Raw genomic sequence first — 54748 nt, 5'->3', positions numbered from 1 at the left:
CGATCGCCAAGGGTGGCGCCATCTCCAGCGTGGTGCCGATGGTCAGCCACGTCGACCATACCGAGCATGACGTCGACATCCTGGTGACCGAGGTCGGGCTGGCCGATTTACGCGGCCTCGCGCCAAGGGAGCGTGCGCGAGTGATCATCGACAACTGTGTGCATCCGGACTTCCGCCAGGCACTGAATGACTACTTCAGCGCTGCCTGTGCAATCGGCGGTCACACCCCGCATATTCTGCGCGAAGCCCTGAGCTGGCATATGAACCTGGAAGAAACCGGGCGCATGCTGGCAGTGTGATTCACACAGATACCCACCGAGGCAAACACAGTTTTGCCTCGGTGGATGCCCGCGAGAAGCAGGATCGCAAAAAACTGTACTGCTGTACCGGTCTTTTCCTACCGCAAACTCCTACTCAACCCCCTGATACGAGCCGAAATGCACCAATCAAGTGCAGACAGGTACAGTTTGCCCAATTTCGACCCGTACACCATCCATAAACAGTTAACTGCTCACTCACAATACAAATGAACTGTATCTACAGAGACTATCCAAACGAGAGGATCATGGGCACCAGTCAAACCACTACCTGATCCCGCCACAAGCGGAAGGATGTCAACCATGGAACGTACACTCAGTTCCGAACTGTTCTTCGAAGACAAAGCTGTAAACACCCAGGCTTCCCTGCCTCTGCGCGTTATCGCCAACCTGATGTTGTGGCAGCGCCGCATCTCCAGCCGCCACCAACTGGCCCGTCTGGATTCGCGTCTGCTGGCCGACGCCGGTATCAGCGAAGCACAACGCTACGAAGAGCTGAGCAAGCCGTTCTGGCGCTAAGCAGCGTCGCTGGCTCTGGTCGTCAGACCCACCGCCAGCAACCCGAATTGCACAAGCAAAACCCGTCGTGGGCAACCACGACGGGTTTTGTCGTTTCAGGGCCTTGAATGCTCTAAAACGCATAACTGAATGAGTACAGGTACAATTCACGAAAGCCTCAGATAACACCAGTACAGTTATGCAGAACCTTTGGAGTATCACTGGCCACCACTGGGCGAACCGGATTTGGCAGCCTAATATCCATGCAGAACGTGGCGAACGTTGCGCAACAGGCGTCTGACTCCTCAGATACCGAGCCACCTCTCACTACGGTTTATCCAAAGGAGTTACATCATGACCCGTCTTCGCCTGCTCAGTGCCGCCGCCCTGCTGGCCGTGGCTGCCAACGCCAGTGCTACCAGTTTCATCGTCACCACCGACTCGATCGTCGGCGCGCTGAAAGCCACTTCCGACGCCACTTCCGATGTGACCTCCTCGTTCCGTGACGACAAGATCGTCCTCGCCGCCCGCGACGATGCCGCCAGCTTCGTGGCCAGCGAAGGCGATATCCGTGGTGTGAAACTGGAAAGCGCGCTCGATCACATCCGCCATCAGGCGCCACAACTCAATGCCACCGATGCCCAATTGGCTCAGGCCATTCTGACGCTCTGATCGCTTGCGGTATTGCGGGACACGCCAGCCGTGTCCCGATGTTTCAACGCTGGCTCTGGCCCGGGCATTTGCGCTAGCCTTCAGGCTCGCTAACAGTTGTCGAGTCCCATGCGCTTTCTTCCAAATCTGCTCATCTCTTCTGCCTTGTTCAGCGCCTGCTGGGCGATGTCTGCAAACGCCTTCGATGCTTTCAATGCATCGACCCAAGGCACGGTTGTCAGCGGTTACGCCACCAGCATGGTGTCTTCTGCGCCGTTCGACCGTAAACTGCTGCTCGCCGCCCATGATGACGCGGCCGCCTTCGTCGCCAGTGACGGTGAATGGCGAGGCGCACGGCTGGAATCCGCGCTGCATTACCTGCGCAAAACCCGGCCGAAACTTCATGCCAGCGACCTTGAACTGGCAGAAGCAATTCTCGTCCAATAGTTATCCTTGTCCTTCCGGAGTCGTTCCATGCGTAGCCCGCTGATTGCTGCCGCCCTTGGCCTGTTTGTGTTGGCCGATGTGGCCCAGGCGCACACCCTGGTAGCCACCAGTAACATCATCGTTCGTGCCTCCCAGCGCAGCATCGATTTCACCTCCGATACCACCACGTCGATTCGCGATTCGAAAATCATCCGCGAAGCCCACGACGACGCCGCCAGTTTCGTCGCCAGCAACGGCGACATCCGTGGCGCGCACCTCGAGGCCGCTCTCAACACATTGCGTACACGGGTGCCGGAAGCGCGCGACGCCAGTGACCAGGTACTCGCCGAAGCCATCCTCGCACTGTGAGGTCCGTTGGCGCCTGGCTGCTGGCCGGGGCGTTGTTGCTGCTTGGCAACAGCGCCCACGCCGGCCTGCAATTGCGGCTCAAGACCGAGGGTCTGAGCCCGGCTCAACAACAGGCCAGTCAGGCGCTGATTGATGAGGCCATGGCGAAACTGCCGCCGAGCTTCATCGAGCGGCTGGATCGGCGTATCGATGTCGGCTGGACCGACGACATGCCGGCCAATGCTTACGGGCAGGCGACGCTGGTTGCCGAACTTGATCTGAATCGCAAGCTTCTCGCAGCTCTCACCGATGGCAGCGCGGCGAAAGAGAAAACCAATCGCCCCCACGGCACTGTGCGCCAGGAACTGCTAGCCACAGTGCTGCACGAAATCACGCATATCTACGACCGCGCGCGTTTATGGCCAAGCGCCGAACGCGCGTTGATCCAGCGCTGCACCCGACGTTTCAACAGCTCCGGGCTGATCGGCATTCCCGATGAGTGTCGCGGGCAGAACGGTCGCCGCTTCACCATCAGCGACGACCCGCGCCTGCTTGACCTCGCCGGGTGGCAGCAATACGTCGGCCGCCGTGGCGAGCGTGAACAACATAACCGGCAGATCGCTCGCAGCCCGGACCTCTACGAAATTTCCAGTCCCAAGGAATTTGTCGCGGTCAACATGGAGTACTTCCTCCTCGACCCGAGCTACGCCTGCCGCCGCCCGGCGCTGTATCGCTACTACAAGGAACATTTCGGCTGGGCGCCGCCAGCGCTGGGACACCTGCAGCAAGAGCTTTGCCTTTCTCAATGCGGGCAATGACTTCGCCAAGCAGCCTCTGGGGCAAGTCGATCCGGAGCGCGTCTACGCTGTCGATTACCTGCTGGCCGAGGCCAATCAGAACTGGGTCAGTCGCTGGGGCCACAGCATGCTGCGCCTGGTGATCTGCGCCCCCGGTCGCCCGCGCGGCCCGGATTGCCGCCTCGACCTCGATCAGCACCTGGTGCTGTCCTATCGCGCCTTCGTTGGCGATGTGCAGCTGTCGAGCTGGGATGGACTGGTCGGCAAATACCCGTCGCGGCTGTTCGTGTTGCCGCTGGCACAGGTGATCGACGAATACACCAAGACCGAGCTGCGCAGCCTCGCTTCAGTGCCGCTGAACCTGTCTCGCGAGGAGATCGAGGGCGTGGTCGAACATGCCGCCGAGATGCACTGGAGCTACGACGGCAACTATTTCTTCCTGTCCAACAACTGCGCGGTAGAAGGTTTAAAACTGTTGCGCAGCGGCAGCAACAACAGCCAACTGGTCGGCCTCGACAGCATCATGCCCAACGGCTTGCTGGAAGTGCTCAAGGGCCGTGGTCTGGCCGACACCAGTGTGCTCGACGATCCGAAAGAAGCGCTGCGTCTGGGTTACCGCTTCGACTCGTTCCGCGATCGCTATCAAGCGATGTTCGATGTATTGAAGAAGCAGCTGCCGATCAAGCAGACCACTGTCGAAGACTGGCTGTCACTCAGCGCTGAGCAACGCCGCGAATGGTTCGACCGCGCCGACCTGCGCACCAGCGCGGCGCTGTTGCTGCTGGAGCAAGCCAGTTTCCGCCGGCAGTTGTTGCTGGCCCAGGACGAGGTCAAGCAACGCTACCTCGGCGCCCGCGAGCTGGAAAATGGCGGCATGGACAAAGCCAACGCGACCTTGCAGGAGATCCTCGCCAACAGTGGTTTCCTCAGCCGCCCGGCGGAACTGCTCGACTCCAAAGGTTACGGACTACCGCAGCCGAGCGAGTTTGGCCGACTGGAAGCGGAAAGCAGCCAACGGCAGAAGAAGCTGCTCGCCCTGTCCGGCGACCTCGATACTGAAGTGCGCAAGCTGCTCGAACCCAAGCGCGCCGCCGAGATTGCCGCCAGCGAGGCCAACGTCAAGCAGATTGGCGAGCATCTGCGCAAACTGCACAAGGCTTCGGGCGGACTGCAATTGCCCTGAGCACAAAAAAGGCTTCAGAACGCCTGTTCTGAAGCCTTTTTGTTTTCCCCTGCGGCCTTAGACGCGAGCCTTGCGCACGCCTTGGGACAGCGCCGAACACAGACTCAACACGCCATCGATGGCCTGCTCAGGCGTATCGGCACTGGCGATGTGATCAATCAGCGCCGAGCCCACCACCACACCGTCAGCCAGACGCGCGATGGCCGCAGCCTGCTCCGGTGTACGGATACCGAAGCCAATGCTGATCGGCAGGTCGGTATGCCGACGCAGACGTGCAACCGCCTCTTCCACGTGTTCCAGAGTCGCTGCACCGGCGCCGGTGACACCCGCGACCGACACGTAGTAGACAAAACCGGAACTACCGTTGAGCACACGCGGCAGACGCGCGTCGTCGGTGGTCGGCGTGGTCAGGCGGATGAAATCCAGCCCGGCAGCCTGCGCCGGGTCGCACAGTTCTTCATTGTGCTCTGGTGGCATGTCGACCACGATCAGGCCATCGACGCCGGCATCCTTGGCTTCTGTGATGAAACGCTCGACGCCGAATTTGTGGATCGGGTTGAAGTAACCCATCAACACCAGCGGCGTGTCGCTGTTGCCTTCACGGAATTCGCGAACCATTTGCAGGGTTTTCGCCAGATTCTGTTTGGCGCCCAGTGCGCGGATATTGGCCAACTGGATCGCCGGGCCATCGGCCATCGGATCGGTGAACGGCATGCCCAGTTCGATCACGTCGGCACCTGCGGCAGGCAGGCCTTTGAGGATTGCCAGCGAAGTGTCGTAGTCAGGATCGCCAGCGGTGACAAAGGTCACCAGCGCGGCGCGGTTCTGTTGCTTGAGGTCGGCAAAGCGGGTTTGCAGGCGGCTCATCAGTGTTTCTCCTGCTGCGACTGTTGCATATGGTGCATCACGGTTTGCATGTCCTTGTCGCCACGGCCCGAGAGGTTGACCACCATCAGGTGATCCTTCGGCAGCTTCGGTGCACGTTTGAACACTTCGGCCAGGGCGTGAGCGCTTTCCAGGGCAGGGATGATCCCTTCCAGACGGCAGCATTTGTGGAACGCTTCAAGCGCTTCGTCGTCGGTCACCGAGGTGTACTGGACGCGGCCGATGTCATGCAACCAGGCGTGTTCAGGGCCGATGCCCGGATAGTCGAGGCCAGCGGAAATCGAGTGGGCGTCGATGATCTGCCCATCGTCGTCCTGCAGCAGGAAAGTGCGGTTACCGTGCAGCACGCCCGGCACACCGCCGTTCAGACTGGCCGCGTGCTTGCCGGTTTCGATGCCATAACCGGCGGCTTCGACGCCGATGATCTCCACGCTCTTGTCATCGAGGAACGGGTGGAACAGGCCCATGGCGTTGGAACCGCCACCGATGCATGCCACCAGACTGTCCGGCAGACGACCTTCCTGAGCCTGCAGCTGATCGCGGGTTTCCTTGCCGATGACGGCCTGGAAGTCGCGGACCATTGCTGGATAAGGGTGTGGGCCGGCCACAGTGCCGATCAGATAGAAAGTGTTGTCGACGTTGGTCACCCAGTCACGCAGGGCTTCGTTCATCGCATCCTTCAGGGTGCCGGTGCCAGCCACCACCGGAATGACTTCAGCGCCAAGCAGCTTCATGCGGAAGACGTTGGCCTGCTGACGTTCGATGTCGGTGGTGCCCATGTAGATCACGCAGTCCAGACCGAAACGCGCAGCGACGGTGGCCGTGGCCACGCCGTGCATGCCGGCGCCGGTCTCGGCGATGATGCGCTTCTTGCCCATGCGCCGCGCCAGCAGGATCTGGCCGATGCAGTTGTTGATCTTGTGCGCGCCGGTGTGATTCAGCTCTTCACGCTTGAGGTAGATCTTGGCGCCGCCGCAGAACTCGGTCAGGCGTTCGGCGAAATACAGCGGGCTCGGACGTCCGACGTAATCACGCTGGAAGTAGGCCAATTCTTCTTTGAATGCCGGATCTTCCTTGGCCGCTTCGTATTCGCGGGCCAGGTCGAGGATCAACGGCATCAGGGTTTCCGCTACATAACGGCCACCGAACGCACCGAACAGGCCGTTGGCGTCAGGGCCGTTACGCAGATCAGAGGTGTTCGAAGTCTGGGTCATGGGTCGCTCCAGGTGAATTCGGTCAGAAGACAATGACGACCACTCTACCCCTGACTTTCCAGGCTGAAAACCGATAAGATCGCCGCAACCTGTCAGGAAAACTCACAGATACCATGAGCCACGACCTTCCCCCGCTCAATGCCTTGCGCGCCTTCGAGGCCACCGCCCGTCTGAACAGCGTCAGTCAGGCTGCCGAGCAGCTGCATGTCACTCACGGCGCGGTCAGCCGCCAGCTGAAAGCGCTTGAAGAACATCTCGGCGTGAGTCTGTTCGTGAAGGATGGGCGCGGCTTGAAACTCACAGATGCCGGCGTGCGTCTGCGCGATGCCAGCGCAGAGGCGTTCGATCGCTTGCGCAGTGTTTGTGCGGAATTGACCCAAAGCACTGCCGATGCGCCATTCGTGCTTGGTTGTTCGGGGAGTCTGCTGGCGCGCTGGTTCATTCCGCGCCTGGGGCGGTTGAATGCCGATTTGCCTGATCTGCGACTGCACCTGTCGGCCGGTGAAGGCGATCTCGACCCTCGGCGCCCGGGCCTCGATGCGCTATTGCTGTTCGCCGAGCCACCGTGGCCGGCCGATATGCAGGTCTATGAACTGGCGGCGGAACGCATCGGCCCGGTGATGAGCCCGTTATTCAGCGGTTATCAGAACCTGCACGACGCTCCTGGCGCAGAATTGCTCAAGCAGCCCTTGCTGCACACCACCTCTCGCCCGCAAGCCTGGCCCAGCTGGGCACAGCAAAACCACCTTGATCCCAAGGCGTTGAAGCTCGGGCAAGGTTTTGAGCATTTGTATTATTTGCTGGAGGCGGCTGTTGCAGGTCTCGGCGTGGCAATCGCGCCGGAGCCGCTGGTAACCGAAGATCTGAAGGCAGGACGCCTGGTTGCGCCATGGGGCTTCTGCGAAACCCCGGCGCAACTGGCGTTGTGGCTACCCAAGCGCGCCGCAGACGGACGCGCCCGGCAACTGGCGCAATGGCTCAAGAACGAGCTGCGCCAGACTGATCACTCACCGCGCTTGAACAAAAAGTAGGCGGCGAGCAGACCGATTGCACCGACAGCCACGCCAGCCGTGGTCCATGGGTGTTCCTGCGCATAGTCACGAGTGGCAATGCCGGTCTCGCGGGTTTTCACTTTGACTTCTTCGTAAGCGTCGCTGAGCAGATGACGGGAATGTTTCAGTGCACTTTCGGCATTGCTTTTCAGCGCCTTGAGGGTCTTGCGCGACTCGTCCGAAGCATCGTCTTTCAAGCTTTCCAACGATTTGAGCAGACTCTCGATCTCGGCTTCCATGCTTTGCAACGAGGCTTTACGTAAAGAGGTGTTGGCCATGGTGGCTCTCCTGCATTGGTGATGAGTGGCGTGTGTTGGTTGGGACTTCACCACTTCGAGAAAGTGCAGAAATTCTGAACTTCGGCAGCGCAGCGGCGCCGAAATCAACAGTGCAATTGCCTGCTAGGCTCAATTTCACACGCCATTCCAACCCAAGGAGAACGCCATGAGTGACCATCACACGTACAAGAAAGTCGAGCTGGTCGGTTCGTCCACCACCAGCATCGAAGACGCCATCAACAACGCACTGGCCGAAGCCAACAAAACCCTGCGCAATCTGGAATGGTTTGAAGTGACCGAAACCCGTGGCCACATCGAAAACGGCCAGGTGGCGCACTTTCAGGTAACGCTGAAAGTCGGCTTCAAGATTGCCGCCAGCTGAGTTTGAGCTAGTCTTCTGAACTTGCGCGCTGGCCGAGTGCCATAGGGAATGGCAAAGCGCTACAAGGTGAGCGCATCGGGTGGATGACCCGATGCCCGCCTCATTCAATCCGACCAGGGAGTGCGACCGATGAAGAAGTTCATGTTGGCAGTAGGTTTGTTGAGCCTTGCGGGTGGTGCGTTTGCAGCCGGCAAGCCATGTGAAGAGCTGAAAAGCGAAATCGCCGCGAAGCTCGACGCCAAAGGCGTATCCGGTTATTCGCTGGAAGTTGTCGACAAGGGTGCGGCCGTTGATGGCGACGTCGTCGGCAGTTGCGAAGGCGGCAGCAAGGACATCGTCTACAAGCGAGGTTGATTGCGCCTGAAACACAAAAGCCGACGTGGATGCGTCGGCTTTTTTGTGGACGATGATTTTCCGGGTAGGAGCTGCGGGACGCTGCGATCTTTTGATCTTGATTTCAAATCATAATCAAAAGATCGCAGCCTCGTTGCACTCGACAGCTCCTACAAGGGCTCGCGTTATCCCTTCATGACTTGGGCCAGCAATTCGTAGGAATGGATGCGATCGGCGTGTTCGTAAAGATCACTGGTGAAAATCAGCTCGTCCGCCTGGGTCTGCTCGATCAAAACCTCAAGCTTGGCGCGGATCTTCTGCGGGCCGCCGACCATGGCGAGACCGAGGAAATCGCCCACCGCTTCACGTTCATGGGGCAGCCACAGGCCGTCCATGGTTTTCACCGGCGGACGCTGCACCAGGCTCTGACCACGCATCAGCGCAAGAATGCGCTGGTACACCGACGTCGCCAGATAATCGGCTTGCTCATCGGTATCCGCTGCCACCAGCGGCACGCCGAGCATCACGTACGGCTTGTCGAGCACCGCCGACGGTTTGAAGTGATTGCGGTAGATGCGGATCGCCTCGTGCATGAAGCGCGGCGCGAAGTGCGAGGCGAAGGCGTAAGGCAAGCCGCGCTCACCCGCCAATTGCGCACTGAACAGGCTTGAGCCGAGCAGCCAGACCGGCACGTTGGTGCCGGTGCCGGGCATGGCGATCACCCGTTGCTCCGGGGTGCGCGGGCCGAGGTAGCGCATCAGTTCGGCAACGTCTTCAGGGAAGTCGTCAGCGCTGCCCGAGCGCTCACGGCGCAAGGCGCGGGCGGTCATCTGGTCAGAGCCGGGCGCGCGGCCCAGACCCAGGTCGATCCGTCCCGGGTACAGGCTCTCGAGGGTGCCGAACTGCTCGGCGATCACCAGCGGCGCATGGTTGGGCAGCATTACCCCGCCGGAACCGACGCGGATCGTCGACGTGCCTCCGGCCAGATAGCCGAGCAACACCGAAGTTGCCGAACTGGCGATGCCGTCCATGTTGTGATGTTCGGCGACCCAGAAGCGCGTGTAGCCGAATTTCTCGGCATGCTGCGCCAGGTCCAGCGAGTTGCGCAGCGATTGCGCCGCGCTGCCGTTTTCGCGCACTGGCACCAGGTCGAGGGTGGAAAATTTTACGTCGGACAGTTTTTTCATGAACCTGCATCTCCGGGTGGGGAGGCAGGTTTTTCTTGCGAGCGAAAACCTGCCAAATCCATAAGCGTGTTTTATGGAATGAGGGCATATACCCGAGATTCAATAGCAGCGGCGAAATTTCCTACTAAAAAAGTCAACGATTCAGCCAGGCTGAACTTTGTTCCGCCGTCTATCCTCAGAAGCCTTGCTAGTAAAAACCGCGAAGGCGCGGCGTCCCGCGCCACATTTGAGGAGGCAGACATGGCTATCGTGAAAAAGGCATCGGCGCATTGGGAAGGCGATCTGAAAACCGGTCTCGGCTCGATCTCCACCGAAACCGGCGTACTGCGCGAAGCGCCGTACGGCTTCAAGGCGCGCTTTGAAGGCGGCAAGGGTACCAATCCGGAAGAACTGATCGGCGCGGCCCACGCCGGCTGCTTTTCCATGGCGTTTTCGATGATTCTCGGCGATGCCGGCCTGAAGGCAGACAGCATCGACACCAACGCTGAAGTCACCCTCGATCAGGTTGACGGCGGCTTCGCAATCACTGCGGTAAAGCTGATTCTCAAGGCGAAGATTCCAGGCGCAACTCAGCAGCAGTTTGAAGAACTGAGCAACAAGGCCAAGGAAGGTTGCCCGGTTTCCAAAGTGCTGAACGCGAAGATCACCCTCGAGGCTTCGCTGGTCAGCTGATTGGGCGTTTGCAGGGCTGACGCTTTCGCGGGCAGGCTCGCTCCCACAGGGGATTTGTGCACGGCGCAGATCCAGTGGGGGAGCGAGCTTGCTCGCGAAGGCAGTCTAGAAACCTGCTCAGCGGCCGGCAATTAATACAAGGTGTGAGCAAAGTCAGAACCCGCTCCGCAGAATTGTGGTCGAATAATCGACAGCAGCTTCAGCGCACACCCGTGCGCGCTGCCTCAAGGAGCTTCATCGATGAAACGTATTGGCTTGGCGATCCTTTGCAGTGCACTGGCCACTTCCGCTTTCGCAGCCCCCAAGAAGTGCGAAGAGCTCAGAAAGGAAATCGAGGTTAAAATTCAGGCGAAAGCGGTCCCAACGTACACCCTGGAAATCATCACGGCGGAGGAGGCGAAGCAGCATGACTCGGCCATGATCGTCGGTACTTGCGAGAACGGCACCAAGCGAATCATCTATCAGAAAAACGATAGCTGATTGCCTATCACGGCACGCAATTGATCTGCCGCTCGTTGGCAACGATCTGCCCCTGACGATTGATCAAGCGTGCACTTGGCGTGAAGGCCAGCGATCGGGCCTCAAGGCGGTAACGCTGCCCGGCCTCGAAGTATTCATAGGGCACGGTCATGTAACACAGCCGCTCTTGCGGATCGGTATCCATGCCCTGACCACCCCCGAATACTTCGAAGTCAAAGCGCACGGTGAGCTCATGACTACCGGGCGTCACCTGAAAAAACCGTCCGTCGCGCGAGCGCTGTTTATCCAGGCGCTCGGCCATCAGCACCTTGCCGCCGGGGGTAGGCATGGCGAAGTCGACCCAGGCTTTGTCTGGATCGGCCGCCGGCAACGGGCTCTGACAACCGGCGAGCACACTGGCGGCCAGCAATGTCGTCAACTTGCGCATGATCGATATCCTTAGACGGGATTTCCAGCATAGCGCCGATCAACTGCTCTGACAGCCCGCCGGTGTGCCCTGACCGACAACCTTGCGCTGTTCGTCATACAGCTTGGCCCAAGGCCTGAAGCCGATGCTGCCAGCCTGCAGCTGATAGCGCTGGCCGGCGTTGAAGTCCTTGAATTTCACGCTCAACTGGCAATCGCGCCACAGCGGTTCGGCAGTCGGGCCGATATTGGTGGCCTCGACCGGGAATTGATAGCGCACCTTCAGCTCATGGCTGCCGGGCTGCACTTCGAAATAGCGTTTGTCGATGGCCTGGGTGGCATCGACTTGAACGGCTTGCAGCGCCGTGTCGTGTTGGCGAGCGTCAAGATCGATCCAGGCTTGCGAGGGGTCGGGGTCGGGCATTCCGAATCCGGCACAACCGGCCAGCGTCAGCAGGCCTCCTGTCAGCATGAACATGCGCATAGCGGTGCTCCTTGAGGCGGGATAGTCTTGGGGCAGACTTTCCGGGGAATTTCTTATTTTGATCAGGCCGTTTTCCAGCCTTGGGTTACTTGATCGCGTTTTTCCGATTTTGTTTCCGGGTGTGTTGTTTTTGTTGCTCAACGGTTGCGCCAGCGTCAGCTATTACAGCCAGCTCGCCAGCGGCCAGTTGCAATTGCTGCGCGCCCGGGAGCCGGTGGAGAAGGTCATTGCCGACCCCAGCCGCGATGCCAAATTGCGCGCGCATCTGGCTCAATCACAAAAGGCCCGTACCTTTGCCAGCGAGCATCTGCATTTGCCGGATAACCAGAGCTATCGCCTGTACGCCGATATCCATCGCCCCTACGTGGTGTGGAATGTGTTCGCTACTCAAGAGTTCTCCCTGACACCGCAGAATCACTGCTTCCCGATTGCCGGCTGCGTGGCCTATCGCGGCTACTACAGCCAGAGCGCCGCCCGTGGCGAAGCGGCGATTCAACGTTTGCAGGGTATGGATGTGTCGATCGGCGGGGTCGAGGCGTACTCGACGCTCGGCTGGTTCAATGACCCGATCCTCAATTCGATGATGGGCTGGGGCGACGAACGTCTGGCCACGCTGATCTTTCATGAGCTGGCGCACCAGAAGTTCTATGTGAAGGACGACACCGAATTCAACGAGTCATTTGCCACGTTTGTCGAGCAGGAAGGTACGCGGCAATGGCGCACCTTTCGCGGGCTACCGGCAGAGTCGGATGCGAGGCTCAAGCAGCGTGACCAATTCATCGAACTGGTACTCGCCACGCGTTCACGACTGGAGACGCTGTATGCGCAGCCGCTGTCGGTTGAGCAAATGCGTGAGCACAAAGCAGCTGAATTCGAGCGCTTGCGCCGGGAGTATCAGGCAACGCGCGACAGTCAGTGGGCCGGGGACAAGCGCTATGACGCCTGGGTCAATGCGCCGCTGAACAACGCGCGACTGTTGCCGTTCGGGCTGTATGACCAGTGGGTGCCGGCGTTTGCGGCGCTGTTCAGGCAGGTGGGTGAGGATTGGTTGAGGTTCTATGCCGAGGTTGAGCGGTTGGGGCGATTGCCGGTTGATGAGCGTAAGGCGGCTTTGAGGGCCTTGGCAGTTCCTGAGTCCACCAGCGGCTGAACGGGCCTCATCGCTGGCAAGCCAGCGATAGCCATCTGCTCAGCGCTGCAAAAAAGCCTGATGCAACGCATTCAAAGTTTCGAAGTGATAAGCCGGTGATTCGGCGTTCAATTCCTCGAAGCTGCCAAATCCATAGCCCACCGCCGCTGCATCGAGACCATTGCTGCGCGCGCCGATCAGGTCATGCTTGCGATCACCGATCATCAGGGTCTGTGCCGGGTCCAGGCGTTCTTCCTCAAGCAGATGCGCAATCAACTCAACCTTGTTGGTCCGCGTGCCGTCCAGCTCGCTGCCGTAGATCACCTTGAAGTGGCGGGCGAAGTCGAAGTGCCGGGCGATCTCGCGGGCGAACACCCACGGTTTGGAGGTGGCGATGTACAACTGCCGCCCCTGCCCGCTCAAGGTTTCCAGCAACGGCGTCACCCCGTCGAACACCCGATTCTCATAGAGGCCGGTGACCTTGAAGCGCTCACGGTAGAAATTCACCGCTTCCCAGGCCTTGGCCTCGTCGAAATCGTAAAACTGCATGAACGCTTGCAGCAGCGGCGGGCCGATGAAGTGTTCCAGTTTGCTCAGGTCCGGCTCGTCGATGCCGAGATTGGCCAAGGCAAATTGAATTGAGCGGGTGATGCCCTCACGCGGGTCGGTCAGGGTGCCATCGAGGTCGAACAGTACAGTCTGGTAATGCATGGAAATTCCCGAGCAGGTGTAGGGCGATTCAGAGCTGGTCGTAGCCTTCGGCCAGATGCAGGTCCTTGAGTTTGACGTAATTCGCCGCGCTGTAGGTGAAGAAGGCGTTTTCCTTTTCGGTCAGCGGGCGCACTTGCTTGACCGGGCTGCCGACATACAGGAAGCCGCTCTGCAGGCGCTTGCCCGGCGGCACCAGGCTGCCGGCGCCGATGATCACATCGTCTTCCACCACGGCACCGTCCATGACGATGCTGCCCATGCCGATCAATACGCGGCTGCCAACGGTGCACCCGTGCAGCATGACCTTGTGGGCGATGGTCACGTCATCGCCGATCAGCAATGGAAAGCCGTCCGGGTTGAACGGGCCGGCGTGGGTGATGTGCAGCACGCAGCCGTCCTGCACGCTGGTGCGCGCACCGATGCGGATGCGGTGCATGTCGCCACGGATCACCGTCAGCGGCCAGACCGAGCTGTCTGCGCCAATTTCGACGTCGCCGATCACCACCGCCGAACCGTCGACGAATGCGCCGTTGCTCAAGCGGGGGGTGTGATTCTGGTATTTGCGAAGGGACACGATTAGTTCTCTCTCTGTCGCCGATAGCTGCGGTGAGTGTCGATTGTAATTAAGATGGGCGCATGTTTCTTCCAGCCAAGGTGCCAACCGTGAGCGTGAACAACCCTCTTTTGCAGTCCTACGACCTGCCGCCGTTCTCCACGATCCGTGCCGAACACGTCCTGCCCGCCATCGAAACCATCCTCGCGGACAACCGCGCCGCCATCGCCGAGATCCTCAAGACCCAGGGCAAGAACCCGACCTGGGCCGGTCTGGTGCTGGCGATGGACGAACTCAACGATCGCCTCGGTGCGGCATGGAGCCCGGTCAGCCATCTTAACGCCGTGTGCAACAGCGCCGAATTGCGTGAAGCCTACGAGTCGTGCCTGCCGGCCCTGAGCGCCTACTCCACCGAAATGGGCCAGAACCGCGAACTGTTCCAGGCGTATGAAGCGCTGGCCAACAGTCCGGAAGCTGCCAGTTTCGACGTCGCGCAAAAAACCATTCTGGAACACGCCCTGCGCGATTTCCGCCTGTCGGGTATCGACCTGCCGGAAGCCGAGCAGAAACGTTACGCCGAAGTGCAGAGCAAGCTGTCCGAGCTCGGCAGCCGCTTCTCCAACCAATTGCTCGACGCCACTCAGGCGTGGACCAAACACATTACCGATGAAGCCGCCCTCGCCGGCCTGACCGATTCAGCCAAGGCGCAAATGGCTGCCGCCGCCCAGGCCAAAGGTCTGGATGGCTGGTTGATCACTCTGGAATTCCCCAGCTATTACGCGGTGATGACCTACGCGCAAGACCGCGCGCTGCGCGAAGAAGTCTACGCCGCCTACTGCACCCGTGCCTCGGATCAAGGCCCGAATGCCGGGCAGAACGACAACGGCCCGGTGATGGAAGAGATCCTCGACCTGCGCCAGGAACTGGCCCGACTGCTGGGCTTCGCCAGTTTCGCCGAGCTGAGCCTGGCGACGAAAATGGCCGAATCCAGCGATCAGGTGCTGAGCTTCCTGCGGGATCTGGCCCAGCGCAGCAAGCCGTTCGCCGCGCAGGATCTGCAACAGCTGCGCGCTTACGCTGCCGAACAGGGCTGCGCCGATCTGCAAAGCTGGGACAGTGGTTTCTACGGTGAAAAACTTCGCGAGCAGCGTTACAGCGTCGCCCAGGAAACCCTGCGTGCCTACTTCCCGATCGATAAGGTCCTGAGCGGTCTGTTCGCCATCGTCCAGCGTTTGTACGGCATCGAGATCGCCGAGCAGAAAGGCTTCGACACCTGGCATCCGGACGTCCGCCTGTTCGAGATCAAGGAAAACGGCCAGCACGTCGGCCGCTTCTTCTTCGACCTGTATGCCCGCGCCAACAAGCGTGGCGGCGCATGGATGGACGGCGCCCGCGACCGTCGTCGCACCGTCGACGGTGCGCTGCAAAGCCCAGTCGCCAATCTGGTGTGCAACTTCACCCCGGCCGACAGCGGCAAGCCTGCGCTGCTGACCCACGATGAAGTGACCACGCTGTTCCACGAGTTCGGCCACGGCCTGCATCACCTGCTGACCCGCGTCGAACACGCTGGCGTATCCGGCATCAATGGCGTGGCCTGGGATGCGGTCGAGCTGCCAAGCCAGTTCATGGAAAACTGGTGCTGGGAGCCGAAAGGCCTGGCGCTGATTTCCGGCCACTACGAGACCGGCGAGCCACTGCCGCAGGACCTGCTGGAAAAAATGCTCGCGGCGAAGAATTTCCAGTCCGGACTGATGATGGTGCGTCAGCTGGAGTTTTCGCTGTTCGACTTCGAACTGCACGCCACCCACGGCGATGGCCGCAGCGTGGCCCAAGTGCTGGAGGGCGTGCGTGACGAGGTGTCGGTGATGCGTCCACCGGCGTACAACCGCTTCCCTAACAGCTTTGCGCACATTTTCGCCGGCGGTTACGCAGCCGGTTACTACAGCTACAAGTGGGCCGAAGTGTTGTCCGCCGACGCCTTCTCGAAATTCGAGGAGGACGGCGTGCTCAACGCTGAAACCGGTCGTGCGTTCCGTGAAGCGATTCTGGCGCGCGGCGGTTCCCGGGCACCGATGGTGCTGTTCGTCGACTTCCGGGGCCGTGAGCCGTCGATCGACGCGCTGCTTCGCCACAGCGGCCTGAGTGAGGACGCGGCAGCATGAGCGACGGCCCTGTGATCACCAAGAAGCGCTTCATCGCCGGGGCGGTCTGCCCGGCGTGCAGCGAGCCGGACAAGTTGATGATGTGGAACGAAGACGGCGTGCCGCACCGCGAATGCGTGGCCTGCGGTTACTCCGACACGCTCAACGAGCAAGGCCTGTCGGTGCCCAAAGAGCTGGGCACGCGGGTCAATACCAGCGCGCTGAAGCCTGCCGCCGACAAAAAGGTTCAGGCGGTGCAGTTCTTCCCCAACCCCAAGTTGAAGAAAAAGCCCGACGAGCAACAATGACAACGACCGCTGCCTGCCGATCATCGTCGGCAGGTGGCGGTATCTATCCACCACCTTGCCTCTGCGCTTCCTGATTAGGCTGGCCAATCCAGCCCTCTCTCACGGAAGACGCCATGCCTGACACCAACCCACTCCTGCAACATTGGCAGTTGCCGCCCTGGGCGGCGATACGCGCCGAACATCTGCTGCCAGCAGTCGAGCGCATCGTTGCCGACAACCTGCTGATCATCGAAAACGTCATCGCCACTCAGGTCGATCATCCCAACTGGGACGACGTGGTAATTGCCATCGATGAAGCCGATGCGCGCCTGGATGAAACCATGGCAATCATCGAATTCCTCTCGATCAGTCATGCCGATGAGCCCCAGTGGTTGATGCAGGAAGCCCTGAGTACGCACGCCGCGCAGCGTTACAAGACTGCGAAGGCCGGCAATCGACAGTTGCTCCAGGTTTATCAACGATTGGCACAGAGCTCCATAGCCGCCAGCTTCAGCGATGCACGCAAAGCCTCGCTGGCGAAAATCCTGCGCCGGTTTCACTTGGCCGGCAGTGAATTGTCGAGTGCGCAGCGCAAGGATCTGGCGCGATTGAACGGCGAAATCGATCTGCTGGAAAAGCGCTTCATGAGCAACCTCAAATCGGTCAACGCGGCATGGAGCAAGGACATCGACGATGCCGCGCTATTGGCGGGACTGCCGGCCGAAATGCAGACGCATCTGGCCGCCAATGCCCACAAGGCCGGCCTGCCCGGGTGGCGGCTGACCCTGGATCAGAACACTCACCAACAGGTCATGAGGCGGGCACAACACCGCGGACTGCGCGAGGAGTATTTCAAAGCCTGGTGCACCCGCGCTTCGGATCAGGGGCCACAGGCCGGTCGCTTCGATAACGGCCCGGTGCTGGAAAAACTGCTGGCCGCACGTCATGCCAAAGCCCGGCTCTTGGGTTTTGACAACTTTGCCCACCTGCGGCTGCACAACCGGATGGCCACCGGTACCGATCAGGTTGGTCGTTTTCTGCGCCAGCAGATCGCCCGCAACGCCGTGTCACTGGCGGGCGAGACCGATGATTTGCAGGCCTTGGCCCGCGAGCACGGGGTTGAACAGCTAGAAGCGTGGGATCACGATTTCCTCGCCGGGCAATTACGCCTGAAGCAGTCCGGCGGCACGGAGCAGGACCTGCGCGAGTTCTTCGCGCTGCAAGCCACACTGCACAGCCTCTGCCGCTTCAGCGAGCATATGTTCGGTATCAGCATCAGCGAAAATACCGTCCACGAGCGTTTCGCCGAAAATGTTCGCCTGTTCGAAATCAGCGAGCGTCAGCAACCGGTTGGTTACATCTACATCGACCCGTTCCACCGCGACGCGGGCAACGACTATGCCTGGACCGGTGTACTGCGCAATCGACGGATCACCGCCGAAGGCCGACCATTACTGCCGATTGCCTCGCTTCAATGCAATTACCCGGCAGCGGAAAACGGGCAAACGCACCTGCTGGATCCGCAGGATCTGCGTGTTCTGCTGCACGAATTCGGCCATTGCCTGCATCACGTGCTGACGCGTTCGCCGCATTACAACCTGTCCGGCATTTCGCATCTGAGCCGCGACGCTGCCGAGTTTGTCGGGCAACTGTTCGAAAAATGGGCGTTATCCGGGCAATTCCTGCGCTGGCTGGGTACGCATCACCAGAGCGGTGAGCGTCTGTCCGAAGCGCAGGCCAATACCGCGTTTTCCGCCACAGGCATCCAGCGCAGCCGGGAGACGGCAATGCTGTTGCTGAACGCGCTGGTCGACTTCGAACTGCACCGCTGTCACGGTGACGGTCGCACTGTTCAGCAAGTAGTCGAGGATGTGCAAAGTGAGTTCGCGCACCTGTCCATCCCGGCCTACTGCCGCTTCGCCAACAGCTGCGATTATCTGGTTACCGGTTATGAGGCTTCGCTGTACGCCTACAAATGGTCGGGTGTGCTGGCGAGCGAGGCGTTCAAGCGCTTCGAACGTGAAGGTCTGTTCAACGAACAGACGGGCCGCGACATGCGCGAACACCTGCTCTCGGGGGACAGGCAGGCACTGCCCGCCGCACTGCAAGCCTTTCTCGGAAAACCCATCGACAACGCGCTATTTCCTGCACCAGCCGCTTGAGCTGATCAACGCTGAACGTGGGCCGAGTCGAACCAGCTCTTCATCGAACACATGGCGAATGCACTGGTACTGCATTCGCCATTGATCAAGGCTTCATGCAACCGATCGACATCGGCCTGCATCACGTAGCGCACGCTGTCGTGGAAATGCTGACTGTCACCAAAACCGCCCTCGGTCATTTCCTTGAGCGCCTGCTCTTTACTCCAGCCCTGTACCACCACGCGGTACATCGCCGCCATCAGTCCGGTGCGGTCAGAACCGTGCTTGCAGTGCATGAGCACCGGGCCGTCGGCTTCGGCGGACTGAATCGCGCGCAAAGCCTTGAGCACATCGCTGTCGTCGACGTGGTTGGTGCGATACGGCAGCTGCACTTGCTTGATGCCCGGCGCGGAGAGCCAGTCGCTATCAGCGTCAGGCAGGAAGTTGATTACGGTGACGACATGCAGATCGTTCAACAGCGGCACCGCACTGCGGCTGGGCAAGGCGCTGCGATACAGCGTCGGTGACATGCGGAACAGGTTGAACTGCGCCTCAACCGGCTGCGCCCACTCGGCCGGGCGAGATGGCGTGGCGTCGGCCGCCCGGGCGGCAATGCCATGCAACAGTGCAACAAGCGAAAAACATAACGCGGGGAAAAAGCGCACTCGAGACATGCTGGGCTGACCGTTTCGGCAATCTTCATGGGAGGAATTGCAGCTTCGCTATCAAGCGGTCAATACGCCGTGAGCCGGCCGTCAAAGAAACGTGAATCGGCGCCTCGCCGGGCTTTTTTCCGTGCAAACGGTTTTTCTTGATGCTTAGCCTGCTACCATTTGTCACATGATGTTGCAGAGGGAACGGCTTTTACCCGACCGGACCCTGATCGTCGCAACGCAAAATTCCTCGAGCTGCTCGCAGAAGCGGCTGACTTCTATGCCTGATGAGGTGCCCCCCATGTCTGATCAAGATCGAGACAACCCGCGGCGTGAGTTCTTGCGCAAATCCCTGACCCTGATTCCGGTGGTCACGCTTGCCGGTACCGGCCTGGGCAGCAGCGTGCTGCAAGCCGCACCTGAAAGCACACCGGCGCCGGCCGCAGCAAAACCGGCCTCTGTCGCTGGTGACTATCAGCCGAGCTTTTTCACCGCTGAAGAATGGGCATTCATCAATGCCGCCGTCGCCCAGTTGATCCCCAACGACGCGCAAGGCCCCGGTGCCCTCGAAGCCGGCGTGCCGGAATACATCGACCGCCAGATGAACACCCCGTACGCCGCCGGTGCCCTGTGGTACATGCAAGGCCCGTTCAATGCCGACGCGGCACCGGAGATGGGCTGGCAGAGCAAACTGGTGCCCAAAGACATCTATCGCCTCGGCATCGCCGCCACGGATCAGTGGGTAAAAGGTTTGAGCGGTAAAACATTTGCCGAGCAAGACAGCGCTACCCGAGACGATTTGCTCAAGCAACTGGAAGCCGGCAAGCCGCAGTTCGATGCGGTGCCGGCGAAGATTTTCTTCAATCTGCTGCTGCAAAACACCAAGGAAGGGTTCTTCTGCGACCCGATCCACGGTGGCAATAAAGGCATGGTCGGCTGGACCATGATCGGTTTCCCCGGCGCCCGCGCCGATTTCATGGATTGGGTGGAACGCAACGAGCAATACCCCTTCCCGGCAGTGTCGATTCGCGGCGAGAGGGCGTAAGCATGGCAACGGTAATGAAGAAGGTTGATGCAGTTATCGTCGGTTTCGGCTGGACGGGCGCGATCATGGCCAAGGAGCTCACCGAGGCGGGCCTCAACGTGCTGGCGCTGGAGCGCGGGCCGATGCAGGACACCTACCCCGACGGCAACTATCCACAGGTGATCGACGAACTCACCTACAGCGTGCGCAAGAAACTCTTTCAGGACATCTCCAAAGAGACGGTGACCATTCGCCACAGCGTCAACGACATCGCCCTGCCCAACCGCCAGTTGGGCGCGTTTTTGCCGGGTAACGGCGTCGGCGGCGCCGGTCTGCACTGGTCGGGCGTGCACTTTCGCGTCGACCCGATCGAGTTGCGTATGCGCAGCCACTACGAAGAACGCTACGGCAAAAGCTTCATCCCCAAAGACATGACCATCCAGGATTTCGGCGTCAGCTATGAAGAGCTGGAACCGTTTTTCGACTTCGCGGAAAAAGTCTTCGGCACCTCCGGCCAGGCCTGGACGGTGAAGGGCCAACTGGTCGGTCAGGGCAAGGGCGGCAACCCATACGCGGCGGATCGTTCCAACCCGTTCCCGCTTGAAGCGCAGAAGAACACCGTATCCGCACAGCTGTTCGGCAAGGCGGCTACAGAAGTCGGTTACAAACCCTACAACCTGCCTTCCGCCAATACTTCCGGGCCGTACACCAATCCCTACGGCGCACAGATGGGGCCGTGCAATTTCTGCGGGTTCTGCAGCGGCTACGTCTGCTACATGTATTCCAAGGCCTCGCCGAACGTGAACATTCTGCCGGCGCTCAAGCCCCTGCCGAATTTCGAGCTGCGGCCCAACTCCCATGTGCTGCGGGTCAATCTCGACAGCACGAAAAGCAAAGCCACCGGCGTCACCTACATCGATGGCCAGGGCCGCGAGATCGAGCAGCCGGCGGATTTGGTGATCCTCGGCGCATTCCAGTTGCACAACGTGCGTCTGATGCTGCTGTCCGGGATCGGCAAACCGTACGACCCGATCAGCGGCGAAGGCGTGGTCGGGCGTAACTTCGCCTATCAGAACATGGCGACCATCAAAGCCTTTTTCGACAAGGACACCCACACCAACAACTTCATTGGCGCCGGCGGCAACGGCGTGGCGGTGGACGATTTCAACGCCGACAACTTCGACCACGGGCCGCACGGCTTCGTCGGCGGTTCGCCGATGTGGGTCAACCAGGCTGGCAGTCGACCGATTGCCGGCACCTCGAACCCGCCGGGCACACCGGCCTGGGGCAGCGCATGGAAACGCGCCACCGCCGATTACTACACCCACCAGGTGTCGATGGACGCCCACGGCGCGCATCAATCCTACCGTGGCAACTACCTCGATCTCGATCCGGTGTACCGCGATGCCTACGGCCTGCCGCTGCTGCGCATGACTTTCGACTGGCAGGAAAACGACATCAAGATGAACCGCTTCATGGTCGAGAAAATGGGCAAGATCGCCCAAGCCATGGGCCCGAAAGCCATTGCAGTGATCGGCAAGCAGGTCGGCGATCACTTCAACACCGCCTCGTACCAGACCACCCACCTCAACGGTGGCGCGATCATGGGCACCGATCCGAAGACCAGCGCCCTGAACCGCTATTTGCAGAGCTGGGACGTGCACAACGTATTCGTCCCGGGCGCCTCGGCGTTCCCGCAGGGCCTGGGCTACAACCCGACCGGGCTGGTGGCGGCGCTGACCTACTGGTCGGCAAAAGCGATCCGCGAGCAATACCTGAAAAACCCCGGCCCGCTGGTACAGGCTTAAGGAGCGATGACCATGAAAACTTTCGTTATCGCCACCCTCGCCCTGCTCGGCAGCACTGCAATTTATGCGGCCGATGTTGATCAAAATCTGATCAAGCAAGGCGAATACCTTGCCCGCGCCGGTGACTGCGTGGCCTGCCACACGGCCAAGGGCGGCAAGCCGTTCGCCGGCGGTCTGCCAATGGAGACGCCGATCGGCACGATCTACTCGACCAACATCACCCCGGACAAGACCGGTCTGGGCGACTACAGCTTCGAAGACTTCGATCAGGCCGTGCGCCACGGTGTGGCCAAAAACGGCAGCACGTTGTACCCGGCGATGCCTTATCCGTCCTACGCGCGGGTCAACCAGGCCGACATGCAGGCGCTGTACGCCTACTTCATGCACGGCGTCGAACCGGTGGCGCAGGAGAACAAGGCCAGCGATATTCCCTGGCCGTTGAGCATGCGCTGGCCGCTGATGGGCTGGCGCTGGCTGTTCGCGCCGAAGGTCGAGGATTACCAGGCCACATCGGCCGATCCGGTGATCGATCGCGGGGCATATCTGGTTGAAGGTCTCGGCCACTGCGGTGCCTGTCATACCCCGCGCGCGCTGACCATGCAGGAAAAATCCCTGAGCGCGGCGGACGGCAGCGAATTCCTCGCCGGCAGTGCGCCGCTGGAAGGCTGGATCGCCAAGAGCCTGCGCGGCGATCACAAGGATGGCCTCGGCAGCTGGAGCGAAGAACAACTGGTGCAGTTCCTCAAGACCGGGCGCAGTGATCGCAGCGCAGTGTTCGGCGGTATGAGTGATGTGGTCACCCACAGCATGCAGTACATGAGCGACGCCGACCTCACCGCGATTGCCCGTTATCTCAAATCACTGCCGGCCAATGACCCGGCGGATCAGCCGCATCAGTACGACGAGAAAGTGGCCAAAGCGCTGTGGAACGGCGACGACAGCCAACGCGGCGCGTCGGTGTACATCGACAACTGCGCAGCCTGCCACCGTACCGATGGCCAGGGCTACACCCGGGTGTTCCCGGCGCTGGCGGGCAATCCGGTGCTGCAGACGGATGACCCGACATCGCTGATCCACATCGTGCTCAAGGGCGGGACTTTGCCGGCAACGCACACCGCGCCATCGACCTTCACCATGCCCGGTTTCGCCTGGCGCCTGTCGGATCAGGAAGTGGCGGATGTGGTGAGTTTCATTCGTGGCAGCTGGGGCAACAAGGGTGCGCCAGTGAAAGCTGCCGATGTTGCCGAGTTGCGTACGGAGGATATGAAGCAGACCTCCGGTGACGATCTTGGGCAGCTCACCTCGCATAACTGAGCGAAATGTGTCGACAGACCGCTGGCACGACATGACTTCGCATGTTGAGTCAGCGGTGTTCATCGTGTCGATTTCAGACCTCTGAACTGCACAAACGCATCCGCCAACTGCAAGTACAGTCTCTTGTCATGGTTATCGATATCGCCATCCCCGTCGCTATCGATAACCTCTTCGGAAAGCAGGTCATAGCGATCGTTTGCCTGCGATGAAGAGGCAAATAGCGCGTAGTCGTAGTCCATCATTTCGGCGGCGTTATCGCCATAATGATAAAAAACAACCTCGGGACTTCCGTCGCGTTCCATGTCTGCAATTTCAAGCAAAATTCTGATTGGCATCACATTCAATCCATTCCGGTTGGCAAGACGTTATTAGTCATGAGGCTTTAACCTAAGACGGCGCTTGCAACCACGTCTACTGTCATATCTGACAGGGTGTATGTGCACACAGTTGTGGGAACGTCGGTTACGATCAGAGAAAGCCCTGAATGCTGTTCCTCTCCGCGAACATAGCGGACATGAACAACCACAACTGACCACTCGCCCGACGGCACTAGCCAGATGAGGATCGCCCCGATACTGTGCGCATATACAGTATCGGGGCGTTTTCATGTCTACTCCATTGCCACCTCGCGGTCGCGGCACCGCAACCAACCCGCACAACCGCTTTGCGCCGAGTCGTTCGGTGGCCGAGGACGATGGCTGGTATCAGGAAGTGCCAGAGACGCAAAACACCGAAGTGATCATCGAGAAGGCCAAATCGATCATCAGCCGCAACACCTCGCCGGATCTGCCCTTCGACCGTTCGCTCAATCCCTATCGCGGCTGCGAACACGGCTGCATCTATTGCTACGCACGGCCCAGCCACGCCTATTGGGACATGTCGCCGGGCCTGGATTTCGAAACCCGGCTGATTGCCAAGACCAATGCCGCCCAGGTCCTCGAGGAACAGCTGAGCAAACCCGGCTATCAATGTGCGCCGATCAATCTCGGCTCCAATACCGACCCGTATCAGCCCATCGAGCGCGAATACAAAATCACCCGTCAGACCCTGGAAGTGCTGCTGCGTTACCGGCATCCGGTGACCATTGTCACCAAAGGTTCGCTGATTCTGCGCGATCTCGATTTGCTGACCGAGTTGGCGCAGCAACGGCTGGTGTCGGTGATGATCAGCTTGACCACGCTGGATGATGAACTCAAACGCATCCTCGAACCGCGCGCCGCAGCGCCCAAGGCACGCCTGCGCGCGATCCGGGTCATGCGCGAAGCAGGCATTCCAGTAGGCGTGCTGTGTTCGCCGATGATTCCGATGATCAATGACAGTGAGATCGAAAGCCTGCTCACCGAGGCCCACGCCGCCGGTGCGCAAAGCGCTGCCTACATGATGCTGCGCCTGCCGCTGGAAGTCGCGCCGCTGTTCGAGGAGTGGTTGCAGGCGCACTATCCGCAACGTGCCGCCCATGTGCTGAGCCTGATCCGCCAGAGTCGCGGCGGTGAACTCTACGACAGTCGATTCGGCGCGCGGATGCGTGGTGAAGGGCCGTTTGCCGACCTGCTCGCACAAAGATTTGCCAAGGCCATCAAAAAGCTTGGCCTGAACAAACGCGAGGGCTATAACCTCGACTGCTCGGCCTTCTGTCCGCCGGGTCGCCAGATGTCGTTGATTTAGCGACAATTGGCTTTGGGTTGACGGGTTGGAATCCTTCCGCCGAAACACGCCGGTCACGTTTTTTGTGACCTGGAACACACGTTCTAGAGCGTTTGATTCAGTTTCAGTTAAGTTTCGGCGGCTACCTTGTTCATCGAGTGACTGACGGGTCGGGATGACCCGGATGGTTTAAACAGCCACTGGCTTCATACCGGAATACCGGGGAAGACTCCCTGAATCCGCACAAGAGGATGAATCATGAGTGACAAGGATAAACAGTCGTTGGCTGCCTCGGCGCAAAGCCCTGAAGCACAATCCGCCGATGCAGCACTGCGACAGATCGTTGATGGCTTTTTACGCTTTCACCATGACGTTTTTCCGCAGCAGGAAGAACTGTTCAAGAAGCTCGCCACCGCTCAGGCGCCCAAGGCGATGTTCATCACTTGCGCCGACTCGCGCATCGTTCCCGAGCTGATCACCCAGAGCTCGCCGGGCGATCTGTTCGTTACCCGTAACGTCGGCAACGTGGTGCCGCCCTACGGTCAGATGAACGGCGGCGTCTCCACCGCTATCGAGTACGCGGTACTGGCGCTGGGCGTGCAGCACATCATCATTTGCGGCCACTCCGATTGCGGCGCCATGCGCGCGGTACTCAACCCCGACAGCCTGGAAAAAATGCCGACGGTCAAAGCCTGGCTGCGCCACGCTGAAGTCGCGAAAACCATGGTGCACGACAACTGCAACTGCACCGACGAAAAAGACAGCATGCCGATCCTCACCGAGGAAAACGTCATCGCCCAACTGCAGCACTTGCGTACCCATCCTTCGGTAGCCTCGCGCATGGCGAACGGTCATCTGTTCATCCATGGCTGGGTCTACAACATCGAAACCAGCGAAATCAAAGCTTACGACGCGGACCAGGGTCGTTTCCTGCCTCTCGACGGCAGCCATCCGATTCCTGTGGCGACGCCCAAAGCGCGCTTCTAAATCTTCCCAACAATCTGTGTGGTATGACGCCGGCCGCTGATTCAGCGGTCCGGCCTCGCCACGCCTGAAGAAAACTTCGGGAGAATCGCCATGCGTGCGGCTCAATTGAAAGCTGTGTTGCCACGGGAGCTGCTCGCCTCCGTGGTTGTGTTTCTGGTCGCCCTGCCGCTGTGCATGGGCATCGCGATTGCCTCAGGGCTGCCGCCGGCAAAAGGTCTGATCACCGGCATCATCGGCGGTCTGGTGGTCGGTTGGCTGGCGGGCTCGCCGTTGCAGGTCAGCGGTCCGGCGGCGGGTCTGGCGGTGCTGGTTTTCGAGCTGGTGCGCCAGCATGGCGTCGAGATGCTCGGACCGATCCTGCTGCTCGCCGGTTTTCTGCAACTGGTCGCCGGGCGACTGAAGCTTGGCTGCTGGTTTCGGGTCACGGCGCCAGCGGTGGTCTACGGCATGCTCGCGGGCATTGGCGTGTTGATTGTGCTCTCGCAAATCCATGTGATGCTCGATGCCAAGCCGCAGCCTTCCGGGCTGGACAACCTCACGGCGTTCCCGGCGGCCGTGGCGCAGGCCTTGCCATCGTTGGGCTGGCAGGCGGGTCTGCTCGGCTTGTCGACGATTGCGGTGATGTGGCTGTGGGAAAAATTCCGTCCGCATTCGCTGCGCTTCATTCCCGGCGCATTGCTCGGTGTGGGTCTGGCGACGGTGGCGAGCCTGATGCTGGCGTTGCAGGTCAAGCGCGTTGAGGTACCGGCGAACCTGGCCGAAGCGATCGATTGGCTCAAGCCGGCCGACCTGATGAATCTGGCCGACCCGACACTGCTGGTTGCCGCGTTCGCCGTGGCGTTTATCGCCAGTGCCGAAACCCTGCTGTCCGCTGCGGCGGTGGATCGCATGCACAGCGGCGTGCGTTCGGACTTCGATCGTGAACTGTCGGCGCAAGGTGTCGGCAACATGCTCTGCGGTCTGGTCGGCGCGCTGCCGATGACCGGAGTGATCGTGCGCAGTTCGGCCAACGTCCAGGCCGGTGCGACCACACGCTACTCGACGATTTTCCATGGCCTATGGCTGCTGGCATTCGTGCTGTTGCTGTCGAGCGTGCTGCAAAGCATTCCGGTGGCGAGTCTGGCGGGTGTGCTGGTGTATACCGGCTTCAAACTGGTCGACCTGAAAGCCTTCCGTGGTCTGGGCCGGTACGGGCGGATGCCGATGTTCACCTACGCCGCTACAGCGTTGGCGATCATCTTCACTGATCTGCTCACCGGTGTGCTGATCGGTTTCGGCCTGACGATGTTGAAGCTGGCGTTCAAGGCTTCGCGCCTGAAGATCAGCCTGATCGACTTGCCGCAGGACGGCGAGATGGAACTGCGTCTGGTCGGCGCGGCGACGTTCCTCAAAGTGCCGGCGCTGACCCAGGTGCTGGGCAGCATTCCTCACGGCACCACAGTGCATGTGCCGCTCAACAACCTGAGCTACATCGACCATTCGTGTCTCGAGTTGCTTGAGGAGTGGGGCCGGGCGAATGCGGCGAAGGGTTCGAAGCTGTTGATCGAATCGCGCGGGTTGAAGCGACGGCTTGAGGGGCGGGTGCGGACTAACACCGGCATCGGTGCGGCCGGCTAGATAATCCATTGTGAACACAAACCCTGTGGGAGCGAGCCTGCTCGCGAAAGCGGTGTATCAGCCAACAGAGATGTTGAATGATCGACCGCATTCGCGAGCAGGCTCGCTCCCACACTGGATTTATGACCCAAGAAAATCAGGCAGCAGGCTGATCCAGCTCAAGCCCCACACCCAACCGGCGGCTCATGCACGGCCAGCGTTTCCACGCCGCGCCAGTGTCCGGGCTGCTGAGTTGTTCGCGGTAGGCTTCTACCGATTCCAGGGCAAAACTTTCCTCGTTGAGCATCTCGTCAATCGCGTGATGCACCGCTTCGTCCAGTTGGTTGGCGAATTCCTCACCGATCAATTGGTGAGCAATCAGGTTGGCGACCGTCATGTCCAAGGGGATCAATGGCTGGCCGAAATGCTTGATGTACAGGTCGTTGACCTCTTCGACAAAACGGTGTGCCAGATAGGCCTCGTCGAGCAGGCTGTCCAGGCCGACATGTCCGGCCATGATCGCCGGCGGCTGGAGGAAATACTGCTCGGCGATCTTCAGCACCGGTTTGATCTGCGATTCGATGCCGGCTTCCCTGGCGACTTCATTGGCTGCATCCAGCAGATCGGGCACTTCATCGATGTAGGCGGCGACAAAACGTGTCAGAACGCCTTGGGCGTCGGCTTCCGGCAACTGGATCGCCGGGTGCAGGTGAGGCAGCTTGCTTTCCAGCTGACGGGTCAGCAGGCCGGTGTCTTTTTCGTGCTGTTGGGCTTGTTGGATCTGCTCGCGCAATGCGGCGGTGTTCATGAAAACTCCAGGAAACAAGGCAATGAAATAGGGAAGACATAACTTAGCTGGCTTACGAAAAACGCTAAGACGCATTTGTCATAATTATTTCATCCTTGATGCAGCTGCGTTATATCCATTCGCCACCACTCGTCTGCATCCTTCTCCATTCGGGCACTTGAACGCAAGCGCCGGGTGTTTCAGCTCATTTACGTGCCCGGGTTGCAATTCCCGGGCGCTGTCTATACTCGCCAATGAATGGAGTTAGCTGATGACGCCCGACTGCACCCGCAGCAAGGCCCGGCGATTCAAGTTCGTAGTCTGATGCAGCCGCTCCCTTGCCGCAGGCGATACGCCGGCGGGATAACAAGAACGATAAGGGGAACCCGCAATGATGCGACATCCACATGTCTGGATGGGCCTCCTGTTGTGGTCGATTTTCAGCCCGGCCAACGCGGCCTGGACTGTGAATATGGCGCCTGGAGCGACTGAAATCAGTCACGCAGTATTCGACCTGCACATGACCATTTTCTGGATCTGTGTGGTGATCGGGATCATCGTCTTCGGCGCCATGTTCTGGTCGATGATGGTGCACCGCCGCTCTACCGGCCAGGTCGCGGCCAAATTCCACGAAAGCACCGGCGTCGAGATCATGTGGACCATCGTGCCGCTGCTGATCCTGGTGGCCATGGCCGTCCCTGCCACCGCGACGCTGATCAAGATGTACGACACCAGCGAGCCGGACATCGATATCCAGATCACCGGTTATCAGTGGAAGTGGCACTACAAATACTTGGGCCAGGACGTTGAGTTCTTCAGCAACCTGGCCACCCCCGCCGAACAGATTCACAACAAAGAAGCCAAGGGCGAGCACTACCTGCTCGAAGTCGACAAGCCGCTGGTGCTGCCGATCGGCGCCAAGGTGCGCTTTCTGGTGACCTCGGCTGACGTCATTCACTCATGGTGGGTGCCGGCGTTTGCGGTCAAGCGCGACGCGATCCCCGGGTTCGTCAACGAAGCCTGGACGCGCATCGACAAGCCCGGCCTCTACCGTGGCCAGTGCGCCGAATTGTGCGGCAAGGACCATGGCTTCATGCCGATCGTGGTCGAGGTCAAGGAACAGGCCGACTACGAAAAATGGCTCGCCGAGCGCAAGGCCGAGGCCGCGCAGCTCAAAGAACTGACCAGCAAGGAATGGACCCTCGACGAGCTCAAGGAGCGCGGCGACAAGGTTTACCACACCACTTGCGTGGCCTGTCACCAGGCTGAAGGCCGGGGCCTGCCGCCGATGTTCCCGGCGCTCAAGGGCTCGAAAATCGCCACCGGGCCGATCAAGGACCACCTGAGCATCGTCTACCACGGCAAACCCGGCACCGCCATGGCGGCGTTCGGCAAACAGCTGTCGGAAGTCGATATCGCAGCGGTCGTGACTTACGAACGTAACGCCTGGGGCAACAACAAGGGCGACATGGTCACGCCAAAAGAAGTGCTGGAGCTGAAACAGGCGGAAAGCAAATGAGCCGGTCAATTGCGTATTCAGTGAACCGGTCGGGGCAGCGCGCCCCGGCCCGCCCCGTCCAACTTCGTAAAGGAGACCGGCCATGAGCGCTGTCATCGATGACCACGGTCACGCCGACCACGCCCACGGCCCCGCCAAAGGCCTGATGCGCTGGGTGCTGACCACCAACCACAAGGACATCGGCACGCTGTACCTGTGGTTTGCCTTCTGCATGTTCCTGCTGGGCGGCTCGTTCGCCATGGTCATTCGCGCCGAGCTGTTCCAGCCCGGCCTGCAGATCGTGCAGCCGGAATTCTTCAACCAGATGACCACCATGCACGGTCTGGTCATGGTGTTCGGTGCGGTGATGCCGGCCTTCGTCGGCCTCGCCAACTGGATGATCCCGCTGATGGTCGGCGCGCCCGACATGGCCCTGCCACGGATGAACAACTTCAGTTTCTGGCTGTTGCCGGCCGCGTTTCTGCTGCTGGTCTCGACCCTGTTCACCCCCGGTGGCGGGCCGAATTTCGGCTGGACGTTCTACGCGCCGCTGTCGACGACTTATGCACCGGAAAGCGTGACGTTCTTCATCTTCGCCATCCACTTGATGGGCATCAGTTCGATCATGGGCGCGATCAACGTAGTCGCGACCATCCTCAACCTGCGCGCACCCGGCATGACCCTGATGAAAATGCCGCTGTTCGTGTGGACCTGGCTGATCACCGCGTTTCTGCTGATCGCAGTGATGCCGGTGCTCGCTGGCTGCGTGACGATGATGCTCATGGACATCCACTTCGGCACCAGTTTCTTCAGTGCTGCCGGCGGGGGTGACCCGGTGCTGTTCCAGCATGTGTTCTGGTTCTTCGGCCACCCCGAGGTGTACATCATGATCCTGCCGGCGTTCGGCGCGGTCAGCCAGATCATCCCGACCTTCGCGCGCAAACCGCTGTTCGGCTACACCTCGATGGTCTACGCCACGGCGAGCATCGCGTTCCTGTCGTTCATCGTCTGGGCGCACCACATGTTCGTGGTCGGCATCCCGCTGGTGGGCGAGTTGTTCTTCATGTACGCGACCATGCTGATCGCCGTGCCGACGGGTGTGAAAGTGTTCAACTGGGCCAGCACCATGTGGCAAGGCTCGATGACCTTCGAGACGCCGATGCTGTTTGCCGTGGCGTTCGTCATCCTGTTCTCGATCGGTGGTTTTTCCGGGCTGATGCTGGCAATCGCCCCGGCGGACTTCCAGTACCAGGACACCTACTTCGTTGTCGCGCACTTCCACTATGTGCTGGTGCCCGGGGCGATATTCGGCATCTTCGCCTCGGCCTATTACTGGCTGCCGAAGTGGACCGGGCACATGTACGACGAAACCCTCGGCAAGCTGCATTTCTGGCTGTCGTTCGTCGGCATGAACCTGACCTTCTTCCCGATGCACTTCGTCGGCCTTGCGGGGATGCCACGGCGGATCCCGGACTACAACCTGCAGTTCGCCGATTTCAACATGGTCTCGTCGATCGGCGCGTTCATGTTTGGCGCCACGCAGATCTTCTTCCTGTTCATCGTCATCAAGACCATCCGTGGCGGCGCACCGGCCCCGGCCAAACCGTGGGACGGCGCCGAAGGGCTGGAGTGGAGCGTGCCGTCGCCGGCGCCGTATCACACCTTCACCACGCCGCCGGAAGTGAAATGAACACCTCCTGTTTTTTGCAATGTGTGCAGAGGCACAGATCCCCAGTGGATGCTCACAGATCTTCTGTGGATGTACACAGATCCCCCGTGGCGAGGGGATTTATCCCCGTTGGGCTGCGCAGCAGCCCCAAAATCTGCAATCGAAATTTATCAGGTAGACCGTGTGCGCTGGATTCAGGGCCGCTTCGCAGCCCAACGGGGATAAATCCCCTCACCACAGCATCACCGGCCACCAGGGAACACGAGGGAGGCATGAACCATGGCTGACTCGATCTCGCTGAAGAAACTCGTCACCCGCCTGTTGCTGGTGGTAGTGGCGATGTTCGTCTTCGGTTTCGCCCTGGTGCCGATCTATGACGTGATGTGCAAAGCCTTCGGCATCAACGGCAAGACCGGCGGCCAGTATGCGGGCGAGCAAGTAGTGGACACGTCGCGCCAGGTGCGCGTGCAGTTCTTGTCGACCAACACCGCCGACATGCCGTGGGACTTTTACCCGAAACACGACGAGCTGACCGCCAATCCCGGCGCGGTGAACGAGATGGTCTTCATCGCACGCAATCCCACCGACAAACCGATGAGTGCGCAAGCGGTGCCGAGTATTGCGCCGAGCAACGCCGCGGCGTTTTTCCACAAGACCGAATGCTTCTGCTTTACCCAGCAGGTGCTGCAACCCGGTGAACAGATCGAGATGCCGGTGCGTTTCATCGTTGACCGCGACATGCCCAAGGAAGTGAAGCACCTGACGCTGTCCTACACGCTGTTCGATATCACCGCCCGACATCCGCCGGTGGCTGTTAACACTGGCGGTTGAGCGTGGCCGATAAGGAGAACAATAAATGGCAACTCATGAGCATTATTACGTCCCGGCCCAGAGCAAATGGCCGATCATCGCCACGCTCGGGATGTTCGTCACCGTGTACGGCCTCGCCACCTGGTTCAACGATCTCAAGGCCGCACGCCCGGACTCCCACGGCCCGCTGATCTTTTTCGTCGGCGGCCTGCTGCTGGCGTACATGCTGTTCGGCTGGTTCGGTGCGGTGATCAAGGAAAGTCGCGCGGGACTGTACAGCCCGCAGCTGGACCGCTCGTTCCGCTGGGGCATGAGCTGGTTCATCTTTTCCGAGGTGATGTTCTTCGTCGCCTTCTTCGGCGCGCTGTTCTATGTGCGCCATGTGTCCGGGCCGGCGCTGGGCGGTGAGGGGCCGAAAGGCATCGCGCACATGCTCTGGCCGAACTTCGAATTTGTCTGGCCGCTGCTGCACACACCTGATCCGAAACTGTTCCCGCCGCCAAAAGAAGTCATCAGCCCGTGGGGCCTGCCGCTGATCAACACCATTCTGCTGGTCAGCTCCAGCGTGACCATCACCATCGCCCACCATGCGCTGAAGAAAGGCCATCGCGGCGCGCTGAAACTGTGGCTGGCGATCACCGTACTGCTGGGCGTCGCGTTCCTCGGTTTCCAGGCGGAAGAGTACATCCATGCCTACAAAGAGCTGGGGCTGACCCTCGGCTCGGGCATCTACGGCGCGACGTTCTTCATGCTCACCGGATTCCACGGCGCCCACGTGACCATCGGCACGATCATCCTGTTCGTGATGCTGATGCGCATCATGAAGGGCCACTTCGACAACGAGCACCAGTTCGGTTTCGAGGCGGCGAGCTGGTACTGGCACTTCGTCGATGTGGTGTGGATCGGTTTGTTCTTCTTCGTTTACGTCCTCTGACTGCTGGCGCTACCAGGGCGCATGGGACACCAACTGGCCGCTGTAGAACCCCCAGGCCATCAGGCCGACGGTGACCACGGCCAGTGCCACCCGAACACTCAGGGCGATGACCAGGCGATTGGAGCTGCTGTCGTCCTTGACCAGGAAAAACAGGCCGCTGAACAGGCTGACGACCGTGGCAATCAGCATCAGGACGATCGCTGCTTTGAACATGGCAAGACTCCGGGGGACAGGCGATGCAATTGAGTATAGCGATCGCGATGACTGACTTTATGGCGCGCCCATGAAGCGCTTTAGCCCGGGCGTGATTCCCACTGTCGTGGTGGCGCTGTTGCTGCCGCTGATGGTTGCGCTGGGCTTCTGGCAACTGGGCCGGGGCGCGGAGAAAACCGCGCTGCTGGCCAGTTATGCCGAACGTCGCGTGGCCGAACCGCTGGCGAGCAGTGAACTGCTCGCCAGCGCCGACCCGGCTTACCGCCGCGTGCGCCTGCACGGCCAGTTCGACCCCGCCCATACCCTGTTGCTCGACAACCGCCAGCGTGGCGGCAAGGTCGGCGTTGAATTGCTGCAACCGTTTCAGGATCAACGCAGCGGTCTGTGGCTGCTGGTCAATCGCGGCTGGCTGCCTTGGCCCGACCGGCGTGTGCCGCCGCAATTCACGACACCGGCCGAGGCGCTGACGCTCGACGCCTGGGTCTATGTCGCCCCCGGCGCAACGTTCCAGTTGCACGCCGATCCGGTCAGCAGTATCTGGCCGCAGACCATCACCGCCGTCGAGCCGGGCAAATTGTGGCGAACCCTGGAGCGCGACGGCTTCGCCTACGAATTACGTGCCGAACCCGGCCCGGTCAGCTATCAGACCGATTGGCCGGTGGTCGCGATGGGTCCGGAAAAACACCTCGGCTACGCCGTGCAATGGTTCGCCATGGCCACGGCCCTGCTTGGGCTCTACCTCTATTTGGGCTGGCACAACGCAAAGGAGAAACGCCATGGGAAGCGCCATGAATCCACCCAGCATGTCTGAGGCCAAACCTGCCCCCAGCCGCCGGCGCGGCCGCATTCAGTTGTTGCTGATCGTCCTTGGCGTGGTCGGGCCGATGCTGCTCGCCACCGGCATGTACAAACTGCAGTTCTGGGTGCCGGAAGGACGCAGCTACCACGGCGAGCTGATCGGCAACGGCCAGACCCGCGCCGACCTCGGCGTGCAGGCCGATGAGCAGCGCTGGCAGATTCTGGTCACGGCGCCAAAGGACTGCGCAGTCGATTGCCAGCAACTGGTTTATCTGGCCCGGCAGATCCAGATCAGCCTCGGCCGCGAAGCCGGGCGCGCCAGCCACGCCCTCGCCGCCGCGCAACCGTTGAGCGCTGATTACGCCGCCAAACTCGACCGTGAATATCCGCAGCTGCAGCGCTATCCGCTGGATCCCGGGGTGTTCGCCAGGACCACCGGCGATAAAGCCGTGCCGCAGCTGTGGATCGTCGACCCGCACGGCAATCTGGTGCTGCGTTACGAGCCGAATGTGAAGGGCAAGGATCTGCTTAACGACCTGCGGCATCTGCTGAAACTGTCGAACATCGGATGAGGGCATCGTCATGGCCAAACCTGGATTTCGCCTCGCGCTGTTTGCCACCCTGCTGGCATTGATTGTGGTGTTGCTCGGCGCCTACACCCGCCTGACCCACGCCGGCCTCGGCTGCCCGGACTGGCCAGGCTGCTACGGCTTTATCAGCGTGCCGAAAAGCGAGGCGCAACTGGCCCATGCCGAACTGCATTTCCCTGACGCGCCAGTGGAGGCGCACAAGGGCTGGAACGAGATGATCCACCGCTACTTCGCCGGCACCCTCGGCTTGCTGATTTCAGTTTTGGCCGGGCGCGCCTGGGTCAACCGGCGCCATCCGGGCCAGCCGGTGAAACTGCCGCTGTTTCTGCTGGCGGTGGTCATCGCCCAAGCGGCGTTCGGTATGTGGACGGTGACGCTCAAGCTCTGGCCGCAAGTGGTCACCGGGCATTTGCTCGGCGGCTTTGCCACGTTGAGTCTGCTGTTCCTGCTGACGCTGAGGTTGTCCGGCGTGCTGCCGGCGCTGACCGTACCCAAGCGCCTGCAATATTGGGCGACGGCGGGGCTGCTGCTGGTGATCGGCCAGATCGCCTTGGGCGGCTGGGTCAGTTCCAACTACGCAGCGGTGGCCTGCATCGACTTCCCCACCTGCCACGGCCAGTGGCTGCCGCCGGCGGACTTCGCCAACGGTTTCCACCTGACCCAGCACATCGGCCCGAATTATCTCGGCGGACAACTCGATAGCGATGCGCGCACGGCGATTCACCTGACTCACCGCATCGGCGCTTTGCTGGTGACGGTCGTGCTGCTCGGTCTGGCCTGGCAACTGAAGGTGGTGGGCATGACCCGACTGGCCGGGTTGCTGCTGATCGCCCTCGCCGCGCAGATCACCCTTGGCATCAGCAACGTGCTGTTTCATCTGCCGCTGCCGGTGGCCGTCGCGCACAACGCCGGCGGCGCGGCGCTGTTACTGACGCTGGTGCTGGTCAATTATCACGCGCGCACCAGCCTGTTGCGGGTGAGCCAACCAGGGCTGGTGCGCTGGCGCTTGAGTGCGCACAAACCTGTCGTCGCGCCCATCGCATTGAAAGGAGAAACGCCATGGCGAGTCTGATCGGCCAGCGTGCAGCGCAAGCGCTGTGGCGCGATTATCTGGAGCTGACCAAACCGAAAGTCGTGGTGCTGATGCTGATCACCTCGCTGGTCGGCATGTTCCTCGCCACCCGCGCCGGGGTGCCGTGGACAGTGCTGGTGTTTGGTAATCTGGGCATCGCCTTGTGTGCCGGCGGCGCGGCGGCGGTCAATCATGTGGTCGATCGGCGCATTGATGCGGTAATGGCGCGCACGCACAAACGGCCGCTGGCCGAAGGCCGGGTTTCACCTGCGGCGGCGCTGACCTTCGCCTTGGTGCTGGCGCTGCTCGGCCAAGCGCTGCTGCTGACGTTCACCAATCAGCTGACCGCTTGGCTGACCCTCGCCTCGCTGCTCGGTTACGCGGTGGTCTACACCGGTTTCCTCAAACGCGCGACGCCGCAGAACATCGTCATCGGCGGCCTCGCTGGCGCCGCGCCACCGCTGCTCGGCTGGACCGCCGCCACCGGCCATGTCAGCGCCGAACCGCTGTTGCTGGTGCTGATCATCTTCGCCTGGACCCCGCCGCATTTCTGGGCGCTGGCGATTCATCGCAAGGAGGAATACGCCAAGGCCGACATTCCGATGCTGCCGGTGACCCATGGCGAGCACTACACCAAAGTGCACATTCTGCTCTACACCTTCGCGCTGCTGGCAGTGAGTCTGCTGCCGTACGTGATTCACATGAGCGGCGTGCTGTATCTGGTCTGTGCGCTGGCGTTGGGCGCAAGGTTTCTGCAATGGGCCGTGGTGCTGTACCGTGGCACTCGGCCGCACGCGGCGATCAACACCTTCAAGTACTCTATTTATTACTTGTTCCTGTTGTTCATCGCCCTGCTCGTAGACCACTACTTACTGTTGAACCTATGACCCGAACCCAGAAAACCGTCTTCATCCTCGTCGCCGTGATCGCGCTGATCCTCGGGCTTACCGTGAATAAAGTGCTGAACGGCAAAGGCCAGGGCGATCCGACTGCGCTGATCGACGCCGGGATCATCCTGCTGCCGCAGAGCCGCAACCTGCCGGACGTGACCATGACCGATCAGGACGGCAAACCGGTTGCAATCGATGAGTTGAAAGGCAAATGGAGTCTGTTGTTCTTCGGCTACACCTTCTGTCCGGACATCTGCCCGACCACCCTGGCGCAACTGCGACAGATCAAGAGTGAACTGCCGAAAGAGGCTGTGGATAAATTGCAGATCGTGCTGGTCAGCGTGGACCCCAACCGCGATACGCCGAAGCAGTTGAAGCAGTATCTGGGCTACTTCGATCCGCAGTTCATTGGCCTGACGCCTTCATCTATCGAAGAGCTGCAGAAGGTGGCGAATGCGGTGAGCATTCCGTTCATTCCGGCTGATACCAGCAAGCCGAATTACACGGTGGACCATAGCGGCAATCTGGCGGTGATCGGGCCGGATGGTACGCAGCGTGGGTTTATTCGGGCGCCGTTGAACAATGCCAAGCTGGTGGCGCAGTTGCCGGCGATGCTTGAGCGCAATTGACAGTTCAAAAGCTAAAAAGCCCCTCACCCTAACCCTCTCCCAGAGGGAGAGGGGACTGGCCGAGGTGTTTATTCGAATTGCGCCGACCTCCAATTGTGAGTCGAACTCAGGCTCGAAAAGCTTGAAGGTCGGCCCCCTCTCCCTCGGGAGAGGGCTGGGGTGAGGGGCAGCTTCAAAGCAGGTCCAAAGCCAGACACCAGACACAAAAAAAGGGGACGCCATTGGCGTCCCCTTTTTCATTGCAGCCATCCAAATCAGAACGCCGGCAATACCGCGCCTTTGTACTTCTCGGTAATGAACTGCTTCACTTGCGGGCTGTGCAGCGCAGCCGCCAGTTTCTTCATCGCGTCGCTGTCCTTGTTGTCAGCGCGGGACACGAGGATGTTCACGTACGGCGAGTCGTTGCCTTCGATCACCAGCGCATCCTTGGACGGATCAAGCTTGGCTTCCAGCGCGTAGTTGGTGTTGATCAGCGCCAGATCGACCTGGGTCAGCACGCGCGGAATGGTCGCGGCTTCCAGTTCACGGATCTTCAGGTCTTTCGGATTCTCGGCGATGTCTTTGACGGTCGACAGGATGTTCTTCGAATCCTTGAGCTTGATCACGCCAGCCTTGTCCAGCAGCAACAGCGCACGGCCGCCGTTGGTGGCGTCGTTCGGGATCACCACGTTGGCACCGCCGGGCAGGTCTTTCAGATCCTTGATCTTGCTCGAATAAGCGCCCAGCGGCTCCAGATGCACGCCGGTCACGGCAACGAGGCTGGTGCCCTTGGCCTTGTTGAACTCATCGAGGTACGGCTGGTGCTGGAAGAAGTTGGCGTCGAGGCGTTTTTCCGCGACCTGTACGTTCGGCTGAATGTAGTCGGTGAAGACCTTGACCTTCAGATCCACGCCTTCCTTGGCCAGGGCCGGTTTGACGAACTCGAGGATTTCCGCGTGCGGCACCGGAGTGGCGGCAACGGTCAGGGTCTCGGCGTGGGCCGAAAACGCCGCAACAGCGGCGAAAGCAGCGATCAGTTTTTTCATTCAGCTAACTCCTTGTGAGGGCGCCCGCCAGCGAATGGCCCGCGCCTCTTGATTAAAAAACCGCTTATTTGCGCGAGAAATGCACGACCAGACGGTCGCCAACCATTTGCAGCACTTGCACCAGAATCAACAGCAGCACCACGGTGACGATCATCACGTCGGTCTGGAAACGCTGGTAGCCGAAACGGATCGCCAGGTCGCCCAGACCACCGGCGCCGACCACACCGGCCATCGCCGTGTAGGACACCAGTGTAATCGCTGTCACCGTAATCGCTGCGAAGATGCCCGGCCGGGCTTCCGGCAGCAAGGCGTTCATGATGATCTGCCGCGTGGTCGCGCCCATCGACTGGGTCGCTTCGATGATGCCGCGATCGACTTCGCGCAGCGCGGTTTCCACCAGACGCGCGAAGAACGGCGTGGCGCCCACCACCAGCGGCGGGATCGCCCCGGCCACACCCAGCGAGGTGCCGGTGATCAGCACGGTGAACGGGATCATCACAATCAGCAGAATAATGAACGGCAGCGAACGCAAGATGTTCACCACCAGCGACAGCACGGCGTAGAGGCCACGGTTCTCCAGCAACTGACGCGGGCTGCAGAGAAACAGCAGCACCCCCAGCGGCAGGCCGAGCAGCACGGTGAACAGCAGCGAACCGCCGAGCATCAGCATGGTGTCGCCAGTCGCCAGCCAGATTTCGTACCAGTCGATATTGGCGAAGAAACTCATCAGATCAGCCATTAGCGCAACACCTCCATGTGAACGTCAGCGGCGGTGAAGCGGGCGAACGCCGCCTCCATGTCGCCACCGGTGACAGCGAGGGTCAGTTGCCCGTACGGAATGTCTTTGATGCGGTCGATGCGACCGGCAAGGATGCTGTAGTCGACGCCGGTTTCCCGGGCGACGGTGCCGAGCAACGGCGCATAGGTCGCCTCGCCCTGGAAGGTCAGACGCACGATGCGCCCGGGCACGTGGGCGAAATCGTCACGCTGCTCGCTCTCGTCAATCTGCTCGCTTTCCTGCACGAAACGCTTGGTGGTCGGGTGCTGCGGATGCAGGAACACATCGGCCACCGGACCCTGCTCGACGATCACGCCGGCGTCCATCACCGCGACCTGATCGCAGACGCGCCGGATCACGTCCATTTCGTGGGTGATCAGGACAATGGTCAGTTTCAGCTCGCGATTGATTTCTGCCAGCAGTTGCAGGACCGATGCCGTGGTCTGCGGGTCGAGGGCGCTGGTGGCCTCGTCGCACAGCAGAATCTTCGGCTTGGTCGCCAGCGCACGAGCGATGCCGACGCGCTGCTTCTGACCGCCGGACAGTTGCGCCGGGTACTTTTTCGCGTGGTCGGACAAACCGACCCGCGCCAGCAGCTCGGCCACGCGTTGATTGATTTCACTGCTCGACAGCTCACCGGCCAGGGTCAGCGGCAGGGCCACGTTGTCGGCGACGGTCTTGGAGGCGAGCAGATTGAAGTGCTGGAAGATCATCCCGACCTGCTGGCGGAAACGGCGCAGGCCGTTGGCGTCCAGTGCGGTGACTTCTTCGCCGTCGACGATGATCTTGCCGCCACTGGAGTCTTCCAGGCGATTGATCAGACGCAGCAGGGTACTTTTGCCCGCACCGGAATGGCCAATCAGGCCGAACACCTGACCGTTCTCGATGGCGAGACTGGTCGGGTGCAGCGCGGGAATATCCTTACCGGCGACGCGGTAAGTCTTGTGGACGTTTTGAAACTCGATCACGTAGCGAACCTTGTGGGGCGCGTTGGAAAAGGATCAGCGGTTAGCCGGGCGCGCATTTTAGCCTGTCCGTATAGAGGTTCTTAGCATTTATTTCGCAATTAACCTTCGATTTGGCAATAACAAGATCAAAGGTCATAAAAAAGGAACGCTCCGCGCGCCTCATCAGTCACTAGTTAAGCGACTTGAAAACCCTGGGTGCCGTGCCCGGGAATCACTCAAGGGTCTGCGGAAGGCATCCGGGGCCAAACGAGGAGTTTACGTCTGATGAGCATCAAAAAGCCTGCACCTGATAAAAGCGAAATGGCCGGGACCGATACCCCGGATCGCGCCAACACCAACGCCAAGCTCGACAGCCTGGAAGAATTCCGTTCCGACGCCACCGGTCAGGCACTGCGCACCAACCAGGGCGTGAAGATCGCCGACAACCAGAACACCCTCAAAGCCGGGCCGCGCGGGCCGTCGCTGCTGGAAGATTTCATCATGCGTGAAAAGATCACGCACTTTGACCATGAGCGCATTCCGGAGCGTATCGTCCATGCGCGCGGTACCGGCGCCCACGGTTTCTTTCAGACCTACGAGAACCATGCAGCACTGACCAAGGCCGGTTTCCTACAGGATCCGGGCAAGAAAACCCCGGTGTTCGTGCGTTTTTCTACGGTGCAGGGGCCACGGGGTTCCGGCGATACCGTGCGTGACGTGCGCGGCTTTGCGGTGAAATTCTTCACCGACGAAGGCAACTTCGACCTCGTCGGCAACAACATGCCGGTGTTCTTCATTCAGGACGCGATCAAGTTCCCGGACTTCGTCCACGCGGTGAAACCCGAGCCGCACAACGAAATCCCGACCGGCGGCTCGGCTCATGACACGTTCTGGGACTTCGTCTCGCTGGTGCCGGAATCGGCGCACATGGTGATCTGGGCGATGTCCGACCGGGCGATCCCGAAAAGCCTGCGCAGCATGCAGGGCTTTGGCGTACACACCTTCCGCCTGATCAACGCCGAGGGCAAATCACGCTTCGTCAAATTCCACTGGCGCCCTACCGCCGGCACTTGCTCGCTGGTGTGGGACGAGGCGCAGAAGCTCGCCGGTAAGGACACCGACTACCACCGCCGCGACCTGTGGGAAGCGATCGAGATGGGCGATTACCCGGAATGGGAACTGGGCGTGCAGATCGTCGAAGAAGAGAACGAACACGATTTCGACTTCGACATCCTCGATCCGACCAAGATCATTCCAGAAGAAATCGTCCCGATTACGCCGCTGGGCAAAATGACCCTGAACCGCAACCCGGACAACTTCTTCGCCGAAACCGAGCAGGTCGCCTTCTGCCCTGGCCACATTGTGCCGGGTATCGACTTCTCCAATGACCCGTTGCTGCAAGGTCGGCTGTTTTCCTATACCGACACGCAGATCAGCCGACTCGGCGGGCCGAACTTCCATGAGTTGCCGATCAACCGTCCGGTGGCGCCGTTCCACAACGGCCAGCGCGATGCGCAACACCGCAGCACCATCGACAAGGGGCGTGCCTCGTACGAGCCGAACTCGATCGACGGCGGTTGGCCAAAAGAAACCCCGCCAGCGGCACAGGACGGTGGTTTCGAGAGCTACCCGGAGCGCATCGATGCGGCGAAGATCCGTCAGCGCAGCGAATCGTTCAGCGATCACTTCTCCCAGGCCCGCTTGTTCTTCAACAGCATGAGCGACCACGAAAAAGAGCACATCATCGCTGCCTACAGCTTCGAGCTGGGCAAGGTCGAACGTGAGTTCATCCGTGCCCGTGAAGTGAACGAGATCCTCGCCAATATCGACCTGACCCTGGCCAAACGTGTGGCTGAAAACCTTGGTTTGCCGGCACCCGCCAAAGGCACGGTCGAAGTGCGCAAGACCTCGCTGGAGCAATCGCCAGCGCTGAGCCAGGCCAACCTGCTGCCAGGCAACATCAAGACGCGCAAAGTGGCGATTCTCGCGGCCAACGGCGTTGATGCTGCAGCCATCGATGCGATGAAGAAAGCACTTGAAGCCGAAGGCGCCCACGCGAAACTGCTCGGCCCGACCTCGGCGCCAGTGAAGACCGCTGACGGCAAGGCATTGCCGGTGGATGCGTCGATGGAAGGCATGCCTTCAATTGCGTTCGATGCGGTGTTCGTACCGGGTGGCGCGGCGTCGATTACCGCGTTGAGCGGTGACGGCGTGGCGTTGCACTACCTGCTCGAAGCCTACAAGCACCTGAAGGCGATCGCGCTGCACGGCGAGGCCAAGCAATTGCAGGACTTGCTGAAGCTGGATGCGGATGCTGGGCTGCTGCAGGGCGCGGATGTAGGGGCGTTGACCAAACCGTTCTTCGCCGCGATCGGCGAGCATCGGGTCTGGGCGCGGGAGCCTAAGGCCAAGGCTATTCCGGCTTAAGATCTTTATTGGCTGAGAGGACGCTTTCGCGAGCAGGCTCGCTCCCACAGGTACGCTGTTGCACCTGTGGGAGCGAGCCTGCTCGCGAAGCTTTTTAAGGCTTGCGCGGACTTAAAACCATCTGCGCCGGAACCGTGCGCAAGATCTGCTTCTCGATCTGCAAATCAAAATCAGGATCGAGCTTCTTGACTCGCTTGCTCAGCAACGTCGCCAGCCACGGATAATCCGCGGTGCGCGGCGCCTGAATGCTGACGGCGCATTCGTAATTCACCACATCGGCGGCGATCGCATCGAGTTGTCGTTGCAGCTTGTGAATATCGCCGATGTTCAACGCAACAGTGGTGCTCTCGGCGGTCGGGTCGATGACCTTGGCTTTCGGCCTGGCTTCGGCAGCCAGCAACGCGGCCTCGGCCTTTTCCAGCTCGGCCTTGCGCGCTTCGGTGATCGCGCCGTTGACGCCGCCGGTCAGCGCTGGCGCCTTGGGCATCAGAGCACGGGCGCGGCTGAGCGCGGTGGCGGCAGCGTTGACATCGCCTTTCTGCAGAACGATCTGGCTGCGGCGCAGATACGCCTCGGCCAGCTGCCGCTGGTACTGCTCAAGGGACTGATCGTTGGGGGTCGCGGCCTGCAAGGCGGCCAACTGGTCTTCGGCGGTGGCCAGTTCGCTGCTGGCCAGGCTTTGCTCCAGCTGCGCGATGGCCGTAGCCCGCGCGTCCGGGACTTCAGCCACCGGCGGCGTGCTTTGGCAGGCGCCCAGTAGCACTGAAAATGCGACAAGGAGCAGATAACGGGAGGCGAACGGCTTCATTCCTGCGACTCTCTAATTGCGCAAAAAGCGGCCAAGTCTACACCCCACGACGGGGCAGAACAAAACTCAACAGAAACAGCGCGGCTGCCGTCACAACGATAGACGGCCCCGCCGGGGTGTCCTTGAACCACGACAACGCCAGCCCGCCGCACACCGCGAGCATGCCCAGCAGGCTCGCGCCCAAGGCCATCTGCTCCGGCGAACGGGCGTGACGCTGTGCAGCAGCCGCCGGAATGATCAGCAGAGAAGTGATCAGCAGCACACCGACGATTTTCATCGCCACGGCGATCACCACCGCGATCAACAGCATCAGCGCCAAGCGCAAACCCGCAACCGGCAGGCCTTCGACCCGCGCCAATTCTTCGTGCACGGTGACCGCCAGCAGCGGTCGCCACAGCGTCACCAGCAACACCAGCACCGCCGCGGTGCCACCGAGAATCCACGCAAGATCGCTCGGACTGATTGCCAGCAAGTCGCCGAACAGATAGGCCATCAGGTCGATCCGCACTTCATGCATGAAGCTTAGTACTACCAGGCCGAGAGAGAGGGTGCTCGGTGCAAGAATTCCCAATAGTGTGTCGGACGCCAGTGGCTGACGCTGTTGCAGCGTCACCAAGAGCACCGCCAGCAGCAGGCAACCGACCGTCACCGCCACCGTCGGGCTGACGTCCAGCAGAAAGCCCAGCGCCACGCCAAGCAACGCGGCGTGGGACAGGGTATCGCCGAAATAGGCCATGCGCCGCCACACCACAAACGAGCCGAGCGGTCCGGCCACCAGCGCCAGGGCCAGACCTGCAAGCAGGGCATACAAAAGAAAATCAGCCATGCTTGCAGCCGTCTCCATGAACATGAGGTTGCCCGCCGAGCGGACCTTTGACCACCGAACCGTGCAGGTCGTGGGCGTGGTCGTGATGGTGGTGATAGATCGCCAGACTCGGCGCGTTCTTGCCGAACAACTCGACAAATGCCGGATCGCCGCTGACCTGCTCGGGATGCCCGGAGCAGCAGACGTGACGGTTGAGGCAGACCACCTGATCGGTGGTGCTCATCACCAGATGCAAATCGTGGGACACCATCAGCACGCCGCAACCGTGGCGGTCGCGCAGACGGGTGATCAGGCTGTACAGCTCGGCCTGCCCGGCCACGTCGACGCCCTGCACCGGCTCGTCGAGCACCAACAGTTCCGGCTCACGCAGCAGTGCCCGAGCCAGCAGCACGCGCTGCATTTCGCCGCCGGAAACGCTCTGCACCGGGCTGTCGATCACGTGTTCGGCGCCAACTTCCTTCAACGCGGCCAAGGCACGCGAACGATCGACGCCAGGCACCAGGCGCAGGAAGCGCAGCACTGACAGCGGCAGCGTCGGGTCAACATGCAGTTTCTGCGGCATGTAACCGACGCGCAATTTCGGCTTGCGCCAGACGCTGCCACTGTTCGGCTTCAACAGCCCGAGCACGGCGCGTACCAGCGTGGTCTTGCCGGCGCCATTGGGGCCGATCAGGGTGACGATCTGCCCCGGCTCGACGCTCAGCTCGATGTTGTCCAGCACGGTCTGCCCGGCAAACGTGACGGCGACCTGCTCCAGACGGATCAGCGCGTTGCTCATCAGGCCCCCGGCAACCGGCGCACAGGCCGACCACTTCGACCGTCTGCGCCTCGACGATGAAACCCACGTCTTTGGCGCTGCTGATGATCGCGTCGCTGATCACTTTTTGCTCAAGTTCGATAGCGGCGTGGCACTCGCGGCAGATCAGGAACTGGCCTTGGTGCGCGTGTTCAGGATGCACGCAGCCAACGAAGGCGTTGAGCGACGAGATGCGATGGACCAGGCCGTTTTCGAGCAGGAAATCCAGTGCGCGGTACACCGTAGGCGGCGCGGCGCGGCGGCCGTCCTGCTCGCTGAGCACCGCGAGGATGTCATAGGCACCCAGCGGTTTGTGACTCTGCCAGACCAGTTCCAGCACACGGCGGCGCAGGGCAGTCAGACGCAAACCTTTCTGCGCGCACAAGGTATCGGCCTCGGACAGAGCGCTGTGCACGCAATGGGAGTGGTCGTGGGGACGGCTGGCAATCGGTGTAATAGGCATGAGCGGCGACGAGATTTGCTGGAGACGTTATTATGTTACCCGTTCTCGCTTCCTTGAGTGGTCATCGTGTCCCGACTTTTTTCTGTTTTTGTGGCTTTTGTTGCCAGTTTTCTGCTGATCGGTACGGCCCAGGCCGAGGTCAAAGTGCTCACCAGTATCAAACCGTTGCAGCTGATTGCGGCTGCCGTGCAGGACGGCGTGGCGATTCCCGAGGTGCTGCTGCCGCCGGGTGCCTCCCCACACAATTACGCCCTGCGCCCATCCGACGTACGGAAGGTGCAGTCGGTCGATCTGCTCTACTGGATCGGCCCGGACATGGAAGGTTTCCTGCCGCGCGTGCTCGGCGGTCGCAGCCTGCCGAGCGTCGCCGTGCAGGATCTGCCGGGGCTCAAGCTGCGGCATTTCGGCGCGGACAACCATTCCCACGCCGAACAGGCCGATGAGCATGATCACGACCATCGCCCCGGCTCGCTGGACGCACACCTGTGGTTGTCACCGGCCAATGCGCGGGTAATCGCTGACAAAATGGCCGCCGACCTCAGCGCCGCCGACCCGGCCAATGCCCAGCGCTATCAGAGCAATGCCAAAGCCTTCGATGAACGTCTGGATGCGCTGGATCAGCGCTTGAAGAAGCGTCTGGCCAATGTCGAAGGCAAGCCGTACTTCGTGTTTCATGAGGCGTTTGATTATTTCGAAGACGCTTACGGCCTGAAGCACGCCGGGGTGTTCGCGGTGGCCGCCGAAGTACAGCCCGGCGCCCAGCATGTCGCGGCGATGCGCAAGCGTTTGCAGGAAGTAGGCAAGACCTGTGTGTTCAGCGAGCCGCCATTGCGTCCGCGCCTGGCAGAAACACTGGTGGCTGGCCTGCCGGTGAAGCTGGCGGAACTGGATGCGTTGGGCGGGTACACCCCGGCGACGGCTCAGGGCTATGAGCAGGTGCTGGAAAAGTTGGGCAATGATTTGGCGGGATGCCTGGAATCTCTGTAACCCCATAGAAATAGATCGCAGCCTTCGGCAGCTCCTTGTATCTCGACTAACGCTCCGTCAGGAGCGATAGTTCTCGACTGATCATCGAGGGAGGGACTTGGAAGCCGCGCAGCTCCTTAGGCTTTTTGCCTGTGACGTAGATCGTGCTCAGCCCTCCACACTCACTCGTACAGTTCGCACGGTATCTTGGGCCCGCCTGCGGCGAGAGCCCGCATTCGCAAGGTTGGACAGAGTGACGTGATGATCGCAACAGGGAACAAGTGGAGAATCAATCATGTCCGGTTTCGTTGGCGTCGACATCGCAAAGAACACCTTTGATATCGCTACACACCAGCCCAACGGCAAGCACAAAACCAAGGCCAAGCTGGCCAACGATCCAAAGGGCTTTAAAGAGTTTGAGGCGTGGCTAGAAAAAAATGCCGAGCGTTCGGCCCTGATCGTGATGGAAGCCACCAGCGTCTACCACTTGGAGCTCGCGGAATTCGTTTACAACAAAGGCTTCCGGGTCTGCGTCGTGAACCCGGCTACGACCAAAGCGTACGCTGACAGCGAACTGCGCCGCATCAAGACTGATAAAAGCGATGCCAAACTGATCGCCGACTTTGCCCGGGAAAAGGATCAAAAACTTCACCCATGGGCGCCTGAGCCGCTGAAATACCGCCAGTTAAAAGCAATGGTGCGCCGCCTGGATGACCTTCAGGAAATGGAACAAATGGAGCTTAATCGTCTGGACGTTTCCGACGAAAAGGTCAAAGACTCGATCAACTCCGTTCTGCGCCATATCGAAAAAGAGATCGTAGAAACGCATAAGGCGATCAAAAAACACATCGATGACGACCCGGATATGCGTCAGATGCGGGATCTCATCGTAACCATCGACGGCATCGGACAAAAAACGCTTTAACGATTGCTCGCCGAACTGGGTGACTTGCGCAAATACAGTGATCCTCGCCAACTGGTCGCTGCTGCAGGGCTCAATCCAAAGCTGCAGGAATCAGGAAAGCTCAAAGGTCACACCCTGATCTCAAGAGTAGGGTCAGCACGGCTGCGTGCAGGCCTTTACATGCCTGGCATGGTGGCGCTGAAACACAATAAGGCGATCAAGGCGATGAAAGAACGCCTGGAAGCCAATGGCAAGGCCCCCAAGCAGATCATCTGCGCAGCAATGCGCAAGCTGCTGCACTTCGTCTACGGAGTGCTCAAGTCTGGACTGCCATATGACCCGAAACTTGCGCTTGCCCGGTGAGGCTCAAGACGGTATCTACAGGGTGTACATCAATCCCTTGTAGGAGCTGCCGAAGGCTGCGATCTTTTGATCTTAAAGGGCGAAAGGCAACGGTGTGTGCACCTGCTGCCGCTGCGCCAGGCGCTGCTCGAATTCCTGCGGATCGTGAATCAACACGTCCTGCCCGGCGAACTGCTCGGCGGCGATCAGGCGTGACAGCCAGAACCGCACACAAGCCACACGCAACATCGTTGGCCAGAGCTCAGCCTCCGCCGCCGTGAACGGGCGCAGCGCCGCGTAGGCACCGAGGAATGCCCGGGCGCGCGGGCCATCGATCACGCCCTCCTCGTCCGAACACCAGTCATTCAACGCGATCGCCACGTCGTACAGCATCGGCCCCGAGCAGGCGTTGTAGAAGTCGATCAACCCGGTCAGATGGGTGCCTTCGAACATGGCGTTGTCGCGGAACAGATCGGCGTGAATATTGGCGCGAGGTAGCGCAAGAATCTTCTCTTTGCGCTCGGTGATCTCATCCAGCGCCTTTTGCAGCAAGGCACGCGGCTCATCGCTCAGGTGCGAGAGAAATTCAGTGCCCTCCTCCAGCATCCAGTCCAGGCCGCGATCGGTCTTGCGCTTGATCATGCGCTCGCCCTGGGTTGCCAGATGCAGATGCGCCTGCAACTCGCCGACCTGCGCGCAATGCTGGGCGTTGGCGACCTTGATGTGCTTGCCCGACAGACGCGGTTGCAGCAGCGCCGGTTTGCCTTTGAGCTCACGCAGGGCCAAGCCGTCGGTGGTGCGCAGGGCGTAAGGCACCGGCAGTTCGGCTTCGTGCAGCACGTCGAGCAGGTCGATGAAGAACGGCATCTCCTGCACCGGGCCGCGTTCGACCAGGGTCAGGACAAACTCGCCCTGCTCCAGACTGATGAAGAAATTGGTGTTTTCGCTGCCGGCGGCGATCCCCTGGAAATCAAGCAGGCGGCCGAGCCCGTAAGGGGCGAGAAAGGTTTCCAGCTCGGGCCGAGCCAGGGGAGTGAACACAGACATGTCTTGACTGCCAGTACGGGCGCCGCAACGGCGGCGCCACAAGTGAATTAAAAACCTACTTCCATTCGAAGATCTTCCATGACGGGATCAGCATATCCGGCTGGTCCGAGCGGATGAAGTTGGCATCCGTCCCGTCGGCGCGCACCAGAAAGTACGGCGGCGCGCCCTTCGGCGTGACCTTGATCGCATACAGGAAACCGTTCTGACGGTACTCCTGAATAGTCTTGTCGCCCTCCGTGCGGATGGTGACCTCGGGGTCGCCGCCCGGCGCATCATCCGCCGCAATCGCGGCCAGTGGTGAGACAGCGATCAACCCGACCAGCAGCAAGCGATTTAACGTACGCATGATAACCTTGTCCCTTTGTCGTCAACGGTCCCGCTATTCTAGCGCCGGACCCGCCGAAAAGGTTGATCCTGCTCATGAGCCAAGCCCCCCTCGTCCTGGTGGACGGTTCGTCTTACCTGTACCGCGCCTTTCATGCACTGCCACCACTGACCACGTCCAAAGGCCTGCCGACCGGTGCGGTCAAAGGCGTGCTGAACATGCTCAAGAGTCTGCGCAAGCAGTACCCGGACAGCCCCTTCGCCGTGGTGTTCGACGCCAAGGGCGGAACATTTCGTGACGAGATGTACGCCGAATACAAGGCCAACCGGCCGAGCATGCCCGATGACATGCGCGTGCAGATCGAGCCGCTGCACCAGAGCGTGATCGCCCTCGGCTTCCCGCTGCTGTGCGTGGACGGCGTCGAAGCCGACGACGTGATCGGCACCCTCGCTCGCAGCAGTGCGGCGGCCGATCGCCCGGTGATCATCTCCACCGGTGACAAGGACATGGCGCAACTGGTCGACGGCCACATTACCTTGGTCAACACCATGTCCGGTAGCTCGATGGATGTGGAAGGCGTGAAGGAGAAATTTGGCGTCGCACCGGAGCAGATCATCGATTATCTGGCGCTGATGGGCGATTCCTCCGACAACATTCCGGGCGTGCCGGGCATCGGCCCGAAGACGGCGTCCGGCCTGTTGGTCGGCGTCAACGGCGGTCTGACCGAGCTGTACGCCAACCTCGACATCGTGCCGACCCTGCCGATCCGTGGCGCAAAAACCCTGCCGGCCAAGCTCGAAGAGCACAAGGAAATGGCTTTCCTGTCCTATCAACTGGCGACTATCAAGGTCGACGTGCCGCTGGATATCGGCCTCGATGATCTGCAGATGGGCCAGGAAGATCCGGCCAAACTCTACGAGCTGTACACCCTGCTGGAATTCAAGAGCTGGCTCAATGATCTGGATCGCGATGCCAAGCGTCTGGAACTGAGTGCGGCGGCCGAACCTGCGCCCGCCCATGATCTGTTCAGCGCCCCGCAAGCCGAGGCACCTGTTGCCCCTGCCGAGGCCGCGTACGAAACCATCCTCGATCAGGCTCGCTTCGACGTCTGGCTGGAAAAACTGCGCAACGCCAAACTGATCGCCTTCGACACTGAGACCACCGGCATCGACGCGCAGCGAGCGCAACTGGTCGGTCTGTCGTTCGCCGTACAGGCCAACGAAGCTGCGTACATCCCGCTGACCCACTCCTACATCGGCGTGCCTGAGCAGCTGGATCGCGACACCGTGCTGCGCGCACTCAAGCCGATTCTGGAAGACCCGAGCAAACTCAAGGTTGGCCAGCACGCCAAGTTCGACATGAACATTCTGGCCAACTGCGCCATTGGCGGCGATCAGAGTGAAGGCATCAGCGTGCGCGGCATCGCCTTCGACACCATGCTCGAGTCCTACGTACTCAATTCCACCGCGACCCGTCACGACATGGACAGCCTCGCGCAGAAGTACCTTGACCACACCACGGTGAGCTTCCAGGACATCGCCGGCAAAGGTGCCAAGCAACTGACCTTCGACCAGATCGCTCTGGAACAGGCCGGGCCGTATGCCGCCGAAGACGCCGACATCACTCTGCGCCTGCACCAGATCCTGTTCGACAAGCTCAGCGCGATTCCGAGCCTGGCCAGCGTCTTGACCGACATCGAAATCCCACTGGTACCGGTACTGGCGCGCATCGAACGCCAGGGCGCGTTCGTCGATGCCGAACTGCTCGGCATTCAGAGCATTGAGCTGGGCAACAAAATGGTCGCGCTGGAGCGTGAAGCCTTCGAAATTGCCGGGGAGGAATTCAACCTCGGCTCGCCGAAGCAGCTGGGCGTGATTCTCTATGAGAAGCTCGGCCTGCCGGTGCTGAAGAAAACCGCCAAGGGCCAGCCGTCCACCGCTGAAGAAGTGCTGGCGAAACTCGCCGAAGACGATCACCGCTTGCCGAAGGTGCTGATGGAGCACCGCTCGATGAGCAAGCTGAAAAGCACCTACACCGATCGCCTGCCCGAGCAGATCAACCCGCGCACCGGGCGCATCCACACCTCGTATCACCAGGCTGTGGCTTCGACCGGACGCCTGTCCTCCAGTGATCCGAACCTGCAGAACATTCCGGTGCGCACCGCCGAAGGCCGACGCATTCGTCAGGCGTTCGTCGCGCCGAAGGGCTACAAACTACTGGCGGCGGACTACTCGCAGATCGAATTGCGGATCATGGCCCACCTGTCCCGCGACGAAGGCCTGATGAAAGCCTTTCGCAACAATCTCGACGTGCACACTGCAACCGCTGCCGAAGTATTCAAGGTCGAGCTTGATCAAGTGACCTCCGACCAGCGCCGCAGCGCCAAGGCGATCAACTTCGGTCTGATCTACGGCATGGGCGCGCAGAAGCTCGGCAAGGACATCGGCGTCGACACCAAGACCGCCAAGGCCTACATCGATACTTACTTCGCTCGTTATCCAGGCGTTCGCGAATACATGGAGCGCACTCGTGCGCAGGCGGCGGATCAGGGTTACGTCGAAACTTTCTTCGGTCGTCGCCTGTACTTGCCGGAGATCAACTCGAACAAGCCGCAGGAACGCGCCGCTGCAGAACGCACAGCGATCAACGCGCCGATGCAGGGCACCGCAGCGGACATCATCAAGAAAGCCATGGTGGCAGTGGATAACTGGCTGGCCACGTCGGGGCTGGATGCCCGGGTCATCCTGCAAGTGCACGACGAACTGGTGCTGGAGGTTCGCGAGGATCTGGTCGAGCAGGTCAGCGCCGAAATTCGTACGCACATGAGCGAAGCGGCGAAACTGGATGTGCCGCTGCTGGTGGAAGTTGGCGTGGGCAACAACTGGGATGAGGCGCACTGAGTTTGTAGAGGTGCCGCGACGCGACGTCGCGGCAAGCCTCGTAAACCGGCTTAGAACGATAAATGCTTGAGGCTATTCCAAAGCTTTTTGAAAAAATCTGAACTAATCTGTCGACCGAACACTCTGAGATACTGAATGGCTGGTGAAGCCCTTCGATGCTCCTATGTTGTGTTAAGTGTTGGCAGATATCTGAACCCCGCCCTAGCGGTTCGGAACTTAAACCCCGGAACTTCTCCCTCCCCAATGAAGTCCGGGGCTTTTTTTTGCCCCAAAACTGGCTGTGATGCCGTCATGCTGCGTTAAAAGCACCGCTAAAAATGCTCATTTAGGTACCCTAAACTCCGCTTTTTAGCGGTGCTTTCGCCTTGCCTGACAGCACCACAGTCAGTTTTGAAATTGTCTTACTCGGCTGCCGCCTCGGTGTTTTTGTCTGCCAGTTCCATCCAGTCGGCCAATACGGTGTAGGCCTCTTCCAGGCCCATGCGTTTTGGTGCGGAGAACAGTTGGATGGTGATCGAGTCGCCCCAGCCCTTGCGGATTTCCGACTGTACTTTCAGCAGGGTGTTCTTGGCTGCGCCGTAGGTGAGCTTGTCGGCTTTGGTCAGCAGAATGTGCATCGGCATGCCAGCGGCGACGGCCCAGTCGAGCATCAGCAGGTCGAAGTCGGTCATCGGATGGCGGATGTCCATCATCAGAATCAGACCTTTCAAACTCTCCCGACCACCGAGGTAAGCCTCAAGGTGGCGCTGCCAGTGTTGCTTGAGCGGGATCGGTACTTTTGCATAACCGTAGCCCGGCAGGTCGACCAGACGGCGATCATCGTCTAGCTTGAAGAAGTTCAACAGCTGTGTGCGACCCGGAGTTTTCGAGGTGCGCGCCAGGCTGGCGTGGGTCAGGGTGTTCAGCGCGCTGGATTTGCCGGCGTTGGAACGACCGGCAAACGCCACTTCGAAGCCTTCGTCGTCAGGGCATTGATCGACTTTGGCGGCACTGAGCATGAATGTGGACTGTTGGCACAGGCCGAGGATGGGATTCTTGAGTTGCATGGGATTTCCGATGTGGGCGGCGCCGGGATTGGGCGCGGAACGCGGTGTCGCTTCCGTTTCAGTGACGCCAGTATATAATGCCGCAGATTTTGTGTGTGCTTTGTCCCAGCGAAGGATGAAGCTCACGAGAGCGACAGACTTTGATTGCGCATTAGAACGCAGAACGCTCTCAACCCTGAAAAGGTCGTTTTATGACGAAATGGCTGCTGGCTGCCGGAGTCTTGATGCCGCTTTACAGCGCACAGGCTACACAGGATCCGGAAGCCGTGTACAACCGTGTTTGTGGTGCCTGTCATTCCGGCCAACTACCCATGGCGCCCGCAAGAGGCGATCAGGAAGCTTGGACGCCGAGGTTGGCGAAAGGTATGGGGACGCTGGTGCAACACGTGACCCAGGGTTTCAAGGCGATGCCGCCGCGTGGTTTGTGCATGGACTGCAGTGCCGAGGATTACCAGGCCATCATCCTGTGGATGAGCGAGAGTAAGCCCGGTCCATAACTTAACCCTTAGCCGTAGTTGGATTAGCTGATGAACAAATTGATCGTGAGTCTGCTGTTGACCGTGGGAATTTCAGGTATCGCCCATGCTGCCGGCGATGCCGCAGCAGGCCAGGCCAAAGCTGCCGTTTGCGGGGCCTGCCATGGCCCGGACGGCAACAGCATGGCGCCAAACTTTCCGAAACTGGCAGGTCAGGGTGAACGCTACCTCGACAAGCAATTGCACGACATCAAGTCGGGCAAGCGCGTGGTGCTGGAAATGACCGGGCTGCTGACCAACCTGAATGATCAGGATCTGGCCGACATCGCTGCGTACTTCGCCAGTCAGAAAGGCAGTGTCGGCGCCGCCGATCCGAAGATCGTCGCTCGCGGTGAAGCGCTGTTCCGTGGCGGCAACCTGGAAAAAGGCCTGCCAGCCTGCACCGGTTGCCATTCGCCGAACGGTGCCGGCAATGCCGCCGCAGGCTTCCCGCACCTGGGTGGCCAGCACGCTCAATACATCGCCAAGCAACTGACCGATTTCCGCAAGGAAGACGGCGGTCGCGCCAACGACGGCGACGCGATGACCATGCGCACCATCGCGCGCAAGCTGAGCGACGAAGACATCGCTGCGGTTTCCAGCTACATCCAGGGCCTGCACTGAGGCCCTGAATCGAGGGCTGAACGAGGCGCGCAGCGCCGGCCACGTTAACGCTCGATTAATCCTTCGCAGCAAGTATAAAAAGGGTGGCTTTGGCCGCCCTTTTTTGTGGCCGCTGCCGTTACACTACAGCACTCATGCCCGCCAGGATCTGTGTCGCAACAGGTCGAGCGAGGCGACCCAAATTGTTCAGGAGTAAAGCATGCGTAATCTGATCATCAGCGCCGCCCTCGTCGCTGCCAGCCTGTTCGGCGTCACCGCCCAGGCCGCTGAAGCCCCTGCCGCCCCTTATGTCGAACTGGCCAATCCGGTGCCGGTTGCAAAGCCTGGCAAGATCGAAGTGGTCGAGCTGTTCTGGTACGGCTGCCCGCATTGCTACGCTTTTGAGCCAGTGATCAATCCATGGGTTGAAAAATTGCCGTCCGACGTCAACTTCGTGCGCATTCCCGCCATGTTCGGCGGCCCATGGGACGCTCACGGCCAGATGTTCCTGACTCTGGAAGCCATGGGTGTCGAGCATCAGGTACACAACGCCGTGTTCA

General features: G+C 60.4%; 56 protein-coding genes and 3 pseudogenes (2 of these 59 running past the window's edge). 37 read left to right on the top strand and 22 right to left on the bottom strand.

Annotated features, from left to right (window positions below):
* The 6 genes and pseudogenes from AB4O12_RS22220 to AB4O12_RS22195 form a co-directional block, all read left to right on the top strand.
* A protein-coding gene (locus tag AB4O12_RS22220; protein ID WP_353188157.1) for an acetyl-CoA hydrolase/transferase family protein crosses the window boundary here: on the top strand, positions 1 to 299 show its final stretch. Its footprint begins 1195 nt before the window's first position; only the last 299 of its 1494 coding nucleotides appear in the window; its start codon lies beyond the left edge, outside the window; it ends in the stop codon at positions 297 to 299.
* Between the two features lie 321 nt (positions 300 to 620).
* Complete coding sequence (locus AB4O12_RS22215) at positions 621 to 836, top strand: DUF1127 domain-containing protein (protein ID WP_007911656.1); 216 nt, start codon at positions 621 to 623, stop codon at positions 834 to 836.
* Positions 837 to 1169: 333 nt separating this feature from the next.
* Positions 1170 to 1487 carry a DUF2388 domain-containing protein gene (locus AB4O12_RS22210; protein WP_016772298.1) on the top strand — a complete coding sequence of 106 codons (318 nt, stop codon included), beginning with the start codon at positions 1170 to 1172 and terminating at the stop codon, positions 1485 to 1487.
* A 108-nt stretch (positions 1488 to 1595) separates the two neighbouring features.
* The gene (locus AB4O12_RS22205) at positions 1596 to 1913 is read left to right on the top strand and encodes a DUF2388 domain-containing protein (protein WP_024015031.1); all 318 of its coding nucleotides are present in this window, start codon (positions 1596 to 1598) and stop codon (positions 1911 to 1913) included.
* 27 nt (positions 1914 to 1940) lie between these two features.
* On the top strand, positions 1941 to 2261 hold the full coding sequence (locus AB4O12_RS22200) for a DUF2388 domain-containing protein (RefSeq protein ID WP_041476450.1): 321 nt from the start codon (positions 1941 to 1943) through the stop codon (positions 2259 to 2261).
* Positions 2258 to 4220: pseudogene (locus AB4O12_RS22195) on the top strand (DUF7844 domain-containing protein). The gene AB4O12_RS22200 and the pseudogene AB4O12_RS22195 overlap by 4 nt, the downstream one beginning before the upstream one ends.
* Before the next feature lie 57 nt (positions 4221 to 4277).
* Here AB4O12_RS22195 and trpA read toward each other — a convergent pair.
* Positions 4278 to 5087, bottom strand: coding sequence for a tryptophan synthase subunit alpha (gene trpA / locus AB4O12_RS22190; RefSeq protein ID WP_252868560.1), 810 nt, complete (start codon positions 5085 to 5087; stop codon positions 4278 to 4280).
* Positions 5087 to 6319: a tryptophan synthase subunit beta gene (gene trpB, locus AB4O12_RS22185; RefSeq protein ID WP_016772302.1), complete on the bottom strand. Its 1233-nt coding sequence runs from the start codon at positions 6317 to 6319 to the stop codon at positions 5087 to 5089. Before trpB ends, trpA begins: the two co-directional genes overlap by 1 nt.
* Positions 6320 to 6432: 113 nt before the next feature.
* On the opposite strand from trpB, the gene AB4O12_RS22180 reads away from it, so the two are divergent.
* Entirely contained in the window at positions 6433 to 7350 is a 918-nt protein-coding gene (locus AB4O12_RS22180) for a LysR family transcriptional regulator (RefSeq protein ID WP_460059741.1), read from the top strand.
* Here the strand turns inward: AB4O12_RS22180 and AB4O12_RS22175 are convergent.
* On the bottom strand, positions 7323 to 7649 hold the full coding sequence (locus tag AB4O12_RS22175; RefSeq protein WP_039757078.1) for an ElaB/YgaM/YqjD family protein: 327 nt from the start codon (positions 7647 to 7649) through the stop codon (positions 7323 to 7325). The two genes, AB4O12_RS22180 and AB4O12_RS22175, sit on opposite strands and share 28 nt — an antisense overlap.
* 166 nt (positions 7650 to 7815) lie before the next feature.
* Between AB4O12_RS22175 and AB4O12_RS22170 the strand changes: the two genes are divergently transcribed.
* Together AB4O12_RS22170 and AB4O12_RS22165 are read left to right on the top strand one after the other, a co-directional pair.
* Entirely contained in the window at positions 7816 to 8031 is a 216-nt protein-coding gene (locus AB4O12_RS22170) for a dodecin (RefSeq protein ID WP_016772305.1), read from the top strand.
* A 129-nt stretch (positions 8032 to 8160) separates the two neighbouring features.
* Positions 8161 to 8385: a DUF1161 domain-containing protein gene (locus tag AB4O12_RS22165; protein ID WP_056791302.1), complete on the top strand. Its 225-nt coding sequence runs from the start codon at positions 8161 to 8163 to the stop codon at positions 8383 to 8385.
* A 164-nt stretch (positions 8386 to 8549) separates the two neighbouring features.
* On the opposite strand, the gene AB4O12_RS22160 is transcribed toward AB4O12_RS22165, so the two are convergent.
* Entirely contained in the window at positions 8550 to 9551 is a 1002-nt protein-coding gene (locus AB4O12_RS22160) for an LLM class flavin-dependent oxidoreductase (RefSeq protein ID WP_056791299.1), read from the bottom strand.
* Between the two features lie 240 nt (positions 9552 to 9791).
* Here AB4O12_RS22160 and AB4O12_RS22155 point away from each other — a divergent pair, with 240 nt between their 5' ends.
* Positions 9792 to 10223: an OsmC family protein gene (locus AB4O12_RS22155; protein ID WP_016772308.1), complete on the top strand. Its 432-nt coding sequence runs from the start codon at positions 9792 to 9794 to the stop codon at positions 10221 to 10223.
* 240 nt (positions 10224 to 10463) lie between these two features.
* Entirely contained in the window at positions 10464 to 10703 is a 240-nt protein-coding gene (locus AB4O12_RS22150; RefSeq protein WP_252887086.1) for a DUF1161 domain-containing protein, read from the top strand.
* A 7-nt stretch (positions 10704 to 10710) separates the two neighbouring features.
* Here the strand turns inward: AB4O12_RS22150 and AB4O12_RS22145 are convergent, their stop codons facing one another.
* Positions 10711 to 11130, bottom strand: coding sequence for a PA0061/PA0062 family lipoprotein (locus tag AB4O12_RS22145; RefSeq protein ID WP_252887085.1), 420 nt, complete (start codon positions 11128 to 11130; stop codon positions 10711 to 10713).
* Positions 11131 to 11169: 39 nt separating this feature from the next.
* Positions 11170 to 11592 carry a PA0061/PA0062 family lipoprotein gene (locus AB4O12_RS22140; RefSeq protein ID WP_056791288.1) on the bottom strand — a complete coding sequence of 141 codons (423 nt, stop codon included), beginning with the start codon at positions 11590 to 11592 and terminating at the stop codon, positions 11170 to 11172.
* A gap of 58 nt (positions 11593 to 11650) precedes the next feature.
* On the opposite strand from AB4O12_RS22140, the gene AB4O12_RS22135 reads away from it, so the two are divergent.
* A complete protein-coding gene (locus tag AB4O12_RS22135) occupies positions 11651 to 12742 on the top strand; it encodes an aminopeptidase (protein WP_460059740.1) in 1092 nt (363 codons plus the stop codon).
* Positions 12743 to 12781: 39 nt separating this feature from the next.
* On the opposite strand, the gene AB4O12_RS22130 is transcribed toward AB4O12_RS22135, so the two are convergent.
* Together AB4O12_RS22130 and AB4O12_RS22125 are read right to left on the bottom strand one after the other, a co-directional pair.
* A complete protein-coding gene (locus tag AB4O12_RS22130) occupies positions 12782 to 13432 on the bottom strand; it encodes an HAD family hydrolase (protein ID WP_150743239.1) in 651 nt (216 codons plus the stop codon).
* Between the two features lie 28 nt (positions 13433 to 13460).
* Positions 13461 to 14006, bottom strand: coding sequence for a gamma carbonic anhydrase family protein (locus AB4O12_RS22125; RefSeq protein WP_150637331.1), 546 nt, complete (start codon positions 14004 to 14006; stop codon positions 13461 to 13463).
* Positions 14007 to 14095: 89 nt separating this feature from the next.
* Here AB4O12_RS22125 and prlC point away from each other — a divergent pair, with 89 nt between their 5' ends.
* The 3 genes from prlC (at position 14096) to AB4O12_RS22110 (ending at position 18575) form a co-directional block, all read left to right on the top strand.
* On the top strand, positions 14096 to 16147 hold the full coding sequence (gene prlC / locus AB4O12_RS22120; RefSeq protein ID WP_460059739.1) for an oligopeptidase A: 2052 nt from the start codon (positions 14096 to 14098) through the stop codon (positions 16145 to 16147).
* Positions 16144 to 16434, top strand: coding sequence for a YheV family putative zinc ribbon protein (locus AB4O12_RS22115; RefSeq protein ID WP_016772316.1), 291 nt, complete (start codon positions 16144 to 16146; stop codon positions 16432 to 16434). The genes prlC and AB4O12_RS22115 overlap by 4 nt, the downstream gene beginning before the upstream one ends.
* A 113-nt stretch (positions 16435 to 16547) precedes the next feature.
* Positions 16548 to 18575 (top strand): M3 family metallopeptidase, encoded by a 2028-nt coding sequence (locus AB4O12_RS22110; RefSeq protein ID WP_460059738.1) that lies wholly within the window; start codon positions 16548 to 16550, stop codon positions 18573 to 18575.
* A 5-nt stretch (positions 18576 to 18580) separates the two neighbouring features.
* Here the strand turns inward: AB4O12_RS22110 and AB4O12_RS22105 are convergent, their stop codons facing one another.
* Complete coding sequence (locus AB4O12_RS22105; protein WP_024015019.1) at positions 18581 to 19228, bottom strand: phosphatase domain-containing protein; 648 nt, start codon at positions 19226 to 19228, stop codon at positions 18581 to 18583.
* 280 nt (positions 19229 to 19508) lie between these two features.
* Here AB4O12_RS22105 and AB4O12_RS22100 point away from each other — a divergent pair, with 280 nt between their 5' ends.
* The 3 genes from AB4O12_RS22100 to AB4O12_RS22090 are packed head-to-tail and all read left to right on the top strand — an operon-like array spanning position 19509 to position 23353.
* Positions 19509 to 20252, top strand: a complete 744-nt coding sequence (locus AB4O12_RS22100) for a gluconate 2-dehydrogenase subunit 3 family protein (protein WP_056791272.1) — start codon at positions 19509 to 19511, stop codon at positions 20250 to 20252.
* Positions 20253 to 20254: 2 nt separating this feature from the next.
* Positions 20255 to 22039: a GMC family oxidoreductase gene (locus AB4O12_RS22095; RefSeq protein WP_041476464.1), complete on the top strand. Its 1785-nt coding sequence runs from the start codon at positions 20255 to 20257 to the stop codon at positions 22037 to 22039.
* 12 nt (positions 22040 to 22051) lie between these two features.
* Entirely contained in the window at positions 22052 to 23353 is a 1302-nt protein-coding gene (locus tag AB4O12_RS22090) for a c-type cytochrome (RefSeq protein ID WP_460059737.1), read from the top strand.
* 59 nt (positions 23354 to 23412) lie between these two features.
* Here the strand turns inward: AB4O12_RS22090 and AB4O12_RS22085 are convergent, their stop codons facing one another.
* Positions 23413 to 23688, bottom strand: a complete 276-nt coding sequence (locus tag AB4O12_RS22085) for a hypothetical protein (RefSeq protein ID WP_460059736.1) — start codon at positions 23686 to 23688, stop codon at positions 23413 to 23415.
* Between the two features lie 271 nt (positions 23689 to 23959).
* Between AB4O12_RS22085 and AB4O12_RS22080 the strand changes: the two genes are divergently transcribed.
* From AB4O12_RS22080 to AB4O12_RS22070, 3 genes are all read left to right on the top strand, one after another.
* Positions 23960 to 25018, top strand: coding sequence for a PA0069 family radical SAM protein (locus tag AB4O12_RS22080; RefSeq protein ID WP_136493272.1), 1059 nt, complete (start codon positions 23960 to 23962; stop codon positions 25016 to 25018).
* 237 nt (positions 25019 to 25255) lie between these two features.
* The gene (locus tag AB4O12_RS22075; RefSeq protein WP_016772323.1) at positions 25256 to 25984 is read left to right on the top strand and encodes a carbonic anhydrase; all 729 of its coding nucleotides are present in this window, start codon (positions 25256 to 25258) and stop codon (positions 25982 to 25984) included.
* Positions 25985 to 26074: 90 nt separating this feature from the next.
* Positions 26075 to 27601 (top strand): SulP family inorganic anion transporter, encoded by a 1527-nt coding sequence (locus AB4O12_RS22070; RefSeq protein ID WP_375122941.1) that lies wholly within the window; start codon positions 26075 to 26077, stop codon positions 27599 to 27601.
* Positions 27602 to 27737: 136 nt separating this feature from the next.
* Here the strand turns inward: AB4O12_RS22070 and AB4O12_RS22065 are convergent, their stop codons facing one another.
* Complete coding sequence (locus tag AB4O12_RS22065) at positions 27738 to 28388, bottom strand: hypothetical protein (RefSeq protein WP_460059735.1); 651 nt, start codon at positions 28386 to 28388, stop codon at positions 27738 to 27740.
* Positions 28389 to 28758: 370 nt separating this feature from the next.
* On the opposite strand from AB4O12_RS22065, the gene coxB reads away from it, so the two are divergent.
* From coxB to AB4O12_RS22045, 4 genes are all read left to right on the top strand, one after another.
* Entirely contained in the window at positions 28759 to 29886 is a 1128-nt protein-coding gene (gene coxB / locus AB4O12_RS22060) for a cytochrome c oxidase subunit II (RefSeq protein WP_460059734.1), read from the top strand.
* Positions 29887 to 29968: 82 nt separating this feature from the next.
* Positions 29969 to 31555 carry a cytochrome c oxidase subunit I gene (gene ctaD / locus AB4O12_RS22055; RefSeq protein ID WP_016772327.1) on the top strand — a complete coding sequence of 529 codons (1587 nt, stop codon included), beginning with the start codon at positions 29969 to 29971 and terminating at the stop codon, positions 31553 to 31555.
* A gap of 258 nt (positions 31556 to 31813) precedes the next feature.
* Positions 31814 to 32365 carry a cytochrome c oxidase assembly protein gene (locus tag AB4O12_RS22050; protein WP_016772328.1) on the top strand — a complete coding sequence of 184 codons (552 nt, stop codon included), beginning with the start codon at positions 31814 to 31816 and terminating at the stop codon, positions 32363 to 32365.
* 25 nt (positions 32366 to 32390) lie between these two features.
* Positions 32391 to 33278 (top strand): cytochrome c oxidase subunit 3, encoded by an 888-nt coding sequence (locus tag AB4O12_RS22045; RefSeq protein WP_217864743.1) that lies wholly within the window; start codon positions 32391 to 32393, stop codon positions 33276 to 33278.
* Between the two features lie 9 nt (positions 33279 to 33287).
* Here AB4O12_RS22045 and AB4O12_RS22040 read toward each other — a convergent pair whose 3' ends face one another.
* The gene (locus tag AB4O12_RS22040; RefSeq protein WP_016772330.1) at positions 33288 to 33491 is read right to left on the bottom strand and encodes a twin transmembrane helix small protein; all 204 of its coding nucleotides are present in this window, start codon (positions 33489 to 33491) and stop codon (positions 33288 to 33290) included.
* Between the two features lie 70 nt (positions 33492 to 33561).
* Between AB4O12_RS22040 and AB4O12_RS22035 the strand changes: the two genes are divergently transcribed.
* From AB4O12_RS22035 to AB4O12_RS22015, 5 genes are read left to right on the top strand one after another with little or no spacing between them, the layout of a single operon-like run.
* Complete coding sequence (locus tag AB4O12_RS22035; RefSeq protein WP_460059733.1) at positions 33562 to 34302, top strand: SURF1 family protein; 741 nt, start codon at positions 33562 to 33564, stop codon at positions 34300 to 34302.
* Positions 34268 to 34861 (top strand): hypothetical protein, encoded by a 594-nt coding sequence (locus AB4O12_RS22030; protein ID WP_122692448.1) that lies wholly within the window; start codon positions 34268 to 34270, stop codon positions 34859 to 34861. The genes AB4O12_RS22035 and AB4O12_RS22030 overlap by 35 nt, the downstream gene beginning before the upstream one ends.
* A gap of 10 nt (positions 34862 to 34871) precedes the next feature.
* Complete coding sequence (locus tag AB4O12_RS22025; protein ID WP_122506345.1) at positions 34872 to 35951, top strand: COX15/CtaA family protein; 1080 nt, start codon at positions 34872 to 34874, stop codon at positions 35949 to 35951.
* Positions 35939 to 36838, top strand: a complete 900-nt coding sequence (cyoE, locus tag AB4O12_RS22020; RefSeq protein ID WP_071173963.1) for a heme o synthase — start codon at positions 35939 to 35941, stop codon at positions 36836 to 36838. The genes AB4O12_RS22025 and cyoE overlap by 13 nt, the downstream gene beginning before the upstream one ends.
* Complete coding sequence (locus AB4O12_RS22015; RefSeq protein WP_024014996.1) at positions 36835 to 37470, top strand: SCO family protein; 636 nt, start codon at positions 36835 to 36837, stop codon at positions 37468 to 37470. Before cyoE ends, AB4O12_RS22015 begins: the two co-directional genes overlap by 4 nt.
* 254 nt (positions 37471 to 37724) lie before the next feature.
* Here the strand turns inward: AB4O12_RS22015 and AB4O12_RS22010 are convergent, their stop codons facing one another.
* The 3 genes from AB4O12_RS22010 to AB4O12_RS22000 form a co-directional block, all read right to left on the bottom strand.
* Positions 37725 to 38495 carry a MetQ/NlpA family ABC transporter substrate-binding protein gene (locus AB4O12_RS22010; protein WP_315435060.1) on the bottom strand — a complete coding sequence of 257 codons (771 nt, stop codon included), beginning with the start codon at positions 38493 to 38495 and terminating at the stop codon, positions 37725 to 37727.
* Positions 38496 to 38559: 64 nt separating this feature from the next.
* Positions 38560 to 39234 (bottom strand): methionine ABC transporter permease, encoded by a 675-nt coding sequence (locus tag AB4O12_RS22005; RefSeq protein ID WP_016772337.1) that lies wholly within the window; start codon positions 39232 to 39234, stop codon positions 38560 to 38562.
* On the bottom strand, positions 39234 to 40241 hold the full coding sequence (locus tag AB4O12_RS22000) for a methionine ABC transporter ATP-binding protein (RefSeq protein WP_016772338.1): 1008 nt from the start codon (positions 40239 to 40241) through the stop codon (positions 39234 to 39236). Before AB4O12_RS22000 ends, AB4O12_RS22005 begins: the two co-directional genes overlap by 1 nt.
* Before the next feature lie 264 nt (positions 40242 to 40505).
* Here AB4O12_RS22000 and katE point away from each other — a divergent pair, with 264 nt between their 5' ends.
* Entirely contained in the window at positions 40506 to 42647 is a 2142-nt protein-coding gene (katE, locus tag AB4O12_RS21995; protein ID WP_252885092.1) for a catalase HPII, read from the top strand.
* Between the two features lie 94 nt (positions 42648 to 42741).
* Here the strand turns inward: katE and AB4O12_RS21990 are convergent, their stop codons facing one another.
* The 4 genes and pseudogenes from AB4O12_RS21990 to AB4O12_RS21975 all read right to left on the bottom strand — a co-directional run.
* Positions 42742 to 43455: a PA5502 family lipoprotein gene (locus tag AB4O12_RS21990; protein WP_016772339.1), complete on the bottom strand. Its 714-nt coding sequence runs from the start codon at positions 43453 to 43455 to the stop codon at positions 42742 to 42744.
* A gap of 37 nt (positions 43456 to 43492) precedes the next feature.
* Complete coding sequence (gene znuB, locus AB4O12_RS21985) at positions 43493 to 44281, bottom strand: zinc ABC transporter permease subunit ZnuB (protein ID WP_016772340.1); 789 nt, start codon at positions 44279 to 44281, stop codon at positions 43493 to 43495.
* Complete coding sequence (znuC, locus tag AB4O12_RS21980) at positions 44274 to 45059, bottom strand: zinc ABC transporter ATP-binding protein ZnuC (protein WP_024014991.1); 786 nt, start codon at positions 45057 to 45059, stop codon at positions 44274 to 44276. Before znuC ends, znuB begins: the two co-directional genes overlap by 8 nt.
* 7 nt (positions 45060 to 45066) lie before the next feature.
* A pseudogene (locus AB4O12_RS21975) lies at positions 45067 to 45540 on the bottom strand (Fur family transcriptional regulator); the annotation flags it as partial.
* 66 nt (positions 45541 to 45606) lie between these two features.
* Between AB4O12_RS21975 and AB4O12_RS21970 the strand changes: the two are divergent.
* Complete coding sequence (locus tag AB4O12_RS21970) at positions 45607 to 46527, top strand: zinc ABC transporter substrate-binding protein (protein WP_353188171.1); 921 nt, start codon at positions 45607 to 45609, stop codon at positions 46525 to 46527.
* A 274-nt stretch (positions 46528 to 46801) separates the two neighbouring features.
* Positions 46802 to 47773, top strand: a pseudogene (locus tag AB4O12_RS21965) (IS110 family RNA-guided transposase).
* A 72-nt stretch (positions 47774 to 47845) separates the two neighbouring features.
* Here the strand turns inward: AB4O12_RS21965 and AB4O12_RS21960 are convergent.
* Together AB4O12_RS21960 and AB4O12_RS21955 are read right to left on the bottom strand one after the other, a co-directional pair.
* The gene (locus AB4O12_RS21960; RefSeq protein WP_252877189.1) at positions 47846 to 48799 is read right to left on the bottom strand and encodes a homoserine kinase; all 954 of its coding nucleotides are present in this window, start codon (positions 48797 to 48799) and stop codon (positions 47846 to 47848) included.
* Positions 48800 to 48854: 55 nt separating this feature from the next.
* Positions 48855 to 49145: a DUF2782 domain-containing protein gene (locus AB4O12_RS21955; RefSeq protein WP_041476480.1), complete on the bottom strand. Its 291-nt coding sequence runs from the start codon at positions 49143 to 49145 to the stop codon at positions 48855 to 48857.
* A 74-nt stretch (positions 49146 to 49219) separates the two neighbouring features.
* Between AB4O12_RS21955 and polA the strand changes: the two genes are divergently transcribed.
* Positions 49220 to 52024 (top strand): DNA polymerase I, encoded by a 2805-nt coding sequence (polA, locus tag AB4O12_RS21950; RefSeq protein ID WP_460059732.1) that lies wholly within the window; start codon positions 49220 to 49222, stop codon positions 52022 to 52024.
* A gap of 401 nt (positions 52025 to 52425) precedes the next feature.
* On the opposite strand, the gene yihA is transcribed toward polA, so the two are convergent.
* Positions 52426 to 53070, bottom strand: a complete 645-nt coding sequence (yihA, locus tag AB4O12_RS21945) for a ribosome biogenesis GTP-binding protein YihA/YsxC (RefSeq protein WP_056791221.1) — start codon at positions 53068 to 53070, stop codon at positions 52426 to 52428.
* 191 nt (positions 53071 to 53261) lie between these two features.
* Here yihA and AB4O12_RS21940 point away from each other — a divergent pair, with 191 nt between their 5' ends.
* From AB4O12_RS21940 to AB4O12_RS21930, 3 genes are all read left to right on the top strand, one after another.
* The gene (locus tag AB4O12_RS21940; protein WP_016772347.1) at positions 53262 to 53567 is read left to right on the top strand and encodes a c-type cytochrome; all 306 of its coding nucleotides are present in this window, start codon (positions 53262 to 53264) and stop codon (positions 53565 to 53567) included.
* 30 nt (positions 53568 to 53597) lie between these two features.
* Positions 53598 to 54209 (top strand): c-type cytochrome, encoded by a 612-nt coding sequence (locus tag AB4O12_RS21935; RefSeq protein ID WP_056791217.1) that lies wholly within the window; start codon positions 53598 to 53600, stop codon positions 54207 to 54209.
* 199 nt (positions 54210 to 54408) lie between these two features.
* Positions 54409 to 54748, top strand: partial view of a thiol:disulfide interchange protein DsbA/DsbL gene (locus AB4O12_RS21930; protein ID WP_016772349.1) — the 5' portion only. It continues 302 nt past the right edge of the window; the window shows 340 of its 642 coding nt (coding positions 1-340); its start codon is at positions 54409 to 54411; its stop codon lies off the right edge, out of view.

This window comes from Pseudomonas sp. S2_A05 (assembly GCF_054668485.1).
Note: the sequence above shows the minus strand (reverse complement) of the source record. Positions and strands in the feature narration are given on the sequence as shown.

Excerpts from the sequence above, each read along its gene's own strand:
- AB4O12_RS22115 (WP_016772316.1), top strand. The coding sequence starts at position 16,144 with ATGAGCGACGGCCCTGTGATCACCAAGAAGCGCTTCATCGCCGGGGCG.
- AB4O12_RS22015 (WP_024014996.1), top strand. The coding sequence starts at position 36,835 with ATGACCCGAACCCAGAAAACCGTCTTCATCCTCGTCGCCGTGATCGCG.
- AB4O12_RS22180 (WP_460059741.1), top strand. The coding sequence starts at position 6,433 with ATGAGCCACGACCTTCCCCCGCTCAATGCCTTGCGCGCCTTCGAGGCC.
- polA (WP_460059732.1), top strand. The coding sequence starts at position 49,220 with ATGAGCCAAGCCCCCCTCGTCCTGGTGGACGGTTCGTCTTACCTGTAC.
- AB4O12_RS22140 (WP_056791288.1), bottom strand. The coding sequence starts at position 11,592 with ATGCGCATGTTCATGCTGACAGGAGGCCTGCTGACGCTGGCCGGTTGT.
- AB4O12_RS22010 (WP_315435060.1), bottom strand. The coding sequence starts at position 38,495 with ATGAAAAAACTGATCGCTGCTTTCGCCGCTGTTGCGGCGTTTTCGGCC.
- AB4O12_RS22155 (WP_016772308.1), top strand. The coding sequence starts at position 9,792 with ATGGCTATCGTGAAAAAGGCATCGGCGCATTGGGAAGGCGATCTGAAA.
- coxB (WP_460059734.1), top strand. The coding sequence starts at position 28,759 with ATGATGCGACATCCACATGTCTGGATGGGCCTCCTGTTGTGGTCGATT.
- AB4O12_RS21935 (WP_056791217.1), top strand. The coding sequence starts at position 53,598 with ATGAACAAATTGATCGTGAGTCTGCTGTTGACCGTGGGAATTTCAGGT.
- AB4O12_RS22030 (WP_122692448.1), top strand. The coding sequence starts at position 34,268 with ATGGGAAGCGCCATGAATCCACCCAGCATGTCTGAGGCCAAACCTGCC.
- AB4O12_RS21990 (WP_016772339.1), bottom strand. The coding sequence starts at position 43,455 with ATGAAGCCGTTCGCCTCCCGTTATCTGCTCCTTGTCGCATTTTCAGTG.
- AB4O12_RS22200 (WP_041476450.1), top strand. The coding sequence starts at position 1,941 with ATGCGTAGCCCGCTGATTGCTGCCGCCCTTGGCCTGTTTGTGTTGGCC.
- AB4O12_RS22040 (WP_016772330.1), bottom strand. The coding sequence starts at position 33,491 with ATGTTCAAAGCAGCGATCGTCCTGATGCTGATTGCCACGGTCGTCAGC.
- AB4O12_RS22075 (WP_016772323.1), top strand. The coding sequence starts at position 25,256 with ATGAGTGACAAGGATAAACAGTCGTTGGCTGCCTCGGCGCAAAGCCCT.
- AB4O12_RS22035 (WP_460059733.1), top strand. The coding sequence starts at position 33,562 with ATGAAGCGCTTTAGCCCGGGCGTGATTCCCACTGTCGTGGTGGCGCTG.
- AB4O12_RS22080 (WP_136493272.1), top strand. The coding sequence starts at position 23,960 with ATGTCTACTCCATTGCCACCTCGCGGTCGCGGCACCGCAACCAACCCG.
- AB4O12_RS22025 (WP_122506345.1), top strand. The coding sequence starts at position 34,872 with ATGGCCAAACCTGGATTTCGCCTCGCGCTGTTTGCCACCCTGCTGGCA.
- AB4O12_RS22070 (WP_375122941.1), top strand. The coding sequence starts at position 26,075 with ATGCGTGCGGCTCAATTGAAAGCTGTGTTGCCACGGGAGCTGCTCGCC.
- trpA (WP_252868560.1), bottom strand. The coding sequence starts at position 5,087 with ATGAGCCGCCTGCAAACCCGCTTTGCCGACCTCAAGCAACAGAACCGC.
- AB4O12_RS22005 (WP_016772337.1), bottom strand. The coding sequence starts at position 39,234 with ATGGCTGATCTGATGAGTTTCTTCGCCAATATCGACTGGTACGAAATC.
- AB4O12_RS22145 (WP_252887085.1), bottom strand. The coding sequence starts at position 11,130 with ATGCGCAAGTTGACGACATTGCTGGCCGCCAGTGTGCTCGCCGGTTGT.
- AB4O12_RS22150 (WP_252887086.1), top strand. The coding sequence starts at position 10,464 with ATGAAACGTATTGGCTTGGCGATCCTTTGCAGTGCACTGGCCACTTCC.
- AB4O12_RS21940 (WP_016772347.1), top strand. The coding sequence starts at position 53,262 with ATGACGAAATGGCTGCTGGCTGCCGGAGTCTTGATGCCGCTTTACAGC.
- katE (WP_252885092.1), top strand. The coding sequence starts at position 40,506 with ATGAGCATCAAAAAGCCTGCACCTGATAAAAGCGAAATGGCCGGGACC.
- znuB (WP_016772340.1), bottom strand. The coding sequence starts at position 44,281 with ATGGCTGATTTTCTTTTGTATGCCCTGCTTGCAGGTCTGGCCCTGGCG.
- AB4O12_RS21955 (WP_041476480.1), bottom strand. The coding sequence starts at position 49,145 with ATGCGTACGTTAAATCGCTTGCTGCTGGTCGGGTTGATCGCTGTCTCA.
- znuC (WP_024014991.1), bottom strand. The coding sequence starts at position 45,059 with ATGAGCAACGCGCTGATCCGTCTGGAGCAGGTCGCCGTCACGTTTGCC.
- AB4O12_RS22090 (WP_460059737.1), top strand. The coding sequence starts at position 22,052 with ATGAAAACTTTCGTTATCGCCACCCTCGCCCTGCTCGGCAGCACTGCA.
- AB4O12_RS22170 (WP_016772305.1), top strand. The coding sequence starts at position 7,816 with ATGAGTGACCATCACACGTACAAGAAAGTCGAGCTGGTCGGTTCGTCC.
- AB4O12_RS22065 (WP_460059735.1), bottom strand. The coding sequence starts at position 28,388 with ATGAACACCGCCGCATTGCGCGAGCAGATCCAACAAGCCCAACAGCAC.
- AB4O12_RS22095 (WP_041476464.1), top strand. The coding sequence starts at position 20,255 with ATGGCAACGGTAATGAAGAAGGTTGATGCAGTTATCGTCGGTTTCGGC.
- AB4O12_RS22105 (WP_024015019.1), bottom strand. The coding sequence starts at position 19,228 with ATGTCTCGAGTGCGCTTTTTCCCCGCGTTATGTTTTTCGCTTGTTGCA.
- AB4O12_RS22175 (WP_039757078.1), bottom strand. The coding sequence starts at position 7,649 with ATGGCCAACACCTCTTTACGTAAAGCCTCGTTGCAAAGCATGGAAGCC.
- AB4O12_RS22165 (WP_056791302.1), top strand. The coding sequence starts at position 8,161 with ATGAAGAAGTTCATGTTGGCAGTAGGTTTGTTGAGCCTTGCGGGTGGT.
- AB4O12_RS22205 (WP_024015031.1), top strand. The coding sequence starts at position 1,596 with ATGCGCTTTCTTCCAAATCTGCTCATCTCTTCTGCCTTGTTCAGCGCC.
- AB4O12_RS22215 (WP_007911656.1), top strand. The coding sequence starts at position 621 with ATGGAACGTACACTCAGTTCCGAACTGTTCTTCGAAGACAAAGCTGTA.
- AB4O12_RS22110 (WP_460059738.1), top strand. The coding sequence starts at position 16,548 with ATGCCTGACACCAACCCACTCCTGCAACATTGGCAGTTGCCGCCCTGG.
- cyoE (WP_071173963.1), top strand. The coding sequence starts at position 35,939 with ATGGCGAGTCTGATCGGCCAGCGTGCAGCGCAAGCGCTGTGGCGCGAT.
- AB4O12_RS22210 (WP_016772298.1), top strand. The coding sequence starts at position 1,170 with ATGACCCGTCTTCGCCTGCTCAGTGCCGCCGCCCTGCTGGCCGTGGCT.
- trpB (WP_016772302.1), bottom strand. The coding sequence starts at position 6,319 with ATGACCCAGACTTCGAACACCTCTGATCTGCGTAACGGCCCTGACGCC.
- yihA (WP_056791221.1), bottom strand. The coding sequence starts at position 53,070 with ATGCAACTCAAGAATCCCATCCTCGGCCTGTGCCAACAGTCCACATTC.
- AB4O12_RS22050 (WP_016772328.1), top strand. The coding sequence starts at position 31,814 with ATGGCTGACTCGATCTCGCTGAAGAAACTCGTCACCCGCCTGTTGCTG.
- AB4O12_RS22100 (WP_056791272.1), top strand. The coding sequence starts at position 19,509 with ATGTCTGATCAAGATCGAGACAACCCGCGGCGTGAGTTCTTGCGCAAA.
- ctaD (WP_016772327.1), top strand. The coding sequence starts at position 29,969 with ATGAGCGCTGTCATCGATGACCACGGTCACGCCGACCACGCCCACGGC.
- AB4O12_RS22045 (WP_217864743.1), top strand. The coding sequence starts at position 32,391 with ATGGCAACTCATGAGCATTATTACGTCCCGGCCCAGAGCAAATGGCCG.
- AB4O12_RS22160 (WP_056791299.1), bottom strand. The coding sequence starts at position 9,551 with ATGAAAAAACTGTCCGACGTAAAATTTTCCACCCTCGACCTGGTGCCA.
- AB4O12_RS22130 (WP_150743239.1), bottom strand. The coding sequence starts at position 13,432 with ATGCATTACCAGACTGTACTGTTCGACCTCGATGGCACCCTGACCGAC.
- AB4O12_RS21960 (WP_252877189.1), bottom strand. The coding sequence starts at position 48,799 with ATGTCTGTGTTCACTCCCCTGGCTCGGCCCGAGCTGGAAACCTTTCTC.
- AB4O12_RS22085 (WP_460059736.1), bottom strand. The coding sequence starts at position 23,688 with ATGCCAATCAGAATTTTGCTTGAAATTGCAGACATGGAACGCGACGGA.